This is a genomic window from Streptomyces kronopolitis, from assembly GCF_050953795.1.
Taxonomy (GTDB): domain Bacteria; phylum Actinomycetota; class Actinomycetes; order Streptomycetales; family Streptomycetaceae; genus Streptomyces; species Streptomyces kronopolitis_A.
In genome coordinates, this window is record NZ_CP191850.1 from 7,805,927 (window position 1) to 7,863,597 (window position 57,671).

The following is a 57,671-nucleotide window of genomic DNA, read 5'->3' on the forward strand; positions in this document are numbered from 1 at the left end:
GCTCCGCCGAGTGGTTCATGCTGTGAGCGCAGGCGCTCTTCGGCCGGCCGCCTGTTCTGGATCCGCCGTCCGTAGATCGCCATCCGGTCCAACTCGGCATGGAGGGGGTGAGTTGGTCTTCGATGCGGACTTCCTTGTTGCGACGTAAAATTTCCCGGACGTATCCGGGGCCTGGCCGCCGCCCTGGTGCGGGTCTGCCGGCCGCCCGGTCGCTCGCCGCTCAGGCCCCCGGGGCGACGGACTCGCGCTTGAACCCCGTGGCCGGGCGCAAGGCGCTCGAGCGCAGTGTCTGTGCGCCGTTCACCACTCCCCGGGCCGTTCACCACGGTCGTCCGCCGCCGCCTGCCGTACCCCTCCCTCGCGGGGAGTGCCGGCATGTTCAAAAGGGCAAAGATCTTCTGGGGAGCTGGACTCCGGACCGGGCATCCATGCAATCTGACAGAGCGAGATCCGCCGAACCCGTCCGTCCGGTCCATTCCGGATCCGAGGAAGTCGGTCATCCACAGAAGTGCGGATGCTGCCACGTATCCGCACATTCTTTCTTTCCGAGTCCTCCGTGGCGACGCAGATCTCCAGAATTCCAGCCGAATCCGTAGCGATGAGCAGAGGGGATGGAGAGTGGACGTGCCGGCACCGGGCTCAGCCCGACTCCTTTTCCGTCACCGCCTCACCCGCGGTGCATTCTCGCCATCGCCTGCGTGGTGATGTCTCCGCGGTCGACCGGCCGTCAGGAACGATAAAAGGCGGGGGTAGAGGGAAATGAGGTTGACGTGCACTTACGCGTACAGGGCACTCCTCGGACAGACGTGGACGGCGCGATATCGCCGCTCGGTGGTCCGGGGGAACGCCGGCTGCTCACCTGTCTTCCGCTGAACGCCGACCGGGTCCTGGCCACCCGCACGCTGCTCGGTGTCCGGCGGCCCGACGAGGCTCCCCGCACCGCGGGCAAGGCGATCGGCCACGTCGTCCGGTATCCGCGGCTCGACCTGCGGCCGGGTGCGGCACTCGCCGACCGGCGGGCGGTGATCCGCACCGGCCGGGAAGGGGCGCTCCGGAGGGTGGGCGGCTGGACCCGGAAGAGCGCCTCGATGTCGGACCGGCGGTCGGCCACCTCCGGCGGGCAGCGGGCGCACTGTAGGAAGCCGTCGCCGAGGGCCCGCTGGGTGAGCGGCTGAGCGGTCGGCCGGCGCCGGCGCTCCACCGGTGCGGTCGGCGGACCGACGCTGTCGGTCGTCGGGCACCTCGGGGGCGAAGTCGTAGAGCGGTTCGGACCGGAGCCGTCGGGGGTACCGCGTCGTCCGGAACGCGCCATCCTCGAACACGCTCCCGGACCTGGAGATGCCGGCGGCCGGGTCCGCGAGGAGGGCCGAAGGGCGCACGGGCGGGCCGGGGTGCCGCCACCTCCTCGCGCCGTAGGCGCCATGTCGGCCGGATGCCCCCGACGCCCGTGACGCTCCGTCCGTGAGCCGTGTGCCGGCGCGGGTCGGCAAGGGGCCACAGGCGTGGGCACCGGGTGGTGTCCGACCGGGTGGCGGGCGGCGAACGACGGAGTACGAACCACCGGTTGACGGCTCGGAGAGGGGGCGACATTTCCGAACTCGACCTCGGTATCCAGCCATTGAGGCATTCCAGGGGCGAAGGCCGGTTGATACGGTCCGTCGTCAATGTCGGATGTTCATTCCTCGATGCGCATACATCATCACGCGCATCCAAGCCAATAGTGCGCTGCTGACTTGCAGTTGTGTCTTGCGAGAGGACCCCCGTGAGCGACATCCTTGAAGTAGTTCTGTCGAAACATGCGACCCCGGAGTTCGAGAACTGGCAGAAAAATGGGGGACTCCTCTTCCTTCGTGGACCGAAGTGCGCAGGGAAGACCACCACGCTCAACCGGATCTGCGCAGCGGAAGCGGACTCCGGAGCGCTGAGCCTGTGGGCGACGGGCTGGCTGAACGAGTACGGTTCCCCGTTCGGGGTCCTGCAGCAGATCCTGGACCAGTTGGACGCGGCCGAGGAGGGCGGGGACCGGCCCCACGGCGCCGGCCCCTCGGCGTCCCTCGCGGATGGTCTGCGGAACCCGTCCGGCCTGACCTTCGAGTGGGTGTACGCCCGACTGTTGAAGATCGCGGCGAGACGTCCCCTGCTCATAGTCGTCGACGACATCAACTACGTCGACGGCCCCTCGCAGTTGTTCCTGCGCTTCGTGGCGCGACGGCTGAAGGGGACGCCCATCCGGCTGGCCATGGCCGAGCGAACAGGGTGCGCCCTCTCGTTCTGCGACGACCTGCGCACGGACATCCTGCGACTGCCGTACACCAGCCTGGTCCGGATGCGGCTCCTGGGACGCAAGCAGATCGCCTGGTCCCTCACCGAGCACCTCCCGCAATTCCGCGGCTCCATCCCGTGCTCGGCGGCGCACCGCATGGCCGATGACCTCCATGACCTGACCGGCGGCAATCTGCTTCTCATCGACGTTCTGCTGCGGACGTGGCTCACGTCGGCCGATCCGAAGCCGGAGGAACTGACCGTCGACACGGCCTTCCACGACGGCGTCCGGGGCATGATCAGCGACACGGACATGCCCGGCATGCTCAGCGGCGCCCACGCGGTGGCCGTCCTCGGCGACTTCGCCTCCCTGCCACGGCTGGCCCGACTGCTCGGGATCGACATCACCAGGGCCAGCAGGATCTTCGGTGCGCTCAATGACCTCGGCATGCTGGCCGGCGACTGCCTGCGGCCCGACATGCGCCGGGCGCTGCTCCAGGACGAGAGCTTCACCGCGCGCGGCGAGCTGCATCTGCGGGCCGCACACGTCCTCTTCGAGGACAGCGCGCCCCTGACACAGGTCGTGGAGCATCTCACCGCGGTGGGGATGATCGGCGCACCGTGGGATCTGCCGCTCGTCCTGGGCCTCGTCAACCAGGCCCTGAAGAGCGGCAGTACGGACGTCGCCGGCAGGCTGCTCAAGCTGGCCAAGGGCTCCGCGGTCGGCCCCGAAGAGCGCTCCGCCGTGGAGATGATGCTGCTGCGCACCACCTGGCTGACCGACCCGGGGCTGGTGGCCTCCCTGCTGCCGACGCTGGGCCGCGCCGCCTTCCGTGGTGTCCTGAACGCCACGGACCTGGCGTTCCTGGTGCGAGCGGCGCTGTGGCACGGTCTGACGGAGCTGGCCGCGGAGCTGATGCCCCTGATGCGTGAGAAGGCTCCGCGGTCCCCCTACCCGGCCGAGGTCGGTCTCGCGGAAGCGCTCTACAGCCTGTGGAGCGGTATGCCGATGGACTGGGCGACGCTGGAACTGTCCTCCTCGAGCGAGGCCGACGAGCGTTACGGGCCGGGCGCCGACGTGCATTCCCTGCTCACCGGTCTGCGCAAGATCCATGCCCCGGCCAATGAGGGAGACCGGGCCCAGGCGATCTTCTGGGCCGAGCAGGTGCTCCAGGGCATCCGGGTCCAGTCCTCCGCGGTGGAGACCCTGTTGTTCGCCTACACCGTGCTGGAGAGCCTGGGCTCCCTGCCCGCCGCGCGGCCGTGGTTCACCCAGCTGTCGGAGGCGCTCGAAGCGCATCCGTCGCCGCTGTGGGAGGCCCTGGTGTCGGTCGTGCAGGCGAAGATCTCGTTGGAGCTCGGTGACCTCGGCTCCGCGTACCGGTGGATCCAAAAGGCGCTCGCGCGCAAGCCCTGGCACGAATGGGGCGCGCCGATCGCCAGTATCGCCGCGCTGCTGGTCCAGACCCTGACGGAGATGGGCAGGCCGCAGGAGGCCGCGGAGGTGCTCGACCGGCCCATCCCCCCGGCGGCGTACCAGGGATGTGGCGGGCTGAAGTACGTCTACGCCCGCGGCAGGTATCACCTGGCGACCGATCGGCTGCACGCGGCGCTGGCCGACTTCGAGTCGTGCAGGGACATGAGCGCCTCCCTGTGGATCGAGACGCCCGCGCGCGCCGACCAGACCCATCTGGTGCCCTGGCGCTGCGGGATGGCGGAGGCGTATCTGGCCCTCGGGGACGTGGCGGGTGCCCGGGACGCGCTGCGGCAACAGCTGCAACAGCTGCCCGAGGAGGAGACGTCCGTCCACGGGACCACGCTGCGCCTCCTCGCCAAGACCACCAAGGACGACGCCCGGCGGCTCTCCCTGCTGAAGAACTCCGCGGACACACTGGAACGCGACGGCAGCAGGCTGCAGCTCGCCTACACGCTGACCGAACTCGCCGCCGCCTACCGGGAGACCTCGCGACTGAACCTCGCCCGGACCACCTCGAAGCGGGCCCGGCGCATGGCCGAGCAGTGCGAGGCGGGACGGCTGCTCGCGCTCGTCACCACGGATGCCCATGGGCCCGGACGGGACATGCAGCCGGTCTGCCACCACCCGGAGCTCGCCGAACTGAGCTCCGCCGAACGGCGCGTGGCGGTCCTGGCGATCCTGGGACACACGAACCGGGAGATCTCCGGGAAACTGTTCATCACCGCCAGCACGGTGGAGCAGCACCTGACGCGCATCTACCGAAAGCTCCGCGTGCAGCATCGCGAGGACCTGCTGGACAGGTTCTCCACGGTGTTCATGGCCCTCGAACAGAGCGGCTGAGACCGACCAGTCCGCCCGTCCGGGAGTGCGGGGGAGCGGAGTCCGCTCCGTTCGCGTGCCCCCGCTCCCGCACGTCCTCACCCCACGGCGACGCGGGATATCCGGTGCGCCGCGCGCAGGCCCTCCGCTGTGGCCCGTACGGCGTTGAGCCCGTCCGTTCCCGCGGCGCCGCCCGCGGTGACGACGGGGACGCCCGCCCCGCGCAACAGCGGAGCCAGCTCGTCGACCGGGACCTGGCCCACGGCGAGCACGACATGGTCGGCGTCGAGGGAGCGCTCCGTGCCGTCCGCGTCGGCCAGGAGGACGCCGGTGGGTGTGATCTCCCGGTAGGTCACGCCGGTGAGCATCCGTACACCGGCGGCCCTCAGGTTCCGCATGGCGACCCAGCGGGTGCTGGGGCCGATGCCCGCTCCGATCCGCCGGCCACGCCGCAGCAGCGTCACCTCGCGCGGTGCGTCGCGGACGGCGGGTTCCCTCCCGGAGCGCGGAGTGCTCCCGGACACGGCGTGCCGGGCCAGGAATTCCTCCGGCGTCACCTCGGCATCCGGGCCGGTGGTCAGGGTGTGCGCCAGGTCGACGGCGATACCGCCCCCGCCGATGATGACGATCCGTCCGCCGAGCGCTTCGGGATCGGCGAACGCCTGCGCGTAGTCGCGGACATGGGGCAGCTCCGCGCCGGAGAGGGACAACCCGGCGGGGAGCACACCGGTGGCCAGCACCACACCGTCGAATGACCGCAGCTCCGGGACGTCCGCGACGCCGAGGCGACGGCCCAGGTGCAGCGGCACACCGGCGTCCCGCAGTTCCCGTACGTGATGGCGGATGGTCCCGGCGAACTCCGCCTTCCCCGGCACCCGGGAGGCCAGCCGGAACTGGCCGCCGGCGTGGGCCGCGGCTTCGTACACCTCGACACGGTGGCCGAGGCCGGCCAGCGTGCGGGCGGCCTCCAGTCCGGCGATGCCCGCGCCGATCACGGCGTAGCGGCCGAACGGCCCCCTGCGGAGGCGGGCCGGCTGGGGCGGGGGGAACTGCCTCTCGTGTCCGGCTCTGGGGTTGACGAGGCAGGACACCCTTTCGGTGCCGAAGGAGCGGTCGATGCACGCCTCGTTGCAGGCGATGCAGGTATTGACCCGGTCGGGGCGGCCGGCGGCCGACTTGGTGACGAGCTGCGGGTCGGCCAGGAACGGCCGCGCCATGGCCACGAAGTCCACCTCACCACCGGACAGCGCCTCGTTGGCCTGCGCGAGGTGCGGGAAGCGGTTGGCGGCGATCACCGCGACATCCGAGTGTCCGGCTGCCAGCAGCGCGCGTTTGAGTGCCTTGGCGCAGGCCGCCCAGGTACCGGCGGGGACCTCGGACTGCACGGTGGGCACCGGGGACTCGTGCCAGCCCACGCCCACCGAGAGCGCGTCGGCCCCGGCCCCGGCGAGCGCCACCGTGAGCGCGGCCACCTCGTCCGGCGGAGTGCCCCCGGCCACCAGGTCGTTCCCGGAGATGCGGAAGAGCACCGGGAAGTCCCGGCCCACGGCCGCGCGGACCCCGCGCAGCACCTCCAGGGGAAACCGGCGCCGCCGTGCGGCGTCACCGCCCCACGCGTCGTCGCGCAGGTTGGTCAGCGGTGCCGTGAACTGGTTGATCAGATAGCCCTCGGAGCCCATCACCTCCACGGCATCGAATCCGAGGGCGCGTGCGGCGGACGCGCCCTCGGCGAAGTCGGCGATCGTGGTGGTGATGTCCCCGGGGGACATCTCCCGGGGGGTGCAGCGCGCGAAGGCGCTGTGCACGGGCGACGGGGCGACGGGGTGCCCGGCTCCCTCGCGGGCGCCGGGCCGGGCGTACCGCCCCGCGTGAAAGAGCTGCAGAGCGATCCGTCCACCGCGCTCGTGCACCGCGCGCACCGCCGCCGAGAGGGCCGCCCGGTCCCGGGAGTCACCGATCACCCCGTACCCCGGGCCGCCCGCGCCCACGGCGTTGACCGCCACGCCTCCGGTGACGATGAGCGCCGCGCCCGCGGCCGCGCGCTCGGCGTAGAACGCGGCCAGCGCCGCGCCGTCATCGTCCCCGGTCTCCAGATTGAGGTGCATGGCGCCCATGACGATGCGATGCGGAAGCCGCATGGTGCCGAGGGAGCCGGCTCGGAAGACATGGTCGTACACGTCGCCCGCCCCTCGTCTCTCAGGATTCCCGGGTCGGGCGGGGCGGCAGGCGCAGTGCCTCGCCGGCGTCCGCGAAGAAGGGCGGGGCGACCACGCTCAGGCCCCCGTCGACGACCAGGGTCTGGCCCGTGAGGTAGCCGGCCCCCTCACCCAGCAGGAAGGCGACGGTGTCGGCCATCTCCTGCACCGTGCCGGGCCGCCCGGCGGGGATGCGGTCCAGGACGCCGCGCATGTCGGGCATGCCCTCGATGCCGTAGAAGTAGGCGAGCGAGTCGGAGTCGATCAGGCCGCCGTTCACCGCGTTGACGTTGATGCCGTACGGCGCGAACTCGACGGCCATGTACCGCACCCACGCCTCGATCGCCGCCTTCATCCCGCCGAGCGCGGCGTATGTCGGGTAGGCGCGGACCGATCCGTACGACGACAGCGCGACGATCCGGCCGCCGTCGTCCATGAGCTTGACCGCCTGCTGGGCGCCGAGCACGAAGGGGCGCAGGTTCATGGCGTAGGAGCGGTCCAGGTGGTGCTCGCCCAGGTCGAGGATGTTCTTGAAGACGCTGGCGGCGGCGTTGGAGACGAAGTGGTCCAGGCGTCCGTAGCGGCGTGCGACCTCGTCGAACAGCGCCGTGACGCCTTCCGTCGTCTCGACGTCGGCCTGGACGGCGACGCCCCGGCCGCCGGCTTCCTCGATGTCGGCGACGGTCTTCTCGGCCAGGTCGGTGTTCTTCTTGTAGTTGACGACCACGGTGCCGCCCTGACGGGCCAAGGTCAGCGCGAGGGCGCGTCCGATGCCGCGCGAAGCACCCGTGATGAGGGAGATCGTGGCGCCGCCGGCCGCGTCGTCGGGTCGGATGTCGTTCATCGTGCGCCTCCCGCGGTGACGGTGCCGGCCTGCCGCAGCAGTTCGCGGAAGACCACGGCCTTCTGTACCTCGTTGGGGCCTTCTTCGAAGCGCTGGGCGCGGGCGTCGCGGTAGACGCGCTCGATCTTCTGGGACTTCCAGTAGCCGAGCCCGCCGTGGACCTGCAGCGCCTTGTCGGTGACGGTGGTCAGCATCGTCACCGCGTGCATCTTGGCCATCGAGGACTGCAGGGACGCGTCGTCGGCGCCCTCCTCGAAGCGGCGGGCTGCGTGCAGCACGAGCTGTCGGGCCGCCTCGATGTCGGCCGCGTTCTCGGCGAGCATGAACTGAATGGCCTGACGCTCCGTCAGTGACTTGCCGAAGGTCACCCGGGAGCGGGCGTAGTCGACGGCGAGCTGCTGGGCGCGCTGGGCGAGGCCGACGCAGCTCATCGCGACGGAGATCCGCGACGGGGTGAGGAAACCGCCGAGGAACACCTCCAGCCCCTGGCCCTCCTCGCCGAGCCGGTGGTCCACGGGCACGGGGGTGCGGTCGAAGACGATCGAGGCGTGGTCGGTGCCGGTGACGCCCATCGTGCGGGAGGTGTCCTCGGCGCTCACACCGGGCGCGTTGCGCGGCACCAGCAGGGCGACGGTGCCCTCGTGGCCCGTGGAGCCCGCGACGCGCGCCGCCAGGAGGTAGTAGTCACAGCGCATCCCGAACGTGATCAAGTGCTTGGAGCCCGACAGGTAGTAGGTGTCGCCCTCGCGGACCACCGAGGTCGTGATGTCCGCCCCGGTGCCGTTGCCCGGCTCGGTCAGGGCGAACGCGATCTTGATCTCGCCCAGGACGGACGGCACCACGAACCGCTTGCGCTGTTCGTCCGAGGCGTGGCCGTCCATCGACCGCCAGATGCCGTTGACGACGTGCACGATCATGCGCAGGGAGCCGTGGGAGCGGGAGAAGATCTCCATCAGCTCCATCCACCGGGTGAACCCGAGGCCCTGGCCGCCGTACTCCACCGGGGCGGCGAGCCGCAGGAACCCGAGCTCGTTGAGCTCGCTCCAAACCGCCTCGGGTACCTCGCCGGTCTCCTCGATGCGTTCGGCCCAGCGCTCGCCCGGGCCCGCCACCCACCGCTCGATCGTGGCACGGACTTCTTCGAACTGCTGCTCGTCCATCATCTTTCGCACTCCGTCTTCTCCTGTCACTGCATGTGGGGGCGCAGGTGGCGCGCCCTGGCCCGCAGTTCGAACTTCTGGACCTTGCCGATCGGGTTGCGCGGGAGATCCGCGATGAGCTGGAGCCGCTCCGGCCAGTACTGCTTGGCCGCCTGGTGCCCGTCCAGGTAGCGGCACATCTCCTCGAAGCCGAGCAGCGCGCCTGCCTTGAGCACGACGAACGCGCAGGCACGCTCGCCGAGACGCTCGTCGGGCATGGCCACGATGGCCACGTCGTCGACGGCGGGGTGACGGAACAGCAGCTGCTCCATCTCGCCGACGGGGATCTTCTCGCCGCCGCGGTTGATCACGTCCTTGACCCGGCCGGTGATCCGGACGTAGCCCGACTCGTCGAGCACCGCGAGGTCGCCGGTGCGGAACCAGCCGTCCGGGGTGAAGGCCTCGGCGGTCAGGTCGGGGCGGTCGAGATAGCCCTCGAAGGTCGTCTGCGAGAGGATCTCGAAATTGCCCTCGGTGTCAGGTGCCAGCACCTCGCCCCGGTCGTCGGTGACCCGCAGCCGTACGCCCTCCAGGACGCGCCCGTCGGTGCCCCAGCGCCGCTCCGGCGCGTCGGTCGGCCTCGACAGCGCGCCGAGGCAGGTTTCGGTGGTGCCGAACGCGCCGCACACCTTCGTGCCCAGCACCTCGCTCGCGTGCTCGGCCAGCGAGCGCGGCACGGTGGCACCGGTCGCCACGAAGATCCGCAGATGCCGGGGCGCCTTGCCGAGCTCCTCGACCGCCTTCACCAGGTCGGTCAGGAACGGCGTGGCGGCCTGGACGAACGTCGCCCGGTGGGTGTTCAGCGAGACCAGGGCCCGCCGCGCGTCCCACTCGGACTGCAGGATCTGCGGCACGCCCAGCACGGTCGCCAGCGTCATCCCGTACAGGAACCCGGTCTGGTGGGCGAGCGGGGAGGGCACCCAGACGGCGTCCTCGGGGCCGAGGCCGAGATGCCGGATCTCCATCGACACGGCCCGGACCAGGTTCGAGGACGACTGCATGACCCCCTTGGGCTCGCCGGTGGTGCCCGAGGTGAACAACAGCTGCGCCGTCGCCGCGGCCTTCGGACGGATCGCGTCGAGGGCCGCCCGGTCGACGGTCGTCGCCTTCAGGGCGGTCTCCCAGTCGTGCAGGCGGACGCCCCCCGGTGGCGGCTGTGGCGGTCGGCTGCCGCCGTCCGACCGGGCCAGCACCACGACATGCTCCAGGTGCGCCGTGTCCGGGCCACCGGTGGCGGCGAGGGCGAGTGCCTCCTGCGCGGGGCGCCGGGACCGGTACTCGTCCATGACGACCAGGACGCGGGCCAGCGAGCGGCGCAGCACGAAGCCGAGTTCGCGTGCCCGGAAGAACGGGATGACCGGGCAGCAGACGGCGCCGATCCGCAGCGCCGCCAGCGACAGCACCACGAACTCCAGGCGGTTGGGCAGCTGGTACGCCACGTTCTCGCCCGGCCGCACCCCGAGTGCGAGCAGCAGCGCGGCGGCCTTGTCCACCCGGCCGGCCAGGTCGCTCCAGGTGACGACACAGTCGCCGTCCGGGCGTACGTCCACGAGGGCGGTGTCGCCGGGGCGGGACGCGGCGTGCCGGGCCAGCCACTCCGGCAGGGTGACCTCGCAGGCGTGGTCCGGATCCGCGACGGACCGCACGGGTTCCCGGACGGGTCCGCGGGCACGGCTCCTGGCGGAGCGTGCCGGGCCCTTCTCCACGGAGGCCGGCACGCCGACGGTGTTCATCATGTCGAGGAAGCCCGGATACGAGATGCGGTAGGCGTGCGGGTACGACAGCGTGGAGTGGCCCCGGGCGCGCGAGGAGGCGACGGCCAGCGACATCAGCACCCGGTGGTCGTTGTACGAGGACAGCTGCGCGCCGACCAGCGAGTCCACCCCGGTCACCCGCAGGGTGTCGTCGGACAACTCCAGCTCGGCGCCCATGGAGTTGAGCTGGAGCATCACGCCGGCCCGGTCGGATTCCTTCAGCCGCGTGTGCGCGACATTGCGGAACACCGACTCGCCGTGCGCGAAGGTGGCGAGGGCGGTCAGGACGGGAAGCATGTCCGGCACGTCGCGGCAGTCGACGTCGACGGCCTTCAGCAGGGGGGCGTCCTGCTGGATCCGGACACCGCCGGCCACCGGGTCCCGTTCCATGGGGACGCCCATCGCGCGGGCGATGTCGAGGAAGTGGAACTCGGGGTGGTCGGCGGGGCCCCCGGTCAGGCTCGGCATACCGCGCAGGAGTACGTCGGAGGGGTGGAGCGCGGCGGTGGCGATGCCGAAGGCCGCGGAACCGATGTCGGGGGGCAGCGTCAGCTCGGTGGGCCGCACGCTCTGGTGCGGCGCCACGTCGAAGCGCCGCCAGCCGGGGGCCACGGTCACTTCCAGGCCGAACTGCCGCATCATCGCGACGGTCAGCTCCAGATAGGTGCGTTCGTTGAGCGCGCCCGTCACGGTGATGGTGGTGGGGCCGGTGGCGAACGGCGCGAGCAGCAGCAGTCCGGATATCCACTGGGACAAGGTGCCCGGAATGGTCACCTCGCCGCCCGTGGGCCGATGGCTGAGGACGCGAAGGGGTGGGCAGTCATTCGCCGACTCCAGGCGTACGCCCATCGTTTCCAGTGCGCGCAGCAGCGGGCCCACGGGACGGTTCCGAAAGTATTTCTGCCCGGTGATCGTGACCGCGCGGTTCGACAGTGCGGCGAGCCCGGTCATGAAATAGAGGGTGGTGCCCGAGCTGCCGGCCGAGACACTGTCCCGGACCGGCCGGTAGTGGCCGCCGAGCCCCCGCACCACGAAGGTGTCGCCCTCGCGGACGATCCGTACGCCGAGGTCGCGCAGGAGCCGCACGGTGTACTCGACGTGCCGGGCGTCGGACAGGCCCTGGATCCGGCTCTCCCCGTCCGCGAGCGAGGCGAGGATCAGCGCACGGTGGGCATGGTATTTGGAGTTCGGTACGAGGATTTCGCTGGAAATCCGGTGCTGAATTCCCTTGACGAGAAGATGCATGGGATCTGTTCACTCCTAGACATTTCGCAAATCCTCTTGGTGAATGTTCTCCCGTATCGGATCGATTCACTATCCCCTAACGGCCCCTAAAGCTATGGGGGTTGGCCCGCCCTGTGCGGGACCGGGGAACTAGTCGAAATGTTCCTCGACGAATGCGAGCAGTTCTTCCGCGGTCGCCGATTCGAGGGCGTCCGCGGCCGGGTCCGACAGCCGGCTCTCGGGCGGGGCCGCCGTACGGTCGAGTCGGGCGAGCAGGGCATCGAGCCGGGAGCCGAACCGTGCGCGGGCGCCCTGGCTGTGGGCGGCGTCCAGCAGGGTGTTCTCCAGCCAGTCGAGCTTCTCCAGGATCTCGTGGGTGAGGGCGTCCCGGTCCGGCTCGAACCGGGCGCAGAGGAAGTCGGTCACCTCGGCGGGACTCGGGTGGTCGAAGACGAGGGTGGTCGGCAGCGCCAGGCCGCTGACCACGCCGAGCCGGGTGCGCAGTTCGACGGCCATGAGGGAGTCGAACCCCATGTCGGTGAAGGCGCGGTCCACGGCGACGGCCTGCGACGTGGCATGCCCCAGCACCCCCGCGACCTCCGCGCGCACCAGGTCCAGCACCGTGCCGCGCCGCGTCTCGGCGTCCAACGCCGCGAGGCGTTCGGCCAGTTCGGTGCGGGCCGGGGGCTCGTCGGCAGCGGCGACGGGCTCCGTCAGATGCCGCAGCAGAGGGCTGGGGCGGGTGCTGGCGAAGACGCGGGCGAAGCGGTCCCAGTCGATGTCGACGATCGTGACAGTGGTGTCGTCGTGCTCCAGGGCCTGGGCGAGGGCGGCGGTGGCGCCGTGGGGCGGGAGGGCGCTGACACCGCGGCGCAGCATCTCCTCCTGGAAGCGGTCGTCCGCCATGCCGCCCCCGCTCCAGGGGCCCCAGGCGATGGCCGTGCCGGCGGCGCCGCGGGCCCGGCGCCGCTCGACCAGAGCGTCCAGGTGGGCGTTGGCGGCGGCGTACGGGCCGTTGCCCGCGCTGCCCCAGGTGCCGGCGATGGAGGAGTAGACGACGAACGCCGCCAGGTCGTCCCCCAGCACCTCGTCGAGGATTTCCGCGGCGGTCACCTTCGCGTCGGTCACCGCCGAGAAGTCGCCCCCGACGAGGTCCGTCAGCGGCTGTTCGGCGGCCACACCCGCCGCGTGCACCACCGCGCGGACGGGGGTGCCCGCGGCGGCGAGACTCCCGGCCAGCCGGCCGACGGCCTCGCGGTCGGTCACGTCACAGGCCGTCAGGTCGACCGTCGCGCCGAGCGCCTCCAGTTCGGCGCGCAGCACCTCGGCGCCGGGAGCGGCGGGACCGCGACGGCTGACGAGGACCAGCCGGGACGCCCCGTGCGAGGCGAGCATGCGGGCGGTGTGCGCGCCGAGCGCTCCGGTACCGCCGGTGATCAGTACCGCCCCGTCCGCCCACCGGTACGCACCGGAGGCGTGGGCGTCGGCCGCCGGGGCGTCGCGCGTGTCGGCGGGGGTGAGGCGACGCGCATGTGCGCCGTCCCCGCGCAGCGCCACCTGGTCCTCCCCGGCGGTCCCGGAAAGGACGGCGGCCAAGCCGGCCGGCTCCCCTTCGGCGGGGAGGTCGATCAGACCGCCCCACAGCGCCGGGTGTTCGAGGGCGGCGACGCGACCCAGGCCCCAGACCTGGGCCTGCCAGGGGTCCGGTGCGGTGTCCGCCGGGCCGGTGCGTACCGCGCCCCGCGTCAGCGTCCACAGACGGGTCGAGAGGTCCGCGTCGTGCAGGGCCTGCAGGAGGATCAGAGTGGCCAGGGCCCCGGCCGCGGCTCCGCGGTGCCCGGTGTCCTCGCCGCCGGACTCCGCCAGCAGGGACACCGTCCCCGCCACCGTGCCGTCGGCCGCGGCACGCTCCTTGAGGTCCTTCGCCAGCGTCGCGCGGTCCGTGCCGTGCGGATCGACGGTGAGGACGCGGGGGTTCGCACCCGCGGCCGCGAGCGCCTGCCGCACGGCGTCGGCCGTCGTGGAGTCGGCGGCATCCCGCGGGACGACGATCCACCAGGTGCCGTCGAGTGCGCCGGCCGGGGCGTCCGTGGGCACCCGGTCCCAGGCGACGCGGTAGCGCCAGCCCGCGGCCCGGGCGAGCGTGGTGCTGGTGCGGTGCCAGTCGTGCAGTACGGGCAGCGCGGCGCGCAGGGACGTCTCCGCGTCGAGACCGAGGGTGCGGGTCAGGCCGTCGAGGTCCCGGTCCTCGACCACCTGCCAGAAGCGTGCCTTCGCCGGGTCGTCCACGGAGCCGGTGCCCCGGTCCGCCGTGGTCTCCTCCTCCAGCCAGTAGCGCTCGTGCTGGAAGGCGTACGTGGGGAGCCGGACCTGCCTGCCCGCCCCGAGCGCCGCCGTCCAGTCGGCGGATACGCCGTGGGCGTGTGCGGCGCCGAGCGCCGTGACCACGGTCCGTACCTCGGGGTGCTCGCGTCGCGCGGAGGGGAGGACCGGCCGGTCCGTTGCTGCCAGGGGCGCCAGCGCGGCGTCCGGGCCGAGTTCGACGAGCACGTCGGCGTCGTCCAGGGCGCCGAGGGCGTCGGCGAAGCGGACGGCGTGGCGGGCGTGGTCGAGCCAGTATGCGGCGGACGCGAAGGGGTGTGAGCTGTCGGCGGAGGGGCTGACGGGGAGGGTCGGTTCGTGGAAGGTCAGCTCGCCGAGGAGGGCGGCGAAGTCGTCGAGCATCGGGTCCATGAGGGGTGAGTGGAAGGCGTGGCTGACCCGCAGCCGGGTGGTGCGGCGGCCCTGTTCACGCCAGTGGGCGTCCATCCGCAGCACCTCGGCCTCCGCCCCCGAGACGACGACGGCTTCGGGGCCGTTCACGGCGGCGATCGCGACATCGGGCACGTCCGCGAGGCTCGCGGCGACCTCGTCCTCGCTCGCGGCGATGGCGACCATGGCGCCGCCCTCCGGCAGTGCCTGCATCAGCCGGCCCCGCGCCACCGCCATCCGCGCCGCGTCCCGCAACGACAGGACCCCGGCCACACATGCCACGGAGATCTCGCCCACCGAATGCCCCGCGAGCGCGGAGAACTCCACGCCCCACGATTGCCACAACCGGGCCATCGCCACCTCGAAGGCGAACAGTGCCGGCTGCGCGTACTCCGTGCGCTCCAGCACCTCCGCGGGCTCCGACCACATCACCTCCCGCAACGACCGCCCCAACAGGGGATCGGCCACCGCACACACCTCGTCCAGCACGGCGGCGAACACCGGGAAACGCCCCGCCAGTTCACGGCCCATGCCCGGCCGCTGCGCACCCTGACCGGAGAAGAGACCCGCCACCCGCCCGCGTCCGGCCGTGCCGATGGACACCGCCCGGGGCGTCGTCGCCGCGGCCGGGTCCGCGAGTGCGGCGAGCGTGTCGAGCAGCTCCTGCCGGTCCTCGGCCACCAGGACCGCCCGATGGTCGTGGAGGGACCGGGTGGTGACCAACGACCGTGCCACTTCGGCCGGTTCGAGCCCCGGGTGGTCGAGCAGGTGGGAGTGCAGGGCGCGGGCCTGTGCCGGGAGGCCGGACGCGCTGCGGGCGGTGAGCACATACGGCAGCGGGGTCCGGGCCGCGGGGGAGTCCTGCGTGACCGTGGGAGTGCCGCTCCCGACGGACCTGTCGTCCACAGGAGTGCCCCCGGCGGGCTCGCCGTCGAGGGGATCGCCCTCCGCCAGCACGATGTGCGCGTTCGTGCCGCTGATCCCGAACGACGACACGCCGGCCCGGCGCGGCCGCTCGCCCCGGGGCCAGGGGTGTTCCTCGGTGAGGAGTCGCACGGCCTGCGAGGACCAGTCCACCTCGGGTGACGGCGGGTCGGCGTGCAGCGTGCGGGGCAGCAGTTCGTGCCGCAGCGCCTGCACCATCTTGATCACACCGCCGACCCCGGCCGCCGCCTGTGCGTGGCCGATGTTCGACTTCAGCGACCCGAGGTACAGCGGCCGCTCCGCCGCGCGCTCCCGGCCGTAGGTCGCGAGCAGGGCCTGGGCCTCGATCGGGTCGCCCAGCCGGGTGCCGGTACCGTGCGCCTCGACGGCGTCGACCTCGGCGGCCGCGATGCCCGCCTGCGCGAGCGCGGCCTCCACCACACGCTGCTGGGCGGGGCCGCTCGGGGCGGTCAGGCCGTTGGACGCACCGTCCTGGTTCACGGCGGAGCCATGGACCACGGCGAGGACCTCGTGTCCCAACCGCCGCGCGTCGGACAGCCGTTCCACGGCGAGCAGGCCGACCCCCTCCGACCAGCCGGTGCCGTTCGCATCGGCGGAGAACGACTTGCACCGCCCGTCCGCGGCCAGCCCGCCCTGGCGGCTGAACTCGACGAAGATGTGCGGTGACGCCATCACGGTGGCGCCGCCCGCCAGCGCGAGATCACACTCGCCCCGGCGCAGCGCCTGGCAGGCGAGGTGCAGGGCGACCAGCGAGGACGAGCAGGCGGTGTCGAGCGTGACCGCCGGGCCCTGCAGCCCGAGAAGGTAGGAGATGCGCCCCGACATCACGCTGTTGCTGTTGGCGATGCCGATGATCCCCTCAAGGTTCGCCGGCGTGCTGCTCAGACGCGACAGGTAGTCGTTGTACATGGTGCCGACGAACACACCGGTACGGCTGCCGCGCAGTGCGCCCGGAGCGATCCCCGCGTGCTCCACGGCCGCCCAGGACGCCTCCAGCAGCAGTCGCTGCTGTGGGTCCATGGCCAGCGCCTCACGGGGCGAGATGCCGAAGAAGTCCGCGTCGAATCCGGCGGGGTCGTCGAGGAATCCGCCCTCGCCGGTGCTGCTGGTACCGGCCCGGGAGCGGTCCGGGTGGCGCAGGCCGGCCAGGTCCCATCCCCGGTCGGTGGGGAAGCCGGTGACGGCGTCCCGGCCCTGCGCGACGAGCTGCCACAGATCCTCGGGAGAGGCGACGCCGCCGGGGTAGCGGCAGGCCATCCCGACGATGGCGACGGGTTCGTCGGCGACGGCCGTCCCGGGCGCGGCGGGCTGCCGGGGGAGTGGCGCCGGCTCGGTGGCCAGCGCGCTCTCCAGGTGCCTGGCGAGCGCGCCGGCGGTCGGATGGTCGAAGACCAGGGTCGCCGGCAGACGGACACCGGTCGCGGACGAGAGCCGGTTGCGAAGTCGCACGGACATGAGGGAGTCGAAACCGAACTCGCCCAGCGGGCGCTCCGCGTCGACCGCGCTCATGTCGTGGTGCCCGACCGCCGAGGCGATCTCGGCCCGTACGAGGTCGGACAGTGCCCGGCCGCGGTCCGCGGCCGGGAGGGCGGCCAGCTTCTCGGCCGTCGACCCGGGCGCGTCCGTCGCGGTGGACGCCGTCGCGCGGCGCGGCGCGGGACGCAGAGCGGCGAAGAGCGGGGCGGGCCGGGCGGCGGCGAACAGCGGCAGAAAACGCGGCCACGCCACGTCGGCCAGGACCCGGCTCTCGCCGAGGGACACCGCCGTCGACAGCGCCGCCATGGCGTCGTCGACCGGGAGCGGGGCCAGGCCCTGGCGTCGCAGCCGTCGCTCCAGACCGGCGTCGACCATGCCGCCGCCCGACCAGGGACCCCAGGCGAGCGCCGTACCGGCCAGACCGCGTGCCCGGCGCCGGGCGGCCAGCGCGTCCAGCACGGCGTTGCCCGCCCCGTACGCGCTCTGCCCCGAACCTCCCCAGATGCCGGAGACGGAGGAGAAGACGACGAAGGCGTCCACGTCGGTTTCGCCGAGCACCTCGTCGAGGACCCGAGCACCGCCCGCCTTGCCCTCCAGGACGGCGTGGAACCGGTCGGGGGTGGTCTCCAGCAGCGGTGTCTGGTCGGCGACGCCCGCCGCGTGGAACACCGCGCGGACGGGAGCGCCCGACTCCGCCGCCTCCCGCACCAGCCCGGCCACGGTGGACCGGTCGGCGACATCGGCGGCGACGATCCGTACCGGCGTGCCGGTGGCGGTCAGCTCGGCCAGCAGTTCCCGCGCGCCGGGCGCCTCGGGACCCCGGCGGGAGACGAGCAGCAGGGAGCACCCGCCCAGTCCGGCGACCCACCGCGCGACATGGCCGCCCAGCGCCCCCGTGCCACCGGTGATCATCACGGTGCCGGACGGCGTCCAGTCGGCGGGCGGTGGCGTCGGGCGGTCCGGCTTGACCAGGCGGCGAACGGACACCCCGTCGGCCCTGAGCCGGATCTGGTCCTCGCCGGTGTCCGCGGAGAGCAGCCCGGCCAGGCGGTCGAGCGGGGGCCGTACGCCGGGCGGCGGCAGATCGACCAGACCGCCCCAGCGGTCCGGGAGTTCCAGGGCCGCGGCCCGGCCCGCGCCCCACACGGCGGCCGTGTCGAGGTCGTCGTCGGACTCATGGGTCAGGCACCACACCGGGGCGTCCACACCGGCGTCGGTGAGCGCCTGCAGCGCGGTGACGAGAGTGTCCGGGCGGGCGGCGAAGAGCAGCACACCGTCCGGGTCGGTGGCGGTGTGGGTGACGTCGGTCAGCCGTGCCGCGAGAGCGGGGCGGTCCGAAGTGGCGTCGAGGTCGACGGCGAGCGGGTGCGCGGCCAGTTCGCGGGTCCAGGAGACGTCCGTCGCCGGTGGCGCGAGGACGAGCCAGGTGCCGGGGAGCCGGCCGGCACGCGGCGGGTCGGGCAGCAGCTGCCAGGTGACCTCGTAGCCGAGGCGGTGGAGGTGTTCGTCCGCCGGCGCCGTCAGCAGGGTGGTGTCGGCCGCCCGCAGCACCAGCTCCCCGACGGTGAGGACGGGGTCCCCGGTGCCGGTGGCCGCGTCCAGGCCAAGCGTCTCGGTGCCGGTCCTCAGACGTACGCGCACCTCGCGGGCGCCGGGGGAGTGCACGGTGACCCGGCCGAAGGAGAACGGCAGCCGGACCTGCTGACCGGAGTCGTCGGCGGCTGCCAGCGGGTGCAGGGCGGCGTCCAGCAGCGCGGGGTGGCAGTCGTAGCGGCCGTCGTGGGCTCGCTCGGGGAGGGCGACCTCGGCGTACAGCTCGTCGCCGGAGCGCCACAGCGCCCGCAGGCCGCGGAAGACCGGGCCGTAGCCGTAGCCACGGGCGGCGAGGGTGTCGTAGAGCTCCTCGACCGGCGTCTCCTCGGCGCCCCGCGGCGGCCACTGTCCCGTGGCCCACTCGGTGTCGGCGGGCTCGGGGAGTTCTTCCGCGAGCCGTCCGGTGGCGTACTCCACCCAGTCGCCGTCGCCGCTCCGGCCCCGGATGACGAGCGCGCGCTCCGGCTCGCCCGGTGGTGCGACCCAGACCTGGATGTCGGTGCCCGCGGCGGGAAGCACGAGCGGGGTCTGCACCACGAGGTCGGCGACCTGGCGCCACCCCACCTGCCGGGCGGCCCGCAGGGCGAGTTCCAGGAAGCCGGTACCGGGCAGGAGCACGGCACCGGAGACCGCGTGGTCGGCGAGCCAGGGGTCCCGGTCGGGCGTGATCCTGCCGCTGAGCACCACGCCGCCCTGGCCCGGCAGTTCCACGACGCCGGACAGCAGGGGGTGATCCAGCGCGTCGGCACCGTCACCCGTCAGGGCGGGGGGCGCGAGCCAGTAGCGCCGGTGCCGGAAGGGGTAGGGGGGCAGGTCGGCACGGGGAGCGGCCGGGAAGAGGGCCGTCCAGTCGGCCTCGACGCCGTGCGCATGGGCCTCGCCGAGCGCGGTCAGCAGCGTCAGCGTCTCGCTCTGCTCACGGCGGCAGCTCGGCAGAACCGGACGATCGGTGTCGATCAGCGGTGCCAGGACCGCGTCGGGGCCGACCTCGACGACGACGTCCGCCTCCGCGAGCCCCGTGACCGCGTCGTGGAACCGCACCGCCCGACGGGCGTGGTCGACCCAGTAGGCCGCCGTGGCGAACGGATGCGTGGTCTCGGCCGACGCGCTCACCGGCAGCGTCGGCTCCCTGCGGTCCAGCTCGTCCGCCACCGCACGCAGCTCGTCCAGCACCGGTTCCATCAACGGGGAGTGGAACGCGTGGCTGACCCGCAGCCGGCTCGTGCGCCGGCCACGCTCGCGCCACGTCCCGGCGACCCGCTCGATCTCCGCACGGGCACCGGAGACCACCACCGCCTCGGGGCCGTTGACCGCGGCGATGCCCACGAGCGCCGGGTCGCCCAGCGTCGCGGCGACCTCCTCCTCGCCGGCGGCGATCGCCAGCATCGCCCCGCCCTCCGGCAACCGCTGCATCAGCCGGCCGCGCGCCACGGCCAACCGGGCCCCGTCGGCCAGGGACAGCGCCCCGGACACCACCGCGGCGGCGATCTCCCCCACGGAGTGCCCCGCGAGCACCGAGAACTCCACGCCCCAGGACTGCCACAGGCGGGCCAGCGCCACTTCGAACGCGAACAGCGCGGGCTGCGCGCACTCGGTCCGCTCCAGCTGCTCGGCGGGCCCCGACCACATCACCTCCCGCAGCGACCGCCCCCACAGGGGATCGACCACCGCGCACACCTCGTCCAGCACTCCGGCGAACACCGGGAAATCCTGCGCCAGTTGACGGCCCATCCCGACGCGCTGAGCGCCCTGGCCGGAGAAGACAGCCGCCACCCGGCCGCCGCCGGCGGCCACGGGAGTGACCTCGCCGAGCCCGGCCAGCACGGCGTCGCGGTCACCCGTGACCGCCGCCCGGTGCTCGAACGCCGTCCGGTGCACCGCCGCCTCCCGCGCCGCCCGCACGAGGGACAGCTCCGGCCGGGCCGCCAGGTGCTCCCGCAGCGCCGCCGCCTGTGCGCGCACCGCCTCCGGCGTCCTGCCCGACAGCACCAGCGGTACCGAGGTCTCCGTCCACGGTGCCGGCGGCTGCGCCGCACTCTCCCCGGCGGGCTCGGGGACGAACTCCTCCACGATCACATGCGCGTTGGTGCCGCTCATCCCGAAGGAGGACACACCGGCCCGACGCGGTCGGTCCTCGACGCGCTCCCACGCCCGCTCTCGCGCCAGCAGCGCGACCGTCCCCGCGGACCAGTCGACCTCCGTCGACGGACGCTCCGCGTACAGGCTCCGTGGCAGTACGCCGTGCCGCAGCGCCTGCACCATCTTGATCACGCCACCGACGCCCGCGGCCGCCTGGGTGTGCCCGATGTTGGACTTCAATGAACCGAGCCACAGCGGCCGTTGTGCCGAACGCCCCCGGCCGTACGTCGCCATCAGGGCCTGGGCCTCGATGGGATCGCCCAGCCGCGTTCCCGTCCCGTGCGCCTCGACCACGTCGACCTCGTCGGCGCTCAGACGGGCATTGCGCAGCGCCGAGTCGATGACGCGTTCCTGAGCGGGACCGCTCGGCGCCGTCATCCCGTTCGAGGCACCGTCCTGGTTGACCGCGCTGCCCCGCACCACCGCCAGGACCTCGTGCCCCAGCCGCCGCGCGTCCGACAGTCGCTCCACGGCCAGCACGCCCACCCCCTCGGACCAGCCGGTGCCGTCCCCGTCGTCGGCGAAGGAGTGGCAGCGGCCGTCGGAGGACAGCACCCGCTGACGGCTGTACTCGACGAAGAAGGTGGGGCCGGCCATGATCGCGACACCGCCGGCCAGCGCCAGATCGCACTCGCCCGCACGGAGCGACTGGCATGCCAGGTGCAGGGAGACGAGCGAGGAGGAGCACGCCGTGTCGACGGTGACGGCGGGACCCTCCAGGCCGAAGTGGTAGGCGACCCGGCCGACGGCCATGCTGCCCGCGCTGCCCATGTGGACGTAGCCCTCGAACCCGTCGGGGGCTTGGGTGAAACGGCTGCCGTAGTCGTGGTGCATGACACCGGTGAACACGCCCGTGCGGCTGCCGCGCAGGGTGGCGGGGCGGATGCCCGCGCTCTCCAGCGCCTCCCAGGACGTCTCCAGCAGCAGCCGCTGCTGCGGGTCCATGGACAGCGCCTCTCGTGGGCTGAGTCCGAAGAAGTCGGCGTCGAAGAGGTCGATGTCGGTGAGGAAGCCGCCTTCGCGGGTGTACGACTTCCCGACGGCATCCGGGTCGGGGTCGTAGAGGCCGGTCACGTCCCAGCCGCGGTCCTGCGGGAAGCCGCTGATGGCGTCGCGCCCCTCCGTGACGAGCCGCCACAGGTCATCGGCGCCGTGCACCCCGTCCGGGTAGCGGCAACCGATGCCCACGATCGCGATCGGCTCGTGGTGCTTCGTCTCGGCGTCCCGCAGCCGCAGTCGGGTCTTCTGCAGATCGGTGGTGACCTTGCGCAGGTATGCGACGAGCTGGCTGTCGTCAGTTGTCATGTCTGGCACCTATCGGCTTCGCGGCTGTCCGCCCGGAACGGGGCGCGACGGGAACAGGAGTGAGGGACGGAGGACCGGTGGCGGCCCCGCCGGGGGCGGTGGGGCCGCCCGGCGTCAGATGTCCCCCAACTCGGTGTCGATGAACTGCATCAGCTCGGCGGCGCTGGCCGAGGCGAGCCCGTCCGCCTCGGCGACCGGCCTGGCGTCGAGTGCGGCCAGCCGGTCCAGCAGCTCGGTGAGACGGCCGGTCAGGGCCTGGCGGGTGGCGGCGTCGGTGAGCGGCGACAGGACCCGGTTCCGGAGGTCCTCGACCACCTCCAGCAGCGGCTTCTCGGCCGGTGCGGCGCCGGCCGCGCCCAGGTCGAGGTGCCCCAGAAGGTGTCGCGCCAGCGCGTTCGGGGTCGGATGGTCGAAGACCAGCGTGGCGGGCAGCTTGACGCCGATGAGACCGGCGAACCTGTTGCGCAGTTCCACGGACATCAAGGAGTCGAACCCGATCTCCTTGAGCGCACGGTCGGGGCTGACCCGCTCGGGTCCCGACTCGCCGATGAGCGCCGCCACATGGGTCTGCACGACCTCGGTCAGGGCGGGGAGCCGCTCGGGGTCCGGCAGTGCGGCGAGCCGCTGGGTGAGGCCCTGTGTCGCACCCTCGGTCCGCCGGCCGTCCGACGAGGCCTGCTGCTCAGGGGCGGCCTTCTCCTCGAACGAGCCGAGCAGCGGACTGGGCCGGGACGCGGTGAACGCGGGCAGGAAGCGCGACCAGGTGATGTCGGCCACCACCGGGTCCCCCGTGCGGTCGGACATGATGCCCTGCTCCAGGGCCTGGAGGGCGGCGGGCACCAACAGCGGGGTCAGACCACGCTTGCGCAGCTGCCGTTCGTCGTGCTCGGTCAGCATGCCGCCGCCCGCCCACGGCCCCCAGGCGACGGAGACCGCGCGCTTGCCCTGCTCGCGCCGGCGCCGGGCGAGCGCGTCGAGGCAGGCGTTGCCGGCGGCGTACCCGGCCTGGCCCGCGGCGCCCCAGATGCCGGAGATGGAGGAGAACAGGACGAAGTCGTCGAGGTCCGGCAGCAGTTCGTCGAGCAGCAGGGCGCCCTCGACCTTGGCTGCCATCTGGGCCGCCAGCTCCTCGGCCGAGGTCTCCGCGATCCGCACGTCGCGGACCACGCCCGCGGCATGGACCACGGTGCGTACCGGGGCTCCCTCCGCTGCCAGAGCGTCGATCAGGCCGCTCATCGCGGCACGATCCGTCACATCGACGGCGACGGCCTCCGCCGCGGCGCCGAACGCGGAGATCTCCTCCAGCAGTTCGGTGGCGCCGGGGGCCGCCGGACCCTGGCGGGAGAGGAGGAGGACGCGGTCGGCGCTGCCCTGCTCGGCGATCCGGCGGGCGACGTGCCCGCCGAGACCGCCGGTCCCGCCGGTGACCAGCACGGTGCCCTTGGGCGTCCAGGTACCGGTCTGCGGCGCGGGCGCGGTCACGAGCCTGCGCGCGCACAACTGCCCGTCGCGCACGGCGAGTTGGTCCTCGGCGCTCTGGTCGTCGGTGCCGGCGCAGTCGCCGGTGAGGATCCCGGCGAGCGCCCGCCGGGTGGCGTCGTCGATGCGCTCGGGCAGATCCACCAGTCCGCCCCAGCGGTCGGGCAGTTCCAGTCCGGCGACCCGGCCGAGCCCCCAGACACCCGCCGCCCGCACCTCGGCGGTGGGGTCGTCGAGCGTCCCCACTTCGACGGCGCCGCTCGTGACGCACCAGACCGGGCCGGTCGGGTGCCCGGCGACCTCGTGCAGGGCGGCGAGCAGATCCTCCGCGGCTCCGGCGCCGACCAGCACCCCGTCCGGCGCGGTGGAGCGGTCCCAGGAAGCGGCGGTGAGCGGGTCGTCGAAGAGGGCGCCGAGCGCCGGCGGCACCTCGCCGAGCAGGAGCCAGTTCCCGGGCACCCGGTCGGCCGTGGCGGTCCGTCCCAATTGCCGCCACGTCTCGGAGAACCACCCGGTGCGGCCGGTCGCCCCCGCCACCTCCAGCTGTGCGCGCTCGATGGAGCGCAGGATGAGGCCCTCCATGGCGAGGACGGGGGACCCGGTGTCGTCCGCGATCCACACGGCGGCGGAGTCGGCGTCCGCCCGGATCCGCACCCGCAGTCGCCGGGCATCCGAGGAGAACAGCGACACGCTGTTGAAGGAGAACGGCAGCCGGACCTCGCCGGCCTCGTAGAGGCTGCCGGTGATCGGCAGGGCATGCAGGGCGGCGTCCAGCAGCGCGGGGTGGATTCCGAACCCGCGCGGCTGCCGCTCGGGGAGCATGACCTCGGCGAAGAGGTCGCCGTCCCGCTGCCAGAGGGCTTTGGTGCCTCGGAATGCCGGGCCGTACTCGTAGCCACGGGCCGCGAGCTCCTCGTAGAACGAGCGGCCGACGAGCTGCCGCGCACCGGCCGGGGGCCAGACCCCGCCGGTCCAGTCGCCGTCATGGAAACCTGCGGTGTCGGCGGTCCGCGCCGCGAGGAGACCGGTGGCGTGCAGCGTCCAGTCGCCGCCGGTCTCTCTGGTACGGATCTGCAGTTCACGCTCGGCGCCCTGGCCCGGCCCCACCCACACCTGGAGGTCGCGGGGCTTGCCCTCGGCGAACACCATCGGCGCGCGCAGGACGAGTTCGTCGACCGACCCGGCGCCGGCCGCGCGGGCCGCTTCGAGCGCGAGCTCGACGAAGCCCGTGCCGGGCAGCAGCACCGTGCCCATGACGACGTGGTGCGACAGCCACGGATCGCTGCCGGGCGCCGGCCTGCCGGACAGCAGCAGACCGCCGTCACCCGGCAGATCCGTGCGCGAGGTGAGCATCGGGTGCGGCGTCGGATCCGCTCCCGCGGCACCGGCGGTGGCGTCCGACGCGGAGTCCCAGTAGCGCTGCCGCTGGAAGGCGTACGTGGGCAGGTCCGCGCGGGGAGCGGGCGGCAGGAGCGCGGCCCAGTCGACGTCGGCGCCATGGGCATGGGCCCGGCCCAGCGCGGTGAGGACGGTGTGCGTCTCGGACCGGTCGTGCCGGGTGCTGGCCAGGACGGTGTGACCGGTCTCGATCAGCGGGGCCAGCGCGGCGTCCGGGCCGACCTCGATCAGGACGTCGGCCTTGGCGAGCTGTCCCACGGCGTCGCCGAACCGTACGGCGTGGCGCACGTGGTCGACCCAGTAGGCGGCGGTGTCGACGGGGCAGGTGGTGTCGGCGGTGGCACGGAGCGGGACCGTCGGCGGCCGGAAGCGCAGCTCCTCCACCACCGAGCGGAACTCGTCGAGGATCGGCTCCATGAGCGGTGAGTGGAAGGCGTGGCTCACCCGGAGCCCGGCGACACGCCGGCCGCGTGCACGCCAGATCTTGCCCACGCGTGCCACCTCGTCGCGGGCACCGGAGACGACGACCGCCTCGGGCCCGTTGACCGCGGCGATCCCGACGAGCGCGGCATCGCCCAGCGTGGCCGCCACCTCGTCCTCGCCCGCGGCGACGGCGAGCATGGCGCCCCCGCCGGGCAGGGACTGCATCAGCCGGCCCCGGGCCACCACCAGCCGCGCCGCGTCCGCCACCGTCAGCACCCCCGCGACGACGGCGGCGGCGATCTCGCCCACCGAGTGACCCACGAGCGCCGTGAACGACACGCCCCAGGACTGCCACAGCCGGGCCAGCGCCACCTCGAACGCGAACAGCGCGGGCTGGGCGAACTCCGTGCGGCCCAGCGGTTCCGGGTCGTCGGACCACATCACCTCCCGCAGTCCACGTCCGAGCAGCGGGTCGAGGTGGCCGCACACCTCCGTCAGCGCCTCGTCGAACACCGGGAAGTCCGCGGCCAGTTGCCGGCCCATCCCCGCGCGCTGCGCGCCCTGGCCGGAGAACACGGCCGCCACCCGGCCGGACCCGGCGCGCACCGGGGAGACGTCGCCGAGACCGGCCCGGACCTCCTCCCGGTCGCCCGTGACCACGGCACGGTGCTCGAACGTCGTACGGCGCGTGGCCAGCTCCCGGGCGACGTGCGCCAGCGGCAGCTCCGGGTGCGACGCGAGGTGCTCCCGCAGCGCCCGCGCCTGGTCGCGCACGGCGTCCGGGGTCTTGCCGGAGAGCACCACCGGCATCGCCATCTCGGCCCAGCGGACGGCGGATTCCGCGCCCTCGGAGGCCACGGGAGTCTCAGGGGCGCACTCCTCCAGGATGATGTGCGCGTTCGTCCCGCTGATCCCGAAGGCGGACACCCCGGCCCGGCGCGGGCGGCCGTCGGCTCGTTCCCACGCGCGCTCCTCGGCCAGCAGCTCGACCGTCCCCGACGACCACTCCACGTCCTTCGTCGGACGGTCCGCGTACAGGCTGCGCGGCATCACACCGTGCCGCAGCGCCTGCACCATCTTCACCACCCCGGCCACCCCGGCCGCCGCCTGTGCGTGCCCGAGATTCGACTTCAAGGAGCCGACGTACAAAGGCCGTTCGGCGGGACGGTCGCTCCCGTACATCGCGATCAGCGCCTGCGCCTCGATGGGGTCGCCCAGCCGCGTTCCGGTGCCGTGCGCCTCCACCACGTCGATGTCCGCGGCGCGCAAGCCGGCACTGTCCAGCGCGGCCCGGATCACCCGCTGCTGGGCGGGGCCGCTGGGCGCGGTGAGGCCGTTGGAGGCACCGTCCTGGTTGACGGCGCTGCCCCTGACCACCGCCAGCACGTCATGGCCCAGTCGGCGGGCGTCGGACAGCCGCTCCACGACCAGCACGGCCACGCCCTCGGCCATGCCGAAGCCGTCGGCATCGGCGGAGAACGGTTTGGAACGGCCGTCGGGCGCGAGCGCGCGGAGCCTGCTGAACTCGATGAACAGTCCGGGCTCGGCCATCACCGTCGCCCCGCCGACCAGCGCCAGGTCGCTCTCGCCGCGGCGCAGCGACTGACCCGCCAGGTGCAGCGCCACCAGGGAGGAGGAGCAGGCCGTGTCGAGGGTGAGGGCGGGACCTTCCAGGCCCAGGACGTAGGACAGCCGGCCGGAGACCACGCTGGAGGTGGTACCCGTCATCACATAGCCCTCCAGGTCGGGCCGTGCCTGGTGCAGCGGCCGGCCGTAGGGCAGGCTCATCACGCCGGTGAACACACCGGTCCGGCTGCCCCGCAGGGTCGCAGCGTCGATCCCGCCGCGCTCCAGCGCTTCCCACGACGTCTCCAGCAGCAGCCGCTGCTGCGGGTCCATCGCCCGTGCCTCACGCGAGGAGATGCCGAAGAAGCCGGCGTCGAACTCGGCCACGCCGTCGAGCAGAGCGGCTTCGCGCTGGTAGGAGGTGCCCGGCTGTGAGGCATCGGCGTCGTACAGCGCGGTGAGGTCCCAGCCGCGGTCGGCCGGGAAGGCCGTGACCGCGTCCCGCCCTTCGTGCACCAGCTGCCACAACTCGTCCGGGGACCTGACACCGCCGGGGAACCGGCAGGCCATGCCGACGATGGCGAGCGGCTCGTCGGGGTCGGCCGGCGCCGTCGCGGCCGGGGCCGGGGCCCGCGCGGGTGCGTCGCCACCGAGCACCGCGCGCACCAGTTCCTGGGCCAGCGCACGCGGTGTGGGGTGGTCGAACAGGATCGTCACGGGCAGCCGCAGCCCGGTCACCTCGACCAGCCGGTTGCGGACCCGCAGGGCGCCCGCGGAGTCCACCCCCAGCGACCGGAACGCCTCGTCCGCGCCGATGGCCGTCGCCGACGGCTCGATCTGCGCGGCCACGGCGTCCGTCACGAGGCGGATGGCCTCGTCGACGCGTTGTGCCGGGGCACACCCCAGCAGCCGCTCGCGCAGTCCGGAGCCGGGCCCGGCTCCACCGCCGCCGGTGGCGTCCGCCGTGTCCAGGTCGAGCGGGTAGGCAGGCAGCGTGACCCGGCGGGCGTCGGGCAGAACGCTGCTCCAGTCGGGGGCGACGCCGTGCAGGTGCGCCTCGGCCAGGGCGCGCAGGTAGCGGTCGTGGCCGGCGTCGTCACGGCGCATCGTGTCGAGGACGACGACGTCGTGGCCGAGGTGCGCGGCGGTCTCCTCGATCGGCAGGGTCAGCACCGGGTGCGGGCTCATCTCCACGAACACCCGGTGGCCCTGGCCGAGCAGTTCCTCGATGACCTGCTGGAACCGGGCGGGCTCGCGAAGGCTGAGGAACCAGTGCTCGGCATCCAGGCCGCCGGTGTCGAGCGGATCGGTCGTGGTCGACGTGTACACGGGTATCCCGGTGGCGCGCGGCCGTACCGCGGCGGCCTCCCGCACGAGGTACTCGTGGGCGGGCTCCATGCGCCAGGAGTGCCCGGCGATCCCGATGGGCAGCCGTGTGGCCCGCACGTCCCGGGCGCGCAGCTGCTCCAACAAGGCCGCCGCGGACTCGGTGGTGCCCGCGACGACCGTGGAGCCGGGGCCGTTGACGACCGCGATGTCCAGGTCCAGATCCCACTCGGCGACCAGTGCGGTGACCTGCTCGGCGGGGAGCGCCACGGCGACCATCTCCCCGTTGCCCTGGAGCCGCGCCAGCGCCTTGCTGACGGCGGCGACCAGCCGCGCGCCGTCCGCCACGGTGAGCGCTCCGGCGGCGGTCACCGCCGCGATCTCGCCGAAACTGTGGCCCACGACCGCCGCGGGCGTGACGCCGTTCGACCGCCACAGCTCCGCGAGCGAGACCATGACGGCGAACAGGGCCGGCTGGATCACCTCGACCCGCTCCAGCGGGAGGGCCCCGGTGAGCACGTCGTCGAGCTCGAAGTCCACGAACGGGCGCAACTCCCGTGCGCATTCGGCCAGTTTGTCGCGGAAGACCGGGGCGGTCGCGGCGAGTTCGCGCGCCATCCCCACCCACTGGGCGCCCTGGCCCGGGAAGACGAACACCGCGGACTGTGGTCCACCGCTCCCGCCCCGTACCGCCGCGTCGCCCGCCCGGCCCTCGGCCACCGCGCGAAGGGCCGCGACGACGGCATCCCGGTCGGATGCGGTGACCATCGTCCGGTGCGGCCAGAGCGTGCGGGCCGTGGCCTGGGTGAAGGCGGCGTCGGCCACGGAGATGTCCGTACGCTCCTGGAGGTGGGTCGCCAGACGGCCGGCATGGGCGCGCAGACCGGCCTCGCTGCGGCCGGACAGCAGCAGCGGGACGGTGCCGGCAGCCGTGGCGTCCGGGGCGCTCGTGCGGTCCCGGGGCCCGAGTGCGCGCAGTTGCGCCGCACGCTCCTCGGCGTCGTCGCACAGCGGGCCGTAGTGCTCGGCACCGGCCGTCTCCAGAGCCAGCGCCACCGCCACGCCGCCGGTCTCGTCATGGACGACGACCAGTGCGGGGCGATCCGCGCGCAGACACGCCTCAGCGGCCGTGAAGACCGGGCCGGAGTCCCCCGGAGCACGCACGGTCACACCGGGGATGTCGCCCCAGTCCGGCTGCTCCTCCTCGTCCGCCCGTGCGAGCAGAACCACCACACGGCTGCGGGCGGACGGAACCACGTGGGCGTCCTCGATCGCGGCCCAGAGCGCCGACGACACCGAAGCGACGCCGAATTCCTCCTGGCGGCCCACACCCATGACGACGACGCGCTGCATTCCTGCTGTCATACCGAACAACTCAAGCAAGAGGGGCCTGGCCGCAACACCCCTATCACCCCCGAATACGATGCGCGGGGCCGCGGTGTGCCGATTCACCGGGGCGGGAATGCGCTGCCAGGAAAACTGGCGCGCCGCGGCGCGAATTCCGGCGCAGGCCGGAAAGCGTGGTCGGCGCTACGTGACGTGAGGGGGGCATAGGGGGTTGCCCGGCAACGAAGCCGACCGGCAGGTTGTTGACAAGGTCTGACGATACCGCTGCCGGGACGGCGGGAGTGAAAACGAACGGGCCGTCAGCACCGGACGCCGCCGGCCACCTGCCATTCCACCCTGTGCGGAAGCGAGCGGAATCCTCAACCGCCCGCGGCTCCGGCATGCCGATATCCGGTTGCCGATGTGCCAACGCATTCCCTTGGCCCAGCGCCCCCTTACGTGTCTTCCGCTCCATTCGATCTCAGGAAGGTGTGTGTTCTGATATGCCAGGACCACGGCCGCGTCCGGAACTGCACTCCATTGCCGTGCACGCGGCGAGCCGGTCGGGCGGCGCGCCCACTGCGGAATTCACGCACCTGCTGGCGGCGAACGAGAACCCCTACGATCCGCTGCCCGGTGTCCTGGACGCGGCGACCGCGGCCGCCGGGCGGTTCAACCGCTACCCGGATATCGGCTGCGCACGACTGATAGCCGCACTGGCGCACAGGTTCGACCTGCCGCCCACCCGATTCGCCGCCGGCGCGGGGTCGGTGGGCGTGATCCAGTCGCTCATCCAGGCGATGGCCGCGCCCGGGGACGAAGTGATGTACGCCTGGCGGTCATTCGAGGCCTACCCCGTCATCACCAAGGCCATCTGCGGCGCGACCCCGGTCGCGGTTCCGTTGACCGACGACGGGTACCACGACCTCGACGCCATGGCGGAGCGTGTCACCGCACGGACACGGCTGATATTCCTCTGTACCCCCAACAACCCCACCGGCAGGACGGTGGGCCGCGACGAATTGGCGGAGTTCCTCGCCCGCGTTCCCGAGGACGTGCTGGTTGTCCTGGACGAGGCCTACGCCGAGTTCGTGTCCGACAAGGACGCGGCGGACGGCATCACCGTATGCCGCGAATACCCCAATGTCGCCGTGGTGCGGACCTTCTCCAAGGCATTCGGCCTGGCCGGATTGAGGATCGGCTTCGCCATCGCCCCGGAAGCCGTCGCGGCGGCGCTGCGCACGATGGCGACCTATGGGGTCAGCCAGATCGGGCAGGAGGCGGCCATCGCTTCCCTGGCCGCGACGGACGACGTCATGAAGCGGGTCGACCTGGTCATCGCCGAGCGGCACCGGATGGAGGATGCCCTCATCGCGCAGGGCTTTCCGGTCGCACGCTCCCAGGCCAACTTCCTCTGGCTCCCGCTCCGCGAGCGCAGCGCGGAATTCGCCGGCGTCTGTGCCCGTGCCGGTATCGGGGTACGGGTGCTTGCCGAGGACGGCGTCCGGGTCACTGTGGGCGCCCCGGAATCCAACGACCTGTTTCTGGCCACGGCGGCGAATTTCCAGCTGGAGCATGACCAGTAGCCGTTCTCTGCGTGAGCCGGGAGGATCGGGCTCATCCCGGGTACCGTCCGACTCTCGCCGCGGATCTCAACCGGGCACGGCTTATGCCTTCGGTTGAACACAATCATGGGGGCATCACCGGCCCCGGGGAGAACGTCGGACGCGGCTCCCGTGCTGCCTGGGTGTGCCATACCCAGGCAGCACACCTCCTGGCTGACGGCCGTGGGCCCGCCCAGACTCGTCGAGCGGGTCGGAGCCGGAGCAACCGAGGAAGGGAGCGCGCCATGGCCAACAGCAATGACGGTGGCGAGGTCGACGTGGTCGGGATGTGGGTGACCGAGGACGGTCACATCCGTCAGGAGCTGCTGCCGGACGGCCGCTACGACGAAGCCCGCGGCGAACGGCGCAGTGCGTACACGGGCCGGTACACGGTGACCGGCAGCCACCTGGATTACGTCGACGACACCGGGTTCACCGCGACGGGCGACATCCGTGGCGGAGTGCTCTATCACGAACACCTCGTGCTCCACCGGGAGCAGAAGCCGTCCTGACGGCGGCCGCCGGCGCGGAGGTCGTCGCTGCCCGCCTCGATGTCGCCTCCGCGCGCGAGTGGGACGACGTGATCACCACCGCATGCGACAGGTTCGGATGGCAGGCGCCGATGCCGCTCCTGCGCGCGAGCGGCAATGCGTCGGTGATCGCTACCTCGTCGGTGCTCGGCCTGGTGGGAGCCGGCCCGGTCCGCCCATTTTGCGTTGCCTCTTGCGCCTGATGATGCTGGAGTGAGCAGATGGATCAGGACACAGTGCTGGAGGTCTTCGATCGCGAGATGCGCGAGGGCATCCGGGCCGATGGGCCCGGAGCCCGGGTGGAGCGGGTGGGCGACGTCGTACGCCATGTCGGAGCAGACGCCGACGGCTGGAACGGAGTCGTCTGGTCGGACCTGACCGAGGCCACGGCGGACGCCGCGGTCGCGGAACAGGTGGAGTACTTCACCTCACTCGGGCGCGGGTTCGAGTGGAAGCTCTACGGGCACGACCGGCCGGCCGATCTCCCCGGACGGCTGCGGGCCGCGGGTTTCGTACCCGAGCCCGAGGAGACGCTGATGGTCGCCGACATCAACGACCTGCCCACGAGCGTCGAACTACCCGAAGGCATTCGCCTGCTCCCGGTGACCGATGCCGCCGGGGTCGAACTCGCGGTGGACGCGCAGGAGCGGGCGTTCGGCGAAGCGCGGCCGCATCACCGGCAGTTGCTGCTCAGCCGGTTGGGCACTGACCTACCTCCCGCGGTCGTCGCGATGGCCGGTGACGTGCCGGTGAGCGCCGCACGGATGGAGCTGCACCCGGGTACGTCCTTCGCGAGCCTGTGGGGCGGGGGCACCGTGCCACAGTGGCGCGGCCGCGGCGTCTACCGGGCCCTGGTCGCCTTCCGCACCCGCATCGCGGCCGCACACGGCTACCGCTACCTCCAGGTCGACGCGTCCGACCGGAGCCGTCCGATCCTGCGACGCCTCGGGTTCGTACCGCTGACCACCACCACCCCGTACGTACGCTGACCTCACCCGGAACGCGGCAGCGACCGACCGGGCACAGCGCCGTGAGGACGACGAGGCCGCCGGTGACCGCGAGACCGGCCAGCGCCGCCGGGAAAGCAGCTCATGGCCTGCCTGGCGAGGCCTGACCGGACCCGTCGAACGGGGCCCAGGCGCCCCACAGCAAGCGCCGCGACATCAGGCGCGAAACGCGTGCTCGATGGGTGTCGATCCGGTCGTGACGTGCCACACCCCCGTGATTCCCTGCGTCAGCACGTTACGGATGGCCTGGGCGCAGTCGCCGCGGGAGAGTTCGTCGCCGACCGCCGGCACGCCGTCGGGGCGGGCCCGCACGGTTCCCAGCGGGGGATCGTCGGTCAGCATGCCGGGGCGCAGCACGCACCAGTCCAGGTCCTGCTCGCGCACCACCTGTTCGGCGGCGCGCTTCTCGGCCAGGTAGGCATCGAGCCGGTCGCCGAGGGCGGCGCGGTCCCGGGCGCCGGGCAGATGCGCGCTCACCATGACGAACCGGCGGACGCCGCAGTCCTCGACCGCGGCGCACAACTGGGCCGCCGGCGAGGACACCGCCGCGCCGAGCGAGCCCGGACCGGTGCCGGTGCCGGCCGCCAGCACGACGGCATCCGTGCCGCGGAAGGCCCGCTTCAGTTGCACATCGAGGTCGGATCCGTCGGTGTCGAGCACGAACGGTTCGATGTGGGCGGCCCGCATGCGCGCGGCGTCGCTGTCCCGCAGGACCAGTCCGACCGGCGTGTCCCCGCCGGCCAGTAGGCAGGACGCGAGCCGGCCGCCGAGACCGGTGGTCACCCCGAGAACGACAACCCGCATCGCGCTCACCCCCGCACCCCGGTGCCCGCCGCGGACAGCGGGATGCGGGCGATCGGGGCCAGCGGCAGCAGGGCGCGCAGCGACGGCACGTCGGCGTACGCCCGCAGCGGACGGAACATCGGTGGGCTCCAGTCGGACGGTCGGGCTGTCGTGCTCGGCGCGCTCAACGCACCGAGGTCACGCGGTAGATCAGCAGGCCGCTGACGAGGCTGGTGATCCCGGCCAGTGCGAACAGGACCTGGTATCCGCCCAGCGCGCCGATGACCAGGCTGGCCAGCAGCGGCCCCAGGGTCTGCGGCCCGAACAGGCCGATGTTCATGATGCCCAGGTCCCGGGCGCGGTTCTCGGCCGCCGGCAGCACCGCGGTGATGATCGCCTGGTCGACGGCCAGGTAGGCGCCGACGCCGACACCGAACAGCGACGTCGCCGCCAGCGCGGTGCCCATGTTCGGCGCGATCGCGACGACCGCGCAGCCCAGCGCCTGGCCGATCGCGCCGCAGGCCACGAACGCCCGGCGCCGGCCGAGCCGGTCGGACAGCATCCCGCAGACGTAGACCGAGACCAGCGTCCATCCCAGATAGACCAGGGTCAGCAGCAGCAGCACCTGCTCGGGGTGGGCCACCCGCAGCACGTCGGTGATGAAGTACAGCTGGAAGCTGGTGGCCAGCGCGTTGGCCAGATTCATCAGCACCCGGGTACCGAAGGTCCAGGCGAACGCGGGGTTGTCCCGAACGCTGGCCACGAACTCGCGCAGGCCCACACCACCGTCGGACCGGGTCGTGGGGGTGTCGCGGTGCTTGAGGACGAACGGCGCGGCCAGCACGAGCACGCCCGCCGCGAGCAGCAGGTAGCGCAGCAGGTCGCCGGGGATCGCGGTCAGGCAGAACAGGCCGAGCACCACGCCGACCGTCTGCGGTCCGAACATCGCGCTGGAGACGGTGCCGCGCTGGGCCTCGGGGACCTGGTCGGCGACCAGTGCGGTGAAGCCGACGGTGGCCATGCAGAAGCCGATCGAACACGCCAGCCAGGACAGGCCGATCCCGATCCAGTCGGATTGCAGGCCGGTGGCGACCAGGCCGCCCGCGAACAGCGTCGCGCCGCCGGCGACCCAGAGCCGCCGGCGGCCGAACCGGGATCGGGTCCGGTCGCACAGCGTGCCGAACAGCGGCAGCGTGAACAGGGCGACGACGCCGCACACGGCGTTGATGACACCGAAGTCGGCGATCCGGCCGGCCGGATCGACCCGGGCCAGCTGGTCGGGCATGGCGAACTGCTGCGGCACCAGGTAGGCCATCCACAGCCCGAGCCAGGCCAGGGAGTATCGGCTTATCCAGGCCCGGGACATGGACCTGGCAGGAAGGGTCTTTTCCATCATGACGGTTGTCCTCGGTCGACTCATCGGGGCCGCGGTCCGGCCGGCGCCCCGGCCACGCAGGAACGCGCGCGGCCCGGGAGGGGCAACAGCAACGCGACCGGCAGGGCGCTCGGGTGCGCCCTGCCGAGGAGCGACAGCGGACGAAGCACGCATGGGCGCGATGCTTCGAAAACCACCGTCAACAGCCGTGCCTCACCACGTGACGGGAAGCTCCCGGACGCCCTGCACGTCGAAGGTGTTGCGGAAGACCAGCTGGTCGAAGGGGACCGCCAGCCGCAGCTCGGGGATCCGGCGGAACAGGGTTCCGTACACCACTTCCAGCTCCATGCGCGCCAGTTGCTTCCCGATGCACGTGTGGATGCCGGCCCCGAAGCCCAGGTGCTGTTTGGCGTCCCGCCGGACGTCCAGGGTGTCGGGATCGGTGAAGACCTTCTCGTCCCGGTTGCCGGCACTGATCAGGCAGATGATGCCGTCGCCGGCCTTGATGGTCTCGCCCGCGATCTCGATGTCCTCGGCCGCCACGCGCTTGGACGAGAACTCCGTGACGACCGTGTAGCGCAGGAGTTCCTCGACCGCGGCCGGCACGAGGTCCGGGTCCTCGATCAGCGCCGCCGCCTGCTCGGGATGCTGCAGCAGGGCCAGAATCCCGTTGGTGATCATGCTCCTGGTGGTGTCGAGTGCCGCCGCGATCAGCGTGACCGACTGGGTGAGCACGGAGACGCGCGACAGTTCGCCCTTCTGGTAGTAGCCGACCAGGTGGCTGATGATGTCGTCGCCCGGTTCGTTCTCCCGGTGGGTGATCAACTCATCGATGTACGCGAACAGTTCGGCGCGCGCCTCCATGGCGCCCTCCAGCCCGGAGTCCTCGTCGAACAGCCGGGGAACCAGGCTGATGAGGCGCTTGTCGGCCGGGGGAACACCCAGCACCCATCCCAACGCGGTGGACGGAACGGGCATGCCCAACGCCGTCACCAGGTCCGTGGGCCGGGGGCCCGCGAGGATGTCGTCGATCAGCCCGTTGACGAGGGCCTCCACATCACCGCGCATGTTCTGGATCTTCTTGACCAGGAAGCCCTGGCCCAGCATGCGCCGCATGGCGGTGTGCTCGGGCGGGTCCATCCGGCCCACCGGCTTCACGCCGCCGGTCAGCACGACGGTCCGCGCCTGCTCACTCAGCCAGGGATAACCGGGCTGCGTGTTGTCGACACTGATACGCGGGTCGGTGAAGATCGAGCGGATCTCGTCGTACCCGGTGATCAGCCAGACTTCCTTGCCGTCCCACAGCCTCGCCTTCGCGACCGGCCGGTCCGACCGCAACTGGGCGTATTCGGGGGGCGGGTCCAAGGGGCAGCCCTTCGCCTTGGACATGGGGAAAGCGGGGAGTTCGGACGAGAGCTGCGACATGGGTGTTCCGTCTCCTAGCGTAGGAAATGAGGAGTTGCCGGTCGGGATACTGGGGTGCTCACTCGTACTGGCTCAGGAAACGCTCGCCGTCCTGCTCGGCCGACGCGAGGTTCCCCCGTGCCCGGTCGAGGAGGTTCGCATTGCTGAGATCGCCGATGTTCCCGATGTCATTGCCCACCCATTCACGTCGGGCGTAGATCCAGGCCTCCGCGGCCGCACGGAACTTCAGGAGGGCTCCGAGGTGGGGGAGTTCCGAGGGGGACACCGGAGACTTCGCCATGTATCCCCGCAGCAGCGGGCCGACGTCCACGGACCGTTCCAGATAGCTGAGAGCGGTGGCGACATCGAAGAGGAAGGGGCCGTGCATGACTTCGCCCCAGTCGAAGAGCCCCATCGAATCGGGCTTCACCCGGAACGTGTTCATGCTGGCATCGGAATGCAGCAGGCCCACCGTGACCTTGCCGGCCACCGTCTCGAACGCCTCGCACATGGCCTGCTGGATCCATGGCTTGTCCTCGAGGAACGGCGCCTTGTCGACCATCATGACGTCCAGGTGGTCCCACCTCAGGATGTCCGGCGGAGGAGGGGTGTCGACCAGCGCGGTATGGATGGCTCCCAGCGTCTCGCCGGCCCGGCGCATGTGCACGGGGTCGTTCTCGTCGGCCCGCCCGCCGTCGAGGTGACGCAGCAGTGCCCAGCACCATTCACCGTGGTACGCGGTGATCTCGCCCTGGGCGGTCGGCAGTGGTGCGCCGGTGGGAATGCCGTGTTCCTCCACCACCAGGGCGACCGTGAGGCCGCTGGTGAATTTCGGCCCCTGGGCGGCGGGCACGCACTTGGCGACATACATGTCCGAGTCGGAACCGACCAGATACGTATAGGAGTGGAAGCCCAGGTCGACCGGATCGCGTTCCCACGGCTGGACCCGTAGATCGTTCCGTCCCCATAAGGAGAGCGGGATCTCGTCGATGAGCGGCTCGGCTGGGAGAGAACTGTTGGCTGCCAATGTCTTTGTGCTCCGTACTCGGTGAGTGAGTATGTCTGTCGGAAACCGGAACTCGGACCGTGACGCGGGTGGTTCAGGAATCCGCGCGCGGCCGTCCGCCGCCTCCCGCAGCGGTGCGGTGCCGTCACGACGCCATCGCGGCGAGGTCACCTCGACCAACGTGCCTGTCCGCCGCGCTCTCGGACACCCCCCTATGCCCCCTCAATCAGCCGCCGGCCACCGGTCCGGCGGGCTGGTGCAGCAGTCGGATCGCCGCCGCGGGACAGCCGGCCGCGGCCTCCTGCACCTGGCCGAGCAGTTCCGGGGCGGGGGTGTCGGTCAGCACGATGCCGACGCCGTCCTTCTCCCGCTGATCGAACACCTCGGGGGCGGTCAGGACACACTGCCCCGAGGTGACGCACTTCGATTCGTCGAGGTGCACACGCGCAAACGCCATCTCTGTCTCCTTCTCGTCATGCGCGGCGGGCGCCCGGGGCCGCGCGGCCTCAACTGCTGTGGTGGCGGGGGCGGAAGCGGTTGATGCCCGTCAGGTGCCGCGCTCGCAGCGCCTCGTCCTGGACGCCGAGACCCTCCGCGGGCGCCAGGCCCAGCACCCCGACCTTGCCGGCGTGCTGATTGCGGTGCACGGCCTGCGTGGCGATGCCGACGTCGGACAGCGGATACACCGTGGACAGGGTCGGATGGATCATCCCCCTGCCGATGAGACGGTTGGCCGCCCAGGCCTCCCGGTAGTTGGCGAAGTGGCTGCCGACGATGCGCTTGAGCGACATCCACAGATAGCGGTTGTCGTACTCGTGCCGGAACCCGGACGTCGAGGCGCAGGTGACCACGGTGCCGCCGCGCCGCGCCACGTACACACTGGCGCCGAAGGTCTCCCGGCCGGGGTGCTCGAAGACGATGTCCGGGTCCTCACCCCCGGTCAGCTCCCGGATGTGGGAGCCCAGGCGCTTCCACTCCTTGGGGTCGGGCGTGGAGGGGTCCTGCCAGAACCGGTAGCCCTCCTTCGCCCGGTCGATCACCAGCTCGGCGCCCAGCGACCGGACGAGTCGGGCCTTGCGCTCTCCGGACACGACGCACACCGGCGTCGCGCCGCCGTTGAGCGCGAGCTGCGTGGCGTACGAGCCGAGGCCGCCCGCCGCGCCCCAGACGAGCACCACGTCGCCCTGCTTCATCTGTCCGCCGTTGCGCGAGACGAGCTGCCGGTAGGCGGTGGAGTTGACCAGTCCGGAGGCGGCTGCCTCCTCCCACGTGAGGTGCTTGGGCATCGGCATGAGCTGGTTGGACTTGACGAGGGACAGCTCGGCGAGCCCGCCGAAGTTGGTCTCGAACCCCCAGATGCGCTGCTCCGGGTCGAGCATGGTGTCGTCGTGCCCGTCCGGGGACTGCAGGTCGACGGACAGGCAGTGCGCCACGACCCGGTCGCCCGGCTTCCAGCGGTGCACGCCGGGCCCGGTACGCAGCACGATGCCCGCCAGGTCGGAGCCCACCACGTGGTACGGCTGATCGTGCCGCTGCGCGCCGGGTTCGTCGGACCGCGCGTACCGCTGCAGGAATCCGAAGGTCGGCATCGGCTCGAAGAGGGAGGTCCACACGGTGTTGTAGTTGATGGAGCTGGCCATCACCGCTATGAGGGCCTCGCCCGGAGCGGGCTCGGGAGTCGGCACCTCACGCACGTGCAGGGACTTCGCGGGCTCCTTGTCGGCGCTCGCCATCCCCTGGAACATCTCCGCCTCGTCCCGCAGGACGACGGCACCGCGGTAGGACTCCGGGACCGGCAGGGCGGCGAAATCCGCACCGACCGCATCCTCCGACAAGGCAGCGCTGACGATCTCCCGCATGAGGTACCTCCAAAAGTACGGTGTTTCACTGGTGCCGCGCACGGGCGCGACGCGCGATCCGGCTCAGCGCTCGTGGTGGCGCAGTCCCTTGCCCCGCTTGCGGCCCAGGTGGCCGGCCGCCACGAGCTGCTCAAGAGGGCGCGAGGGCAGCAGGCGTGGCTCCCGGAACGTGGTGTGCAGCGTGCGCAGGATGGCCACGGACACATCCAGACCGATCACGTCGAGCAGCTGGAGCGGGCCCATGGGGTAGCCCTGCCCCTGGGCCATCACCGTGTCGATGCCCTCGGCGGTGACGATCCCCTCGTCGAGCAGGGCCACCGCGCTGTTCAGATAGGGGAACAGCAGCGCGTTCACGATGAATCCGCTCCGGTCCGCGCAGCCGACGGGACGCTTGCCGAGCGCGGTGGCGGTCGCGTGCGCCACCGCGAGCGTCTCGCGCGCGGTCAGCGCGGTCCGCACCACCTCCACGAGTTTCATCGCCGGCGCCGGATTGAAGAAGTGCATCCCGACCACGGCCTCGGGCCGTTCGGTCGCCATGGCGCATTCGATGACCGGCAGACTCGAGGTGGACGTCGCCAGCACGGTCTGCGCCCCGCACCCGGCGTCGAGTGCACGGAAGACCGTGCGCTTGACGTCGATGTCCTCCACGACCGCCTCGACCACGAGATCACAGCCGGTGACCGCCTCCAGGCCCGTCACACCGGTCAGCGACGCCATCGACGAGGTGAGCTGCTCCGGGGCGAGCCTGCCCCGCCGCACCGACCGGCTGAGTGAGGTCTCCACGGTGGCGAGCGCTTCCTTGGCGCGCACCTCGCTGCGCGCCACGAGAGTCGTCGGGTACCCCGCCCGTGCGCAGGTCTCCGCGATCCCGGTGGCCATCGTTCCCGACCCCACCACACCGATGCGCCGTACGGGGCGGGCCGCCGGCAGCGCGTCGCCCGGGTCCGCGGCACCGTCGGCGTCGGGGGTTTCGTAGTCGTAGAAGCCGCGCCCGGCCTTCCGCCCGAGCAAGCCGGCGGCGACCATGTGCGTCAGGACGGGGGCGGGCAGGAACCGGCGTTCACCGGTGCGCTCGTAGAGGGCGTCCAGCGTGTCCCGTGCGACATCCAGCCCGATCGCGTCCAGGTGGGCCAGCGGCCCCCGCGGCAGCCCGCAGCCCAGCCTCATGGCGGTGTCGATGCCGTCGCGTGAGGCGTAGCGCTGTTCGTACATCGTCGCGGCGTCGTTGAGATAGGCCATGGTCAGGGCGCCGCCGACGAAGCCCGCGCGGTCGGGCACCGGCACCGGGACCTGCCCGAGGTCGCGTATCAGCTCCTGGACGTCCGTGCGGACGGACTCGTCCGTCAGAGGTGTCCCCACGACCTCCACGGCGGTCGTCCGGTCCGTCGGTCCCTGGGGGAACAGGTGCAGCCCCACCGTGCGACGCGGCCGCCCCGCGGCGAAGGCGAGGTCGCTCACCGCCAGTGCCGTGGTCGTCGTCGCGAACACCGTGCCCGGGGCGCACGCATGGTCCGCGTGACGGAGCACCTCGCACTTGGTCGTCATCCGCTCGGGTACCGCTTCGATCACCAGGTCCGCCGACGTGATGTCGGCCGGGCGCGTGGTGAGGTCGACGGTGCCCGGTCCGGTGTCGGCCAGCCGGGCCCCGGCCCGGTCCAGCGCGGAGGCGTCGGTGTCGACGGCGATCACCCGGCGGCCGCTGCGGGCGGCCATGCTCGCGAGGACCGTCCCGGTGGTCCCGAGACCCATCACCGCGAGGGTGGGGAAGCGCTTAGCCATGCCGTTGAGCCCTTCGAGTCGTTTCATGGGCGGCCGGTGTGGGGGAGTGCGGCTGCCCTCGGTGACGAGACCGTTTCCGCGAGAAAAGGCGAGCCGGTGCGGAGAATTCCGGTGGCGTCATCGGACCGTGGCCCCTTTACGCTGCCACCTGTGCGCGGGACGGGCATGGGTGAACGAGTCGAGGAGACATAGGACTTGACCTCCGTTCCCTGCCTGGCGCCAAACAGTACGGACCGAATCCTGGCAGCGATAACCCCTAGATTCCCCTAGCCTTTTCTCCCCTTTCCTTTCCGGCGCGGCCCTTGGCACCGTGGCCCGCCCAGGCCCTCCCACACCGCTCACCCGCCCCTCCGGACCCCGCTGCGGCAACTCCCGTGCACGCGGCCACGTTCCGCGGTCCGTGGATCAGATCGGCACACCAAGCCGGCCCCGTCGTCCATACGAGGGCGACGGGGCCGGACCGGGGCAAGGGGCTGGTCAGAGGGTGTCCAGCCAGTCGTGGACCAGGGCCGCGGTGGCGTCGGCGTTCTCCGCCACGATCGTGCAGTGGTCGCCCGGGACCGTCGCGTCGGTGTGCGGCAGCGGCCAGTGCGTACGCCACTGAGCGGTGAGCGGCGGGAGCCCGGGATCGCCGGGGATGCACTCCTCGGGCCGGACGAACAGCGTCGGCGTGGAGAGCGGCTGCGGACTCCAGCCGCGGAACATCCTGCGGTAGGTACCCAGCGCGGTGATCGACGTGAAGTTCAGCTTGGTGAACCGCGAGCGCCGCTCGTTCACCTCGTACGTCATCGCCTGGCGCAGCGCCACCGACATGCCGTCGGGGAGATACGTGTCGAGCAGCACCAGCCCCTGGGCCGGTGTGCCGAGCGCTTCCATACGGGCCGCGACGCAGTGCGCGAGCCAGCCGCTCGACGAGTACCCCAGCAGTGCGAAGGGCGAGCCGGCCGCGCACTGCCTCGCCGACTCGGCCAGGACGTCGATGAGCACCTCGACGCTCTCGGCCAGTGGTTCGCCCTTCAGGAAGCCCGGCACGGTCACCATGCTCAGATCCCGCCGGTCACGGAAGAAGCTGGCCAGCCGGACGAACTGCAGGGTCTGCTCCACCGGCGCGAAGGGCGGAAAGCTGATGACCGCGGGCCCCTGACCGCCGGTGGCGAGCCGCACGAAGCGCGTGCCGCCCGGTGCCTCTGCGGCGTCGGAGAAGCGCGCACGCAGGCCGGACGCGCTGCCCAGCAGGTCTTCGACCTCCTCCATCCGGCCCCGCAGCGCGACCTTGCGGTAGATGGCGGCGAAGGACTCGTCGGCCCCAAAGGCCAGGTCCTCGTGTTCCCCGCCCGTTGTCCCTGCCGTCCGGCCCGCGCCGTCGAGCTCGGCAGCCAGGAAGTCACGTACGGCGGTCACCGTGGGGTGGTCGAAGACGAGCATCGCCGGCAGCGAGAGCCCGGTGGCCAGGCCCAGCTTGTTGCGCACCTGCACGGCGGAGAGCGAGTCGAAGCCGAGTTCCACCAGGGGCTGATCCAGCGCGATCGCGGACGGGTCGGTGTGCCCGAGTACCTCGGTGAGCGTGGCGCGCACCATGTCGTCCAGGACCGGCCCCCGCTCGGCCGGCGACAGCCCGGCGAGCCTGCCCCGCAGGTCGCCTCGGTCCGTGGCGGTGGTGGTCGCCTCCTGCGGACGCCGCGCCCGTACCTGCGGCAGCTCCTCCAGCAACGGGCGCCGGCGCGCCGCGCCGTAGCCCGTCATGAAGAGGTCCCAGTCCATGTCGGCCACGACCGCCGTGGGCTCGTCGGCGTCCAGAACCCGTTCCAGCGAGGCGATCGCACCGGACGCGGGCACCGGTATCAACCCGCGCCGCCGGTAGTGCTGTTCGGCCTCGGGGGTGACCATGCGGGAGTCCGCCCACACGCCCCATGCGACGGACGTCGCGGCCAGCCCGCGGGCGCGGCGCATCCGGGCGAGGGCGTCGAGGTAGGCGTTGCCCGCGGCGTACCCGGCGTAGCGACCGCTGCCCCACACCCCGGAGACGGACGAGAAGAGGACGAACAGACCGGTCTGCGCGTCGCCGAACACCTCGTCGAGCACCGTGGCGCCGGTGATCTTGGCGGAGTAGACGGTCCGGAACTCCTCCAGACGCATGTCCATCAGCGCAGTGTTCTGGCCGACGCCCGCGGCGTGGAAGACCGCGCGCACCGGTTCGCCGCCGGCCGCGAGTTCGGCGGCCAGGGAGGACATCCGTGCGCGGTCGGCGACATCGGCCGCGACGACGCGGACCCGCGAGCCGGCTTTCTCCAGCTCCTCGACGAGTTCGGCGGCCCCGGGCGCGTCGGGCCCGCTGCGGGAGAGCAGGACGAAGGAGCACGTTCCGCGCTCGGCGAGCCAGCGGGCCACGTGCGCGCCGAGCGATCCCGTGCCACCGGTGATCAGCACGGTGCCGGACGGGTTCCAGGCACGGGCGGCGGGCAGGGCGGGGGCCGGCACCAGCCGGCGCAGCAGCACGCCGCTGTCCCGCAACGCCACCTGATCCTCGTGCGCGTCGCCCGCGAGTATGCCGGCGAGCCGGCCGGCGGTGTGCTCCCCGAGCCGGGCCGGCAGGTCGAGCAGACCACCCCAGCGGTCGGGGTGTTCGAGGGCGGCGACGAGACCGAGTCCCCAGCACGCCCCCGCGTGGGCGCTGCGCGGCGCTTCGTTGTCGCTCGTGGCCACCCCGCCCTGGGTCAGGCACCACAGGCGGGCGCCCGTCCCCGCGTCGCCGAGTGCCTGCAGGAGGGTCAGGAGCGCGTCCGGGTGCTGGATCAGACTGACGACTCCGGCCAGCATGGGCGCGTCGGCGACGGCGTCGACCAGCGCGGCCTTCGCCTCCCCGCGGTCGGTCCCGGTCTCCACGAGCACCGTGTCGGCGAGGATCCGCGCCAGGACGCGCAGCGCCGCGGCGCTCTCCTCGCTGTCGTCGCCCGATCGCACCACCACCAGCCAGGTACCCGGAACCTGGGCGACGGTCCGGGGCTCGGTCACCGGCTGCCAGACGATCCGGTAGCGCCACGAGTCGAGCGTGCTCTGCCACCGGGCCGCACGGTGCCACCGGGCCAGCGCCGGGAGAGCCGGGCCGAGTTCGGCCGGTGCGCCCAGGCCGGTGAGCGTCTGCTCGTCCTCCTGCTCGACGGCCGCCCAGAACCGTTCTTCCTGGCTGTTGCGGGCCGCCGGACGGGCGCCGTCCGGGGCGGTGGGGGAGGCCGTGCCACCGAGCCAGTACGTCTGCCGCTGGAAGGGGTACGTGGGCAGCGGCACCCGCCGTCCGGCGCCCAGCAGGGCCGGCCAGTCCACCGTCACACCATGGGTGTGTGCCGTGCCCGCGGCCTGGAGGACGGTGAGCACCTCGGGTGTGTCCCGGCGGGCGGTGGCCAGCGCGGGTCGCTCCGCGCCCAGCAGCGGGGTCAGTGCCGCGTCCGGGCCCAGTTCCAGAAAGAGGTCGGCGCTGGGCATCTCGTGGATCGCGTCGGCGAAGCGGACGGCGTGGCGGGCGTGGTCGAGCCAGTAGGCGGTGGACGCGAAAGGCTGTGAGCTGTCGGCCGACGGGCTGACGGGGAGGGTCGGTTCGTGGAAGGTCAGCTCGCCGAGGACGGTGGCGAAGTCGTCGAGCATCGGGTCCATGAGGGGTGAGTGGAAGGCGTGGCTGACCCGCAGCCGGGTGGTGCGGCGGCCCTGTTCACGCCAGTAGTCCGCGATCCGCAGGACGGCTTCCTCGGCACCGGAGACCACGACCGCCTCCGGGCCGTTGACCGCGGCGATCGTGGCCGAGGGCTCCCCCGAGGTGAGGAGTTCCACCTCGACCTCGCTCGCGGCGATGGCGACCATGGCGCCGCCCTCCGGCAGTGCCTGCATCAGCCGGCCCCGCGCCACCGCCATCCGCGCCGCGTCCGGCAACGACAGGACCCCCGCCACACACGCAGCGGCGATCTCCCCGACCGAATGCCCCGCCAGTACGGAGAACTCCACGCCCCACGACTGCCACAACCGGGCCATCGCCACCTCGAAGGCGAACAGTGCCGGCTGCGCGTACTCCGTGCGCTCCAGCATTTCCGCGGGCTCCGACCACATCACCTCCCGCAACGAGCGCCCCAACAGGGGATCGGCCACCGCACACACCTCGTCCAGCACGGCGGCGAACACCGGGAAACGCCCCGCCAGTTCACGGCCCATGCCCGGCCGCTGCGCACCCTGACCGGAGAAGAGACCCGCCACCCGCCCGGGGCCCGAGAGCACCGGGGTCACCGACGGCAGCGCGTCGAGCAGGGCTTCCCGGGTCTCGCCGACGACGACGGCGCGGTGTGCGAACACGGTCCGCGTGGTGGCCAACGACCTGGCCACCTCGCTCGGCTCATCGGCGGGGCGGCGCAGCAGGTGGGCGCGCAGCGCCTCCGCCTGGTCCCGCACCGCCTGCTCCGAGCGGCCGGAGAGCAGCAGCGGGACCGGACCTTCCGGAGCCGCTCCGCGCACCTCGGGCTCGGCTTCGGCTTCGGCTTCTTCGAGGATGACGTGCGCGTTGGTGCCGCTGATCCCGAAGGAGGAGACCCCGGCCCGGCGCGGGCGCCCCTCGCTCTGCCACGGACGGGACTCGGTCAGCAGCTGGACGGCTCCCGCGCTCCAGTCCACCGCAGTGGTCGGGGTCGCCGCGTGCAGGGTCTGCGGCAGGGTGGTGTGCCGCATGGCCTGCACCGTCTTGATGACGCCCAGCACGCCCGAAGCGGACTGGCTGTGTCCGATGTTCGACTTCAGCGAGCCCAGCCAGAGCGGCGTGGCGGGATCCCGGTCCAGGCCGTAGGTCGCCAGGAGCGCCTGGGCCTCGATCGGGTCACCGAGCGTCGTGCCGGTGCCGTGTGCCTCCACGGCGTCGATGTCCCGCGGTGCCAGTCGCGCGGCGGCCAGGGCGTCGAGGATGACGCGCTGTTGGGACGGGCCGTTCGGGGCGGTCAGGCCGTTGGACGCACCGTCCTGGTTGACCGCGGAGCCGCGGATCACGGCGAGGACCTGGTGGCCGTTGCGGCGGGCGTCGGAGAGCCGCTCCAGGACCAGGACGCCGGAGCCCTCGGCCCAGCCGGTACCGTCGGCGTCGTCGGAGAAGGACTTGCACCGGCCGTCGGCGGCCAGGCCGCCCTGCTTGGTGAACTCGACGAACACACTCGGCGCCGCCATCACCGTCACCCCGCCGGCCAGCGACAGATCGCACTCGCCACGGCGCAGCGACTGGCAGGCGAGGTGCAGCGCCACCAGCGAGGACGAACAGGCCGTGTCGATGGTCAGCGCCGCCCCCTCCAGTCCGAGGGTGTAGGCGATGCGGCCGGAGACGAGGGAGGTGGTGACGCCGATGATGCTGTGGTCCTCGGCGTCGGTGTCCCGGTCGTCGGCGTACATGTTCCAGCCGTAGCCCTGTGTGCCGGCGCCGACATGGACCGAGGTGCGGCTGCCGCGGAGGTCGGCGGGGAGGATCCCGGCGTCCTCCAGCGCCTCCCAGGTCGTCTCCAGCAGGAGCCGCTGCTGCGGGTCCATGCCGACCGCTTCACGCGGTGAGATGCCGAAGAACCCCGCGTCGAAAGCGCTCGCGTTGTACACGAAGCCGCCCTCCAGGACCCGGGTGGTGCCGGGCTGTTCGCCCAGCGGGTCGTGGAGCCGCTCGGTGTCCCAGCCGCGGTCGGTGGGAAAGGCGCCGATGGCATCCGTGCCGCCGGCGACCAGTTCCCACAGCTCGGCCGGGTTGCTCGCGCCGCCGGGCAGCCGACAGCCCATCCCGACGATGGCGACCGGCTCGTTCTCCTCGGCCTCGTACGCGCTGATCCGCTTCTTGGCCTGGCGCAGCTCCGCGGTGAGCTCGGTCAGGAAATGCCGCATCCGTCCGTCGGCGGAGGCGCTCTTTTCTTGGGGCACGGGAGAAGCCTTTCGTGGCGGTGCCTGTTCGGGACACACGGATGTCGGGCCGGGAGACGGTGCGTCAGGAGATGCCGAACTCGCGGCCGAGGGCGTCGAGCATGTCGTCGTCGGAGGCGTCGGCGAGATCCGCGTCCGCCGCGTCCTCATCGGCCGACGGCCCGGTCTCCTTCCAGCGGGCGAGGATGCTCGACAGGCGCATCGTGATCCGGGCCCGGCCGACCGATCCCGCCTCCCAGCCGGCGAGCGCCGCTTCCAGACGGTCGAGTTCGCTCTCGGCGTGCACCGCCGGGTCGCCGTCGGCACCCTCCGGCAGCAGGAGCGCGAGCAGGAAGGCGGCGGCCTCGGCGGGTGTCGGATGGTCGAACGCGAGGGTCACCGGCGTCCTGAGCCCCGTCTTGCCGTCCAGCCGCTTGCGCAGGCCGACCGAGGCCAGCGAGTCCAGCCCGAGGTCCCTGAAGGCGCGGTGGGGTTCGATGCGCTCGGCGTCGCTCCACCCCAGCTGCGCCGCCGCCTCGGTGCGCACGAGATCGGTCATCGCCGTCAGCCGTTCCGCCGGTCCCCGAGCCAGCATCTCGCGGCGGAAGACCTCAGCCGGTACGGACTCCGCCTGCGGCCCGGCCGCACCGCCCGGGGCGGCCCGCCGTACCTCCGCCAGGTCCTCGATCAGCGGACGGGGCCGGGCCGCGGTGTAGGTGGCGGCGAACGGCTCCCAGTCGACCTCGGCCACCGTCACCGCCACATCGTCGTGGGCGAGGGCGAGGTGGAGGGAGGCGATGCCGTCCTGCGGGCTCACCGGGACGAGGCCGATGCGACGCAGCAACGGGGCCGTTTCGGCGTCCACCATGCCACCGTCGCCCCAGAACCCCCAGGCGATCGAGGTGCCGGCCGCGGCGCGGGCGCGGCGTTGCTCGACGAGGGCGTCCAGCGAGGCGTTGCCGGCGGCGTACGCGCCGCTGCGGGAGCTGCCCCAGACCGCGGCGATCGAGGAGAACACCACGAACGCGTCCAGCGCGGTGTCGCCGAGCAGCTCGTCGAGCACCCGGGCCCCGTCGACCTTGGCCGAGACGACCTGCCGGAACTCCTCGGCCGTCATGTCCTCCAGCGGGGTGCTCTGCGGGACACCGGCGGCGTGGAACACCGAGCGCAACGGCCCGAACTCCTCGGTGACGTCACCCAGCACCCGTTCCATGGCAGTGTGGTCGGCGACATCGGCGGCGATGATCCGGACCGGCGTGCCGGTGTCCGCCAGTTCGGCCGCGAGCTCCGCCGCGCCGGGGGCGTCCGGGCCACGGCGGGAGAGCAGGACCAGCGAGCAGCCGCCCTGCTCGGCGACCCAGCGGGCCACCGCCCCTCCGATGGCGCCCGTCCCTCCCGTGATGAGCACCGTGCCGGACGGCTTCCACTCGCCGGGCGACCCGGTGGTGGCGGCGTGGGCCAGCCGCCGGGCCCAGACGCCGTTCGACCGGACGGCGAGCTGGTCCTCGTCGCCGGCGCTCGTCAGCACTCCGGCGAGCAGTCCGGCGCTGCGGTCGTCCAGCGCATCGGGCAGATCCACCAGGCCGCCCCAGCGATCCGGCCGCTCCAGCGCGATGACCCGGCCGAGCCCCCAGAGGGCCGCCCCGCGGGGATCGGCCGGCGGCTGGGACGGGCCGGCGCTGACCGCGCCCCTCGTCAGACACCACAGGGGTGCGGCGGCGTCCGTGTCGCCGAGGGCCTGGACGAGGACGAGCAGCCGCTCGGCGTCCTGTTCGACGCAGGCCACGGCGTCGAACGGGCCGGCGCCGCGGAGCAGTTCGGCGAGTGCGGCACGGTCCGCGCCGGCCGGGGACAGCACCTCGGCCGTCTCGAACAGCCGCGCCACCTCCTTGGTCCGGTCGTCGTCGCCCACCAGCAGCCAGCGGCCCGGGACACCGGCCGCGGACGGCGGTTCGGTGACGGCCCGCCAGGTGATCCGGTAGCGCAGGGAGTCCAGGCGCGACCGGCGGTGCCCCTCGCGCCGCCAGCGGGCGAGCGCGGGCACGACCTCGGCCAGGCCGGCGTCCGTGCCGAGATCGTCGGACAGCTGCGCCAGATCCTCGCGCTCCACGGCGTCCCAGAACCGGGTGTCGGTCTCCGTCACGGCGGCGACGGTGTCCGTGGCGGTGAGCCAGTAGTGCTCGTGCTGGAAGGCGTACGTCGGCAGCGGCACCCGCGCGCCCGGCTCCAGCACGCGGGTCCAGTCCACCGGGAGGCCGTGGACATAGCCCTCCGCCACGGAGAGCAGCATCTGCTCCGGGCCGCCCGCGTCGCGGCGCAGCGAGCCGAGGACCGTGCCGTCGGAGTCGGCGGCCTTGAGGGTCTGATGGGTGCCGACCGTCAACTGCGGGTGCGGGCTGGCCTCGACGAAGTAGCCGAACCCGTCGGCCAGCATCGCCTCGGTGATGTCCAGGAACCGCACCGGCTCCCGCAGGTTGCGGTACCAGTACTCCGGGTCCAGCTCCCGGCCCGTGAGCCGGGTGCCGGTGACCGTCGAGTAGAAGGGCACGTCCGCCTCGCGCGGCGCGATGCCCCGGAGGGCGGCGAGAAGTTCGTCGCGCACCGACTCGATCTCGGCCGAGTGCGCGGCGATGCCCGCGACGTCGACGCGCCGGGACCACACCCCGTCGGTCCGGCAGCCTTCCTGGAACTCGTGCAACGCCCCGGCCTCGCCCGAGACGACGACCGAATCCGCCCCGTTGACGGCGGCGATGGACAGCTTGCCGTGCCACGGCGCGATCCGGTCCGTGGCGGCCTCGGCGGACAGCCCGACCGCCAGGGCACCACCGCGGCCGGCGACCTTGAGCAGGAGCCTGGAGCGGGTGACCACGATCCGGGCGGCGTCGGCCAGCGACAGCGCCCCCGAGAGGTAAGCGGCCGCGATCTCGCCCTGGGAGTGGCCGACGACGCCGTGGACCTCGACGCCGTAGGAGCGCCAGAGCTTCGCCAGGGAGACCATGACCGCGAACAGCGCGGGCTGCAGGACGTCCACCTCGTCGAGGCGCTGCGCGTCGGCGCCGGTCACGACGCCGATCAGCGACCAGTCGACCATGTCGTCGATCACCCGGGCGCACTCGTGCAGCGACTCGGCGAACACCGGGCAGGACGCGAGGAGTTCGCGGGCCATGCCCGGCCACTGCGAGCCCTGGCCGGGGAACATCAGGGCCACCTTCCGGCTCGCCGTCACCGTGCCGGTGACGACGCTCCGCGGCAGGTCGAGGCCGTCCGCCAGGCACCGCAGGTCGGCGAGCAGCGCGGTGCGGTCCGGGGCCACCACGGCGGCCCGGTGGTGCAGATGCGCGCGGGTCGTGGCGAGCGACCAGGCGATGTCGGCCGGCTGCGTGTCGGGCGCGGCCAGCAGGTGCCGGTGGAGCCGGTCGGCCTGTGCGGCGAGACCGGCGGACGTCCGGGCCGACAGGACGACGGGGTGCGGCCCCGGCGACGCGGGCGGCGCGGCGGATCCCGCGTCGGCCTCGGCGGTCTCGGCGCCGGGCGCGGCGGGGCGGGCGTCGTGCTCCAGGATGACGTGCGCGTTGGTGCCGCTCACCCCGAACGCGGACACCGCGGCCCGGCGGGGCCGGTCGACCTCCGGCCAGGCCAGTGCCTCGCGGAGCAGTTCGACACGGCCGGCCGACCAGTCGACCTGGGTGGTCGGCCGGTCCACGTGCAGGGTCTTGGGCATGACCCCGTTGCGCAGCGCGAGGACGGTCTTGATGACCCCGGCGATGCCGGCGGCGGCCTGGGTGTGGCCGATGTTGGACTTCAGCGAGCCGAGCCGCAGCGGGCGGTCGGCGCCGCGGCCCTGGCCGTACGTCGCGAGCAGCGCCTGCGCCTCGATGGGGTCGCCGAGCGGGGTGCCGGTGCCGTGCGCCTCCACCATGTCCACCTGGTCGGCGGCGACCCTGGCGGCGGCGAGCGCGGCCTCGATCACCCGCTGCTGCGACGGGCCGTTCGGCGCGGTCAGGCCGTTCGACGCCCCGTCCTGGTTGAGCGCCGAGCCCCGGACGACGGCCAGCACCCGGTGGCCGTTGCGGCGGGCCGCGGAGAGCCGCTCCACGACGAGTACCCCGCACCCCTCCGACCAGCTGGTGCCGTCCGCGTCGGCCGAGAACGCCTTGCAGCGGCCGTCCCGGGCGAGCGCACGCTGCTTGCTGAACTCCGTGAAGACCATCGGGGTGGCGATCACGGCCGCCCCGCCGACCAGGGCGAGGTCGCACTCGTCGCGGCGCAGCGACTCGCAGGCCAGATGGAGCGCGACGAGCCCGGCCGAGCAGGCGGTGTCGACGGTCATCGCCGGACCTTCGAGACCGAAGAGGTACGAGATCCGTCCCGAGGCGACGGCCGGGGCGCCGCCCGTCACGACATGGCCCTCCGCGTCGGCGGGGACCTCCGCCGACTGGGGCCCGTAGCCGAAGGGCGACAGTCCGACGTACACGCCGGTGGTGCTGCCCCGCAGCGAGGTCGGCGGGATGCCCGCCTGTTCCAGGGCCTCCCAGGAGGTTTCGAGCAGCAGCCGGTGCTGCGGGTCCATCGCCCGTGCCTCGCGCGGTGAGATCCCGAAGAACTCGGCGTCGAACCCGGCGGCGTCGTGCAGGATCCCGCTCTCCATGACGTAGCTCTTGCCGGGGCGGTCCGGGTCGGGATCGTAGAGGGTCTCCAGCGGCCAGCCCCGGTCGGCGGGCAGCGGGCCGATGGCGTCGACCTCGGCGGCCACCAGCTCCCACAGCTCCTCGGGCGACCGCACGCCCCCGGGGAATCGGCACCCCATGCCGACGATCGCGAGGGGCTCGGCGGCCCGTTCACGCTCGGTCCGCAGGCGCTGCTTGGTCTGCCGCAGATCGGCGGTGACGCGCTTGAGGTAGTCGCGGTACTTCTCCTCGGTCGGTTGCGGGGCCGCGGGGGAGCCGGCGGACTCGCGGGAGGGACCGGGTGCGTCGGACGCGGTGGGATCGGTGGACACGGGGGACTCCTTGTGTGGTCGGTGGGAGGCCGGAGGGCGGGGCTCCGGGGACGCCGAGCCGGGCTCACGCCAGGCCCAGCTCCCGGTCGGCGAGCGCGAAGATGTCGTCGTCCGACTCCGCCTGGTCCGCGGCGTCCTCCGTGCTCTGCTCCCTGCCGTCGTCGAGCCGCCACAGCAGGGAGCGCAGCCGGGCGGTGGCCCGGTCGCGTTCCGTGTCCCCCACGTCAGGGGTGGTGAGCAGGGCCGTGAGCTGGTCGACGGCCTCGGCCAGCGGGGACTTGCTCTGCTGCGACCCCATGCGGGTGAGCAGATGGTGGGCGAGCGCCGACGGCGAGGGCAGATCGAACAGCAGGGTGGCCGGCAGGGTGAGACCGGTGGCGGAGGCGAGCCGGTTGCGCAGCTCCACCGCGGTGAGGGAGTCGAGCCCGAGGTCCTTGAAGGGCTGCTCGTCGTCGACCGCCCCGTCCCGGTGGTGGCCCAGCACGGCCGCCACGTTCTCGCGGACGACGTCCAGCAGCATCCGGCGCCGCTCGTCCTCCGACAGCTCCGACAGACTCGTCCGCAGCGCGGCCCCGGACACCGTGCCGCTCTTCGCCGCGCGGGCCGGCCCGGCGGGTGTGCGGACCACACCGGCGAGCACCGGCGGCAACGCTCCCGCGGTGGCGCGGGACCTGAGCGCGGGCAGGTCGAGACGGACGGGCAGGACCACCGGCCCGTACTCCCCGCCGATCGCCGCGTCGAACAGCGCCAGTCCCTCGGCGGGGGACATCGTGACCAGTCCGGAGCGGTTCAGGCGGTCGACGTGCGTGGTGCCGATCCCGGCCGCCATGCCGGTGGACTCGCTCCACAGCCCCCAGCCCAGCGAGAGCCCGGGGAGTCCCTCGGCGCGGCGGCGCTGGGCGACCGCGTCCAGGAAGGCGTTCGCGGCGGCGTAGTTGCCCTGGCCCGGACCGCCCAGGGTGCCGCCGACGGAGGAGTAGAGCACGAAAGCGGCCAGATCCAGGTGACGGGTCAGCCGGTCCAGGACGACGGCGGCGTCGGCCTTCGGACGCAGTACCGTGTTCAGCCGCTCCGGCGTCAGATCCTCGACGAGACCGTCGTCCAGGACGCCGGCCGTGTGGATCACCGCGGTGAGCGGATGGCCGGCGGGCAGCGAGCCGAGGAGCTCACCGACGGCGGCGGAGTCGGCCGCGTCGCACGCCGCGATCGTCACCCGCGCTCCCAACTGCTCCAGTTCGGCGCAGAGTTCGGCGGCTCCGGGCGCTTGCGGGCCACGTCGGCTGGTCAGCAGCAGATGCCGCACACCGTGCTCGACGACGAGATGCCGGGCCAGCAGGCTGCCCAGTCCGCCCGTGCCGCCGGTGACCAGCACGGTGCCCTCGCCGTCGAAGGGGGCGGGCCGCCGGGCGGCGCCGCGGGCCGGGGCCAGGCGGGGCACGTGGGCGACACCACGCCGCACCGCCACCTGGGGTTCCTCGTGGGCGACCACACCGGGCAGCACGGACCAGAACGCCGGATCGTCGTCGAGGTCGGCCACCAGGACCCGCCCCGGATGCTCGTTCTGCACGGTCCGCACCAGCCCCCAGGCGAGACTGCCGCATGCGTCGCCGAGGGGAGGGCCGGCGTCGGGCGCGACCGCGCCCCGGGTGAGCAAGAGGAGCCGGGAGCCCGCGAAACGCGCATCCCCCAACCATGTCTGCACCAGGTCGAGGACGGTCGCGGCGTACTCGTGCGCCCGCTCGACGAGGCCGGCGGAGTCCTCCGGCGGGCCGCCGGGGGAGAGGGGGAGGAAGCAGGGGACGAGGACCGCTTCGGGCGCGGGCCCCTCCGTGGCGTCGAGGGCGGCGGCGAGCGCCGGCAGACTCGTGTGGCGGCTCAGTTCGACGCCGTTGACGGCATACCCGTCGGGCCCGTCGGCCGCGATCAGCGCCCAGCTCCGCGCCGCGGAACCGGCCGCGCCCGCGGGCAGCTCCCGCACGGGCCACTCCACCGTGTACAGCGAGGTGGGGTCGGCGCCGGGGGCCTGCAACTGCTCCTGGCTCACCGGACGGAGGGCGAGTTCACCGACGGTCGCGACGGGCCGGCCCGTGCCGTCGGCCAGTTCCAGGCCGACGCTGCTCGGCCCCGTCCCCCGGACCCGTACACGCAGCGCGTCGGCGCCCGAGGCGTGCAGCCGTACCCCGCTCCAGGAGAACGGCAGGTGCGCCTGGCCCGTGTGCAGGATCGCGCCGGGCAGGGCAAGGGAGTGCAGGGCGGCGTCGAGCAGCGCGGGGTGCAGCGTGAACCGCTCCGTGCCGGACAGCTGGGGAAGGTCGACGTTGGCGTAGAAGTCCTCGCCGAGCCGCCATGCGGCCCGCAGCCCCCGGAACGACGGTCCGTAGTCGACGCCGCCCTCGGTCAGGCGGTGGTAGAGGTCGTCGACCGGGACGGGGACGGCCCCGGCCGGCGGCCAGGCCTCCGACGAGGTGGCCGGCTCCTCCTGCGGACCGGTGGCGAGCAGCCCGGTGGCGTGGCACGTCCACGCGGCGTGCGGGTCGCCGTCCTGCGGCCGCGAATGAATCGTGATCGTGCGCCGCCCCGATTCCTGGGCCGCGCCCACCAGGACCTGCACGGAGCGGGCGCCCTGTTCGGGCAGGATCAGCGGGCTCTGCAGCGTGAGTTCCTCGACCTCGGCGCAGCCCGTGTGTCCGGCGGCGGTCAGGGCCATGTCCAGCAGCCCCGCGCCGGGCACCAGCACCACGCCCAGCACGGCGTGGTCGGCGAGCCAGGCATGGTCCCGCAGCGACAGGCTGCCGGTGAGGACGACCCCGTCCGTGCCCGGCAGCGCGGTCTGCGCCGCCAGGAGCGGATGGCCGATGCCGGTCAGGCCCGTGCCCGCCACATCGGTCCGCTCCACGCCGTCCAGCCAGTGGCGCTCCCGCTGGAAGGCGTAGGTGGGCAGGTCCGGCGACGCATCCGACGGGGTGGTGGCGGCGGGCCAGCGGACGGGGACGCCCCGGGCGTGCAGCCGGGCCAGCGCGGTCAAAAACGTGGGCGTCTCGTCGTGCTTGCGGCTGAGGGCGGGCACGAAGGCGGCGGTGTCCTGGTCGAGGATCTCGCCGCCGAGCGCCGTGAGTGCGGCGTCCGGGCCCAGTTCGAGCACGGTGTCCACCTGCTCGCGGGCCAACGCCCCCACCCCGTCGGCGAACCGGACCGTGGCGCGGATGTGGTCCGCCCAGTACGCGGGGTCCGCGAGCCGGGCGTCGCCGATCAGACCCCCGGTCACGTTGGAGACGACGGGGATCGTCGCCGGCCGGAAGGTGACCGACGCCGCGATCCGGGCGAACTCCTCCAGCACCGGATCCATGAGCGGGGAGTGGAACGCGTGGCTCACGTCGAGGTACCGGGTGCGGCGGCCCCGCCCGGCGAACTCCTTCTCCAGCGCCTGCACGGCCTCGGTGCGGCCCGAGACCACCACCGACTCCGGCCCGTTCACCGCGGCCACCGCCACCGCGCCGCCCTTCTCCGCCAGCTCGGCGACCCGGGGCAGCACCTCGTCCTGCGACGCCTGGACCGCGAGCATCCGGCCGTCCTCGGGCACGGACTGCATCAGCCGCCCACGGGCCGCCACCAGCCGTGCCGCGTCCGGAAGCGAGAGCACCCCGGCCGCGTGCGCGGCGGACAGTTCGCCCACCGAGTGCCCGATCAGCAGATCCGGGTGGACGCCGAGCGACTGCATCAGGCGGAACAGCGCCGTCTCCACCGCGAACAGGGCCGGCTGCGCGTACGCCGTCGTCCGCAGCGCCTCCGCGCCGGCGGGATCGCCGTCGAAGACCACCGACGCCAGCGGGCGCCCCAGGTGCGGGTCCAGTGCCGCGCACGCCGCGTCGAACGCCTCCGCGTACGTGGGGAAGGTCTCGTACAGGCCGCGCCCCATGCCCGGGCGCTGAGCTCCCTGCCCGGTGAACGCGAAGGCGAGGCCGCCCCCGGCCGACGTCTCCAGACGGACACCCGGCGCCGCCCGGTCCTCGGCCAGTGCCGACAGCCCGCCCAGCATGTCGTCGAGGCCGGCGCCGGTGAGCACCGCCGTGTGCTCGAACACCGACCGCTCGGTGGCCAGGGCCAGACCCACCGTCTCCGGCGCCACGTCCGGGTGGCCCTCGGCCCAGTCCCGCAAACGGGCCGCCTGCGCCCGCAGTGCCTGCCCGCTCCGCCCGGACACCACCCACGGCATGCCCGTCAGCCGCGGCGCCGGGGCAGCCCCCTCCTCGGGAGCCTCCTCGAATTCCGGGGCCTCTTCGAGGATGAGGTGGGCGTTGGTGCCGCTGATCCCGAACGCCGACACGCCCGCCCGGCGCGGCCGGCCGGCACGAGGCCAGTCCCGCCGCTCCGTCAGCAACCGCACCGCACCCGCCGACCAGTCCACCTCCGGGGTCGGCGCGTCCACGTGCAGCGTCCGCGGCAACACCCCGTGCCGCAGGGCCATCACCGACTTGATCACACCGGCGACGCCCGCGGCGGCCTGCGCATGCCCGAGGTTCGACTTCAACGACCCCAGCCACAACGGCCGTTCGGCAGGCCGGCCCTGGCCGTACGTCGCCAACAGCGCCTGCGCCTCGATCGGATCACCCAGCCGCGTCCCCGTCCCGTGCGCCTCCACCACGTCGACCTCATCGGCCGACAGCCGGGCCGCGGTCAGCGCCCGCCGGATCACCCGTTGCTGCGAGGGCCCGTTCGGCGCCGTCAGACCGTTCGAGGCGCCGTCCTGGTTGACCGCCGACCCGCGCACGACGGCGAGCACCCGGTGCCCGTGCCGCCGCGCGTCCGACAGCCGCTCCAGTGCCAGCACACCCACGCCCTCCGACCAGCCGGTGCCGTCCGCGTCCGCCGCGAAGGACCGGCACCTGCCGTCCGGCGACAGCCCGCGCTGACGGCTGAACTCCACGAACATCACCGGGGTGTTGATGACCGTCGCCCCGCCCGCCAGAGCCAGCGAGCACTCTCCTGCGCGCAGCGCCTGGACCGCGAGGTGCAGCGCCACCAGCGAGGACGAGCAGGCCGTGTCCACGCTGACGGCGGGGCCTTCGAGCCCGAGGGTGTACGCGAGCCGGCCGGACACCACCGAGATGGCGTTACCGGTGCCGACGAACCCCTCGGCCTCCTGCCGGGACTTCTGCAGATGGATGATGTGGTCCTGCATGCCCGTACCGATATAGACACCGGTGTCGCTCCCGCCGAGCGACGCCGGGGGGATGCCGGCGCGCTCCAGCGCCTCCCAGCCCGTCTCCAGGACCAGCCGCTGCTGCGGGTCCATCGCGGCGGCCTCGCGCGGGGAGATGCCGAAGAACCCCGCGTCGAAATGGGTGGCGGTGTCGAGGAACCCACCGCCGCGGGCGTACGTGGTACCGGGTGCCGTCGGATCGGGGTCGTAGAGGGTGTCCAGGTTCCAGGAACGGTCGGTGGGCAGCTCGCCGATGACATCGCGTCCCTCGGAGACCAGCTGCCACAGATCCTCCGGCGAGAACACGCCGCCCGGGTAACGGCACCCCATCCCGACGATCGCGACCGGCTCGCGGGACGCCTCCTCCGTCGCCTGGAGCCGCACCCGGGTGTCGTGCAGGTCCGCGGTCACGCGCTTCAGGTAGTCCAGCAGTTGTTCTTCGGATCGCATGTCCTGCTCATCTCTGGAATATGGCCGACGACGGGGTTCCTGGCTACGAGAGGCCGAGCTCTCGGTCGATGAAGGCGAGGACCTCGGACCGGTCGGCGTCCGCCAGCGTCCGTGCGACCTCGCCGGCGCCGTTCGACGGGCCGGCGTCCCACCGGGCGGCCAGCGAGCGCAGACGGGTCGCGACGAGGTGCTGTTCGGCTTCGTCGAGGTCGGCGGAGCCGAGCGCCGACCCGAGGCGGTCGATCTCGGTGAACAGGGACGACGAGGTGGGCGCCC

The 57,671-nt window shown here is 72.9% G+C and carries 22 protein-coding genes and 1 pseudogene (1 of these 23 cut by a window edge); 5 read left to right on the plus strand and 18 right to left on the minus strand.

Annotated features, from left to right (window positions below; translation table 11 throughout):
- Positions 1-770 precede the first annotated feature (770 nt).
- Both ACQP17_RS33960 and ACQP17_RS33965 read left to right on the plus strand, forming a co-directional pair.
- Positions 771-1,175 (plus strand): hypothetical protein, encoded by a 405-nt coding sequence (locus ACQP17_RS33960; RefSeq protein WP_433859760.1) that lies wholly within the window; start codon positions 771-773, stop codon positions 1,173-1,175.
- Positions 1,176-1,762: 587 nt separating this feature from the next.
- Entirely contained in the window at positions 1,763-4,579 is a 2,817-nt protein-coding gene (locus ACQP17_RS33965) for a LuxR C-terminal-related transcriptional regulator (protein WP_433859761.1), read from the plus strand.
- A gap of 77 nt (positions 4,580-4,656) precedes the next feature.
- Here the strand turns inward: ACQP17_RS33965 and ACQP17_RS33970 are convergent, their stop codons facing one another.
- From ACQP17_RS33970 to ACQP17_RS34000, 7 genes and pseudogenes are all read right to left on the minus strand, one after another.
- Positions 4,657-6,735: an FAD-dependent oxidoreductase gene (locus ACQP17_RS33970; RefSeq protein ID WP_433859762.1), complete on the minus strand. Its 2,079-nt coding sequence runs from the start codon at positions 6,733-6,735 to the stop codon at positions 4,657-4,659.
- Positions 6,736-6,754: 19 nt separating this feature from the next.
- Entirely contained in the window at positions 6,755-7,597 is an 843-nt protein-coding gene (locus ACQP17_RS33975) for an SDR family oxidoreductase (RefSeq protein ID WP_433859763.1), read from the minus strand.
- Positions 7,594-8,760, minus strand: coding sequence for an acyl-CoA dehydrogenase family protein (locus ACQP17_RS33980; RefSeq protein WP_433860081.1), 1,167 nt, complete (start codon positions 8,758-8,760; stop codon positions 7,594-7,596). Before ACQP17_RS33980 ends, ACQP17_RS33975 begins: the two co-directional genes overlap by 4 nt.
- A gap of 23 nt (positions 8,761-8,783) precedes the next feature.
- Positions 8,784-11,795 (minus strand): 3-phosphoshikimate 1-carboxyvinyltransferase, encoded by a 3,012-nt coding sequence (gene aroA / locus ACQP17_RS33985; RefSeq protein ID WP_433859764.1) that lies wholly within the window; start codon positions 11,793-11,795, stop codon positions 8,784-8,786.
- Positions 11,796-11,924: 129 nt separating this feature from the next.
- Entirely contained in the window at positions 11,925-17,858 is a 5,934-nt protein-coding gene (locus ACQP17_RS33990; RefSeq protein WP_433860082.1) for a type I polyketide synthase, read from the minus strand.
- Positions 17,859-18,494: 636 nt separating this feature from the next.
- A pseudogene (locus ACQP17_RS33995) lies at positions 18,495-21,983 on the minus strand (type I polyketide synthase); the annotation flags it as partial.
- 114 nt (positions 21,984-22,097) lie between these two features.
- Entirely contained in the window at positions 22,098-29,540 is a 7,443-nt protein-coding gene (locus tag ACQP17_RS34000) for an SDR family NAD(P)-dependent oxidoreductase (RefSeq protein ID WP_433859765.1), read from the minus strand.
- 464 nt (positions 29,541-30,004) lie between these two features.
- On the opposite strand from ACQP17_RS34000, the gene ACQP17_RS34005 reads away from it, so the two are divergent.
- The 3 genes from ACQP17_RS34005 (at position 30,005) to ACQP17_RS34015 (ending at position 32,624) form a co-directional block, all read left to right on the plus strand.
- Positions 30,005-31,087, plus strand: coding sequence for a histidinol-phosphate transaminase (locus ACQP17_RS34005; protein WP_433859766.1), 1,083 nt, complete (start codon positions 30,005-30,007; stop codon positions 31,085-31,087).
- A gap of 263 nt (positions 31,088-31,350) precedes the next feature.
- The gene (locus tag ACQP17_RS34010) at positions 31,351-31,617 is read left to right on the plus strand and encodes an Atu4866 domain-containing protein (protein WP_433859767.1); all 267 of its coding nucleotides are present in this window, start codon (positions 31,351-31,353) and stop codon (positions 31,615-31,617) included.
- Positions 31,618-31,856: 239 nt separating this feature from the next.
- Positions 31,857-32,624 (plus strand): GNAT family N-acetyltransferase, encoded by a 768-nt coding sequence (locus tag ACQP17_RS34015; protein ID WP_433859768.1) that lies wholly within the window; start codon positions 31,857-31,859, stop codon positions 32,622-32,624.
- Positions 32,625-32,798: 174 nt separating this feature from the next.
- On the opposite strand, the gene ACQP17_RS34020 is transcribed toward ACQP17_RS34015, so the two are convergent.
- The 11 genes from ACQP17_RS34020 to ACQP17_RS34070 form a co-directional block, all read right to left on the minus strand.
- The gene (locus ACQP17_RS34020) at positions 32,799-33,446 is read right to left on the minus strand and encodes an NAD(P)-dependent oxidoreductase (RefSeq protein WP_433859769.1); all 648 of its coding nucleotides are present in this window, start codon (positions 33,444-33,446) and stop codon (positions 32,799-32,801) included.
- A 163-nt stretch (positions 33,447-33,609) separates the two neighbouring features.
- The gene (locus ACQP17_RS34025) at positions 33,610-34,821 is read right to left on the minus strand and encodes an MFS transporter (RefSeq protein ID WP_433859770.1); all 1,212 of its coding nucleotides are present in this window, start codon (positions 34,819-34,821) and stop codon (positions 33,610-33,612) included.
- A gap of 192 nt (positions 34,822-35,013) precedes the next feature.
- A complete protein-coding gene (locus tag ACQP17_RS34030) occupies positions 35,014-36,225 on the minus strand; it encodes a cytochrome P450 (protein WP_433859771.1) in 1,212 nt (403 codons plus the stop codon).
- A 58-nt stretch (positions 36,226-36,283) separates the two neighbouring features.
- Entirely contained in the window at positions 36,284-37,231 is a 948-nt protein-coding gene (locus tag ACQP17_RS34035; protein WP_433859772.1) for a phosphotransferase enzyme family protein, read from the minus strand.
- Between the two features lie 205 nt (positions 37,232-37,436).
- On the minus strand, positions 37,437-37,667 hold the full coding sequence (locus ACQP17_RS34040) for a ferredoxin (protein ID WP_433859773.1): 231 nt from the start codon (positions 37,665-37,667) through the stop codon (positions 37,437-37,439).
- Between the two features lie 49 nt (positions 37,668-37,716).
- Positions 37,717-39,069, minus strand: coding sequence for a crotonyl-CoA carboxylase/reductase (gene ccrA, locus ACQP17_RS34045; RefSeq protein ID WP_433859774.1), 1,353 nt, complete (start codon positions 39,067-39,069; stop codon positions 37,717-37,719).
- A 63-nt stretch (positions 39,070-39,132) separates the two neighbouring features.
- The gene (locus ACQP17_RS34050) at positions 39,133-40,848 is read right to left on the minus strand and encodes a 3-hydroxyacyl-CoA dehydrogenase family protein (RefSeq protein WP_433860083.1); all 1,716 of its coding nucleotides are present in this window, start codon (positions 40,846-40,848) and stop codon (positions 39,133-39,135) included.
- Between the two features lie 477 nt (positions 40,849-41,325).
- Entirely contained in the window at positions 41,326-46,767 is a 5,442-nt protein-coding gene (locus ACQP17_RS34055; RefSeq protein WP_433859775.1) for a type I polyketide synthase, read from the minus strand.
- A 64-nt stretch (positions 46,768-46,831) separates the two neighbouring features.
- A complete protein-coding gene (locus tag ACQP17_RS34060; protein WP_433859776.1) occupies positions 46,832-51,745 on the minus strand; it encodes a type I polyketide synthase in 4,914 nt (1,637 codons plus the stop codon).
- Between the two features lie 64 nt (positions 51,746-51,809).
- Entirely contained in the window at positions 51,810-57,395 is a 5,586-nt protein-coding gene (locus tag ACQP17_RS34065; protein ID WP_433859777.1) for an SDR family NAD(P)-dependent oxidoreductase, read from the minus strand.
- 43 nt (positions 57,396-57,438) lie between these two features.
- Positions 57,439-57,671, minus strand: the 3' end of a protein-coding gene (locus ACQP17_RS34070) for a type I polyketide synthase (protein WP_433859778.1). It continues 4,750 nt past the right edge of the window; the window shows 233 of its 4,983 coding nt (coding positions 4,751-4,983); its start codon lies beyond the right edge, outside the window — the gene reads right to left on this strand; it ends in the stop codon at positions 57,439-57,441.

What these genes read in the sequence shown, in the direction of transcription:
- ACQP17_RS34005 (WP_433859766.1), top strand. Translation starts at nt 30,005, where the DNA reads ATGCCAGGACCACGGCCGCGTCCGGAACTGCACTCCATTGCCGTGCAC.
- ACQP17_RS34025 (WP_433859770.1), bottom strand. Translation starts at nt 34,821, where the DNA reads ATGATGGAAAAGACCCTTCCTGCCAGGTCCATGTCCCGGGCCTGGATA.
- ACQP17_RS33980 (WP_433860081.1), bottom strand. Translation starts at nt 8,760, where the DNA reads ATGATGGACGAGCAGCAGTTCGAAGAAGTCCGTGCCACGATCGAGCGG.
- ACQP17_RS34040 (WP_433859773.1), bottom strand. Translation starts at nt 37,667, where the DNA reads ATGGCGTTTGCGCGTGTGCACCTCGACGAATCGAAGTGCGTCACCTCG.
- ACQP17_RS34020 (WP_433859769.1), bottom strand. Translation starts at nt 33,446, where the DNA reads ATGCGGGTTGTCGTTCTCGGGGTGACCACCGGTCTCGGCGGCCGGCTC.
- ACQP17_RS34010 (WP_433859767.1), top strand. Translation starts at nt 31,351, where the DNA reads ATGGCCAACAGCAATGACGGTGGCGAGGTCGACGTGGTCGGGATGTGG.
- ccrA (WP_433859774.1), bottom strand. Translation starts at nt 39,069, where the DNA reads ATGCGGGAGATCGTCAGCGCTGCCTTGTCGGAGGATGCGGTCGGTGCG.
- ACQP17_RS34065 (WP_433859777.1), bottom strand. Translation starts at nt 57,395, where the DNA reads ATGCGATCCGAAGAACAACTGCTGGACTACCTGAAGCGCGTGACCGCG.
- ACQP17_RS33990 (WP_433860082.1), bottom strand. Translation starts at nt 17,858, where the DNA reads ATGATCACCGGTGGCACGGGGGCGCTGGGCGGCCATGTCGCGCGGTGG.
- aroA (WP_433859764.1), bottom strand. Translation starts at nt 11,795, where the DNA reads ATGCATCTTCTCGTCAAGGGAATTCAGCACCGGATTTCCAGCGAAATC.
- ACQP17_RS33975 (WP_433859763.1), bottom strand. Translation starts at nt 7,597, where the DNA reads ATGAACGACATCCGACCCGACGACGCGGCCGGCGGCGCCACGATCTCC.
- ACQP17_RS34050 (WP_433860083.1), bottom strand. Translation starts at nt 40,848, where the DNA reads ATGGCTAAGCGCTTCCCCACCCTCGCGGTGATGGGTCTCGGGACCACC.
- ACQP17_RS34030 (WP_433859771.1), bottom strand. Translation starts at nt 36,225, where the DNA reads ATGTCGCAGCTCTCGTCCGAACTCCCCGCTTTCCCCATGTCCAAGGCG.
- ACQP17_RS34015 (WP_433859768.1), top strand. Translation starts at nt 31,857, where the DNA reads ATGGATCAGGACACAGTGCTGGAGGTCTTCGATCGCGAGATGCGCGAG.
- ACQP17_RS34000 (WP_433859765.1), bottom strand. Translation starts at nt 29,540, where the DNA reads ATGACAGCAGGAATGCAGCGCGTCGTCGTCATGGGTGTGGGCCGCCAG.